Origin of the sequence: Haladaptatus sp. R4 (assembly GCF_001625445.1) — an archaeon.
Lineage (GTDB): Archaea > Halobacteriota > Halobacteria > Halobacteriales > Haladaptataceae > Haladaptatus.
On sequence record NZ_LWHG01000011.1, the window covers coordinates 450,833 to 506,146 of the forward strand.

A 55,314-nucleotide genomic window follows, 5' to 3' on the forward strand; every position below is an offset into this window, starting at 1 on the left:
TGATAGACTCTCAGCGACCGTACTGGTGGATGAGACCGGTCTCATCCACGATGTCTCGGGAACGATTCACACCGACGGAAAGCGTCCCGCGACCGTCGATTTCGACTACGGGTTTTCTCTGGTTTCGAATCCACCGACGAAGCCGGAATGGGTAGACGGTGTGCCCCGACTGACCGTCCGTACAAACGCGAGCGAGTTCACGCTCGCACACGAGGGCGGTGAGCGTATTCCGGCGGGAACGAACGTTTCGCTCACGTTGATAAACGACAGCGCCACCGCAATTGGAACGGTTCGACTGCCGAAATCGCTCGGCCGTGGGGATATCGCCCATCTCACGATTTCCGATATCGAGGACACCGACCATCTCCACTACAAAGCCGTCGGGAACATCACGGTCAACCACCCAGCGACGACCGAACCGGGAATAAATCACACTCACTGGACTCTGTCTCTCGGATACGAGACGAAACACTGGAAAGCTGACCTCTGGGTAAATCCCGAGGGGAGAAATCACGACAGCACGAACGACACCAAAGCGACGACGACCACGACTGCCGCCTGACCGACTTTCGACGATCTCTCTTTCTCCCGTCAAACGCCACCCTCATACCACTAAAGCGTCTCGAACCAACCAGTGTACAGTCTCAACGTCCCGGTTCCCGGCGAAATCGCTCAACTCGCTGGGCAACTCCGTCCGTCGCTCTACGGGTTCGACAGCGTCCGCGACGAACATACGCTCGTCGTCAAGCGATTCGGAGATCAAGAAAACTACGACCGATTGGCAATGCGGGTCCGAACCGCGCTCGTCGGCACGCCCGCGTTCGAAGCGCACGTCTCGGGCATCGACTACTTCGAGACGCCAGCACGGGGCGACGGTCCGGTCGTCTATCTCGCCGTCGAAAGCCCCGGTTTGGAACGGCTTCACCGCGAACTGCTCGCCGAATTCGAGACCATCGAGGGATTGGAGGGCGAGGACTACGTTCCACACGTCACGCTCGCGCGCGGTGGCGACATCCAGGTGGCCCAAGAACTCGCGGAACGGGATATCGATCCGATTTCGTGGACCGTAACGGAACTCCATCTCTGGGACGCGAAGTACGAGGAAACCGCCGCGAGAATCTCACTTCCGGCCTGAACGCTCTATCTTCGTTCGCTCTTTTACTGCGGCGTCGGCGGTTCGCCGTCCCACGCGTCCTTGTCGGTGAAGAAGTTCAGCATGGCGAACTTGAGTTTCCCGGGGCCGATGTCGATGGTTTCTTTCCGCTCCTCCGGCGGGAACGTCTCTCGAACGCTGTACTTGCCCATCTCGCGGACGCTCCCCTCGGTGTAGCGTTTGTCGAGCAGGATTCGGACGCCGAAGTCGTCCGGCGAGCGAATCACCCGGCCGAGCGCCTGTCGCGTCTTCCGAATCGTCGGGATTTCGACGGCGTACTCCCACCCCGAATTTCTTCCGGAACGGTCGGCGAACACGGTGTCGTAGGCGTCCTGCACCGCGTCCATCCGGTCGTCCAGATGCGGGTACGGCACGCCGACGACGATGACAGTTCTGGCTTCGTCGCCGTCGAAACTGACGCCTTCGGCCAGCGTCCCCCACAGAGAGGTGAACAGCGCGCCGTTCCCGTCCGACGTGAACTGCTGGCGAAGTTCCTCGACGGGGGTTCCGGCCTCGTCGAAGTACAGGTTCGCCTCGGTTCGGTTTCGCACGAGGTCGCGGTAGCGCTCGGCTTCGGCGTAACTCGGGAAGAAGACGAGCGTGTTCCCGGCGGTGAACCGAATCGCGTCGTTCAACACCTCGGCGATGGTGTCCTGGGTTTCGGGATTGCTCCGCTCGCTGGCGAACAGGGCGGGCGTCTCGGCGGCGAACGTCCGGCGATTCTCCTCCGGGAACTGAAGCCCGTACGCCAGCGAGATGGGGTCGCTCAGGCCGAGCACGTCCGACAGCACGTCGAACGGGCGAAGCGTCGCGCTCATCAACACCGTCGCGTACACCTCCTCGAACAGGGCTTGGGTGACCTCGCGCGGGATGCAGGTGTACAGTTCCGCCCGTCCGTACACTTCGTCGGTCCCCTCGTCGCGGCGCACCGCGACGACGGGATACTGGCCGAGTTCGGCCCCTTCGTCCATGAAGGACTTGACGAACGCGGCGGCTTGGAGGGTTTGACACTCCTTTCGAGTCGTCGCGTCGCCCTCCTTGTACGCCTCCTCGTATTTCTGGTCGAGTTCCTTGGCGAGCGAGAGCGCGTCGTCCAACTCCGCGTCGATTCCCTTCCCGGCGTACTCCTGTAGGAAGGCAAGCGTCAGGTCGTCTCGTTTGTCGTCGTTGGCGATCGACACGTCCTGCCAGTTCTCGCCGACCGATTCGCGCTCGCCGAAACCGAACGAGTCGTCGTAGGTCGTTTTGAGCGCCCGCTGGAACGCGGCGAGGACGTTGAATCCCGCTTCGCTCCGGAAGTCGTCGCTGTCCTGAAGTTCGTCTAGCGCGCTGTCGATGGTGTTCTCGGTCAGCGTTCGGGAGGCGTGGTCGCGGGCCGTCCCCTCGATGTTGTGCGCCTCGTCGAAGATGGTGATGACGTCCTCCGGTTCGCGGCCCAACCACCGGAAAAACTGTTCGCGGATCATCGGGTCCAACAGGTGGTGGTAGTTGCAGACGACCAAGTCCACACCCTCCATCCCGTCTTTCAGCAGTTCGTAGCCGCACAGTTGCTGTTGTTCCGCGTATTCGTAGATATCGTCGGGCGTCCGAACCCCGTCGTAGAGCCACTGGTAGAACTCCTCGTTGTCCTCGGTGAGGTTGTTGTAATAGTGCTCGCAGATGTTCTTCTCTTTGAGATTCTCGACTTCGTCCTGAATCTGTTCGAGTTCGTCCATCACCGCGCTACGGGCCTCGGCCGCGGTCGAATCGCCTTCCTGCATGTCGTCGAGCAGTTCGCGCTGTCGCTGTTCGAGTTCGCTCTTGTCGCGTTCCTTGTCGACGACCTCGTAGGTATTGTCCCGGAGTACCTGACACTCCTGATAATCGACGTCGATGTGGCACATCGACCCCTTCCCCCGAAAGACGACGGTGCGAAGCGGTTCCTTGCGCGTTATCTCGCGCGCTTCGGTGACGAACTGGCGCATCTGTTGGTGGACGTTGGTCGTGATGACGACCGTCTTGTCCTCCTCGCGGGCGAATTCGAGCGCGGGAACGAGTGACGAGAGCGTTTTGCCCGTCCCACACGCACCTTCGAAGAGCACGTCCTGCCCGCGTGACAGTCCGTTGTAGATGCGGTCCATCGCCTCCTGCTGGTTGTCGTAGGGGGCGTCGTACGGGAAGAACCGCATGTACTCGTTCGTCGTGGACACGATACCGAATATTCGCGTCTTAGTTCAAAAACCCTTGCCCATCGGAGAGATGCTCGGTCTCAGATAACCGACTCCGCCGCCGTCTCCTGCACTTCCGGTTCGATGTACACTTTCTTGACGCTATCGTTGATTTCGTACAGCCCATCTTCGATATCGGTTATCAAGTCGTCCATCTCCCCGGTGTCGAGCGTCGGGTCGAACGCTACGTCGGCGGTGACGATGATGCGGTCGGGACCGAAGTAGACGGTTCTGAAGTCGATGATTTCGGTGACGCCCTCCCACCCGTCCAACTCCGAGCGCAGTCTGTCTTCCTCCTCTTTGGGCAGGCTCTCGCCGAGGAGGAGCCGTTTGTTTTCCCACGCCAGCGCGATGGCGAATCCCATCAACAACAACCCGATGAGGAGCGCGGCACCGGCGTCGTAGATCGGGTTTCCGGTGACTTGTGACAGCCAGATACCAACCAGTGCGAACCCGGCACCGGCGACCGAAACGGTGTCCTCGGTGAGCGCCGTCAGCGTGGAGACGTTGCTCGTCTTGTGGAATGCCTCCCGAAATCCGCTCCAGTTTCGTCGTTCGATTTCGTGTTTCGTGGAACGATACGCCTTGCTGAAGGCGTATCCCTCGAACAGCATGGCTCCGATGAGGACGGCGTAGTTCACGTACACCGGTGGAAACGACTGTCCGAGGACGTGAACCAATCCCCCGCTGACCGTTTCGTGGTGCTGGACAAGCGAGTCGTATCCGTGTTTTGCGCTCTCCCAACCGGCGATACCGAAGAGCAGGACGCTCACCAGAAAGCTGTAGAAGAACTGTGCCTTGCCGTAGCCGAATGGGTGGTCCCGCGTCGGCTTTCGTCCACCAAACCAGATTCCGATGAGGAGAAAGACCTGATTTCCCGTGTCGGAGATGGAGTGAAACGTCTCCGAGAGCATCGCCGGACTCTGTGTGAGCACGAAGCCAACGAATTTCAGCACGGCAATCGCCGCGTTCGAGAGGAGGGCGGCTATCACGACGGACTTGCTGTTCGCCATTACTCGACTAGCGGCGAGGAGGTGTCAAAGTCCTTACGACGGAGCGCCGCGCGTCGATTCGACGGAAGACGAAAGGCGGCGGGATACCAACGACGAATCATGATCGCTATCGTCTCCGATACGCACAGCAGGACGGGTCACGAACTGACCGGACGGACGCTCGAAGCCGTCCGAAGGGCGGACCTCGTGGTTCACGCAGGGGATTTCACGACGACTGCCGTTCTCGACGCGTTCGAAGCCGAAAGCACCCGGTTGGTCGCGGTTCGTGGCAACAACGCGACGGCCGCTGTCGCCGACCGCCTCCCTGCCGTGCGAACGTTCGAGGAAAACGGAGTTCGGTTCGCGCTCACGCATCGTCGGCGCGGCGGAAGTACGGGACTCTCGCTCTTCGGGCAGGAGCGCGATGCGGACGTGGTCGTCTCAGGACACACGCATCGACATCTCGTGGAACAAGCTGGTGAGGTGTTGTTGCTCAATCCGGGCAGTTACGCACAGCCACGGGGGAATCGGCCGACACACATCGAACTCGAACTGGAGGGGAAGGGCTTCGCTGGGAGGGTTTACGAGATGAGTGGAGAACTCGTAACCGAGTTCCCCGTGTAGGAGGGCTGGTAAGTTGATGGCGTACCAGTGGAGGGCCGAAGCAGGGCGGCTCCACTTCCGAGTATGCGGTTGGTCATCATGTACTCTTGGTAAGCTCAAAAACGCGTTTTAGTTATCGGTTCCGCACGAAATACCACCCGACTGCACCGAGGACGAGAACGAGCGCTCCCCCCGCGAAGAACAGCACGCCCGGCGGTATCGTCGCCAAAACGCCGTTTGCCGCATGTCCCGCGCTGTTGGTCGATTCCGTCGAGAACGTTCCCACTTGTCCGCCACCGCCGGTCGTCTTCTCGGCCGCCTTTCCGCCGATACCGAGCAGTCCCTCCGTAACGGCGTACTGAATCCCGGCGCTCACGAGGCCGAGTAGGACGGCGACGCCGAGAACGCGGGAGAGCGCGTCCTTCAATCCCGTCGTCTGTTCTTCCCGCCCGGCGAAGAGGATGAGCGGACCGTCGCTCGGTGCGTACACCTTCATCTCCCGGCCTTTCTCGGAGTAGATGGTATCGACCGCCGTGATGAGGTCCGCGTCTTCCAGCTTTTTCAGGTGATATTGGGCGTTCTGTAGCGATGTATCCACCTGCTCGCTCAGTTCGGATGCCGTCGCCGGTTGGTCGTGGAGCGCGGAGAGAAGACCACGCGCAGTATCGGACGAGAGCGCCCCGAGCAGGTCGTCCGCATCGTCGCTGTCCACGCCGAGCACTCGGGGGGACCCACCCGACGGTGGTTCCACGTCCGAACTGGAGGGCAAGAGGTCGGCCATATTTATCCGTATGCAACTGCTCGGCAATCAACTTTGCCACTGACACGGCGAAACGAATTTGGTTCGGCAACTGATACAGGGGGGTATGGAACCACTCGGAATCTTCGGGAAGGTACTCCACGACCCGCTCTTCGTCGGCCTTCTCATCATCATGCTCGCCTTCGTCTTCTTCATCTACCTGTTCATCCGCCGGATCATGACCGGATTTCAGGAAGGTATTCAGAAAGGGCAGCGATAGTCGATTCCCCTCAGAGCGCGTTTCGAATCCGCTCCGCGGCAGTTTTGATGTCCTCACGGTCAACGTTCCAGTGCGTACAGAACCGGACGACGTGTGTCCCGAACGCCGACCCGATGACGTCTTCGTCCGCGCACAGTTCGAGAAACTCCTCGGCGGTGAGTCCCGCGTGTTCGGTGTTCACGAGGACGATGTTCGTCTCGGGTGGTTGCACCGAGAGGCCGTCCACGTCCGCGAGTCGCTCCGCAAGGAGACGGGCGTTCTCGTGGTCGTCGGCCAACCGTGAGACGTTCTCCAACGCGAGCAGTCCCGGCCCGCCCACGATACCGACCTGTCGCATCCCTCCGCCGAGCAATTTTCGAACGCGTCGTGCGTGCGCAATGAACTCCTCGTCTCCGGCGAGCATCGACCCGACGGGCGCACCGAGTCCCTTCGAGAGACAGAACATCACGGAATCCACGTTCTCCACGATACGTGCCGGTGATACGTCGAGGGCGACGGCCGCATTGCCCACCCGTGCGCCATCGAGATGGACCGGAATTCCGAGGTCGTGGGCCGCCTCCGCCGCCGCGTCGATCTTTTCGGGAGCGATTGCGACCCCACCTTTGCTGTTGTGCGTGTTTTCGAGCGATAACAATCCCGTTCCGGGTCGATGTGCGTCCGCCTCGACGTAGCCGTCTCGAACCTGTTCGGGCGTCGGAATTCCACGGTCGCCGCCATCGAGCGTTCGGACTTGCAGCGCCGAGTGCTGGGCGAGTCCGCCGAGTTCCCACTTGTAGATGTGGCTCTCGCGTTCGACCAGTATCTCCTCTCCCCGGTCGGTGTGGACGCGCGCCGCGATCTGATTGCCCATCGTCCCGGTCGGGACGTAGAGGGCCGCTTCCATCCCCACGATTTCGGCGGCAGCGGATTCGAGTTCGTTGACCGTCGGGTCCTCTCCGTAGACGTCGTCGCCTACCTCGGCCTCGGCCGCCGCCGCACGCATCTCCTCGCTCGGTTTCGTGACCGTGTCGCTCCGCAGGTCTATCATACGCGACCGTTCCGCCGCGGCGACCAAATAATCGAGGGTAGAAGCAGTTCATCGACGGAGATGCCCACACCGAAAGCGGTTTCCGGTATCCACGAAATTTTGCCACATGGACGAACGAATTCGGAACCACGCCGAAACCATCGTCGACCACTCTCTCGATATCGAAGCGGGCGATACGGTCGTCGTTCGCTCGCCGACCGTCTCGGACGACCTCGCGGTTGCCCTCTCCGAAGCACTCGGCGAGCGCGGTGCGTTCCCACTCGTCACCGCCGGGCGTCGGGACAAGAAACAAGCGGCGTTCCTTCGTTCTGTCGATGCGGATGCCCTCGAAACCCCCGAGCACGAACAGGCGTTGTTCGAAGCGGCGGACGCCATCGTTCACATCCGGGGCCACGAGAACGCCTCCGACATGAGCGATATTAGCGCCGAGACCCACGCGGCATACAGACAGGCGTACCAGCCGATTCAGCAGGAAATCCTCTCGTCGCGCTGGTGTCTCACCCAGTATCCGTCCCCCGCAAGCGCGCAACTCGCCGAGATGAGCACGGACGCTTACGAGGAGTTCGTGTACAGCGCGATGAACAAGGACTGGGACGAGCAGCGCGAGTTCCAAGAGCAGATGGTCGAAATCCTCGACCCCGCCGACGAAGTTCGTATCGTCTCCGGCGAGACGACGGACCTCACGATGTCGGTGAAGGGTATGAAAACCATCAACGACGAGGGCAAGAACAACCTCCCCGGTGGCGAGGTGTTCACCGCGCCGGTCCCCGATTCGGTCGAGGGGGAAGTGCTGTTCGACAAGCCGCTCGTCCACCAGGGCAACATCGTCGAAAACGTCTGGCTGAAGTTCGAGAACGGCGAGGTCGTCGATTTCAGCGCCGACAAGAACGAGGACGTCCTCGCGGGCGTTCTCGATACCGACGACGGCGCACGCAGACTCGGCGAACTCGGCATCGGCATGAACCGCGACATCGACGAGTTCACCTACAACATGCTCTTCGACGAGAAGATGGGCGATACGGTCCATCTCGCCGTCGGCATGGCCTACGATACCTGTGTTCCCGACGACCGGGAACCGAACGAGAGCGCGGTTCACGTGGACATCATCGTGGACATGAGCGAGGACTCGTTCATCGAAGTGGACGGCGAAATCGTCCAGCGCAACGGTACCTTCCGTTTCGAGGACGGGTTCGAGGAATAACCGGGAGGGAGACGAGGCGCTTTGCGCCTCGCAAGACGAACGGCGAACGAAGTGAGCCGTGAGTTGACCGAGCGGGTTGTTTTCGTCGCGTACTACGGATATTCGAGACCAAGCGACCGCGACGAACGTTTATATACTGAAACGAACCCAGAGTCCGTATCTCCTGAAAACGACCGCGTGGATGGCCGAGGCGGGTGTGTGGCACACCTCCACGTCAAACTGTCGTGCCGCCTGTTCGCAATCTTTCGGTTCAAAATCCGTCCGAGACGGACTGATACTGAACTCCCTGTCGGCGTGAACTCTTTCTTCGCCGGTTGACCGTTCTCGAAACAGCGCACCACGAATATCTGATATATATGTGTTGTGTCACCTTGGAGTTAAGTAGCTACGGTTGAATAGAAATAATCGTGCCAAAAGTTGTCTGTCCGGACTGTCGGCGGAACATCGCGTTTCACGAACTGGAAACCAGAACCGTCGCCCAATCCAGCGGATTTTCGACGAACTATCGCTGTCCGTTCTGCCGAAACGCCATCGAGAACGTCACCGAATTGTTGTAATTTCGGACTGATCGGCGTCCGAATCACGGGTAAACTTCGTAACGGTCGGGGACTGTCGAATCCGGACGACGAGAGAACGAAGTGACTGGCGGTATCCGACAGGTCGTCCGTCCCGAAACCCCTCTCTTCGGACGCGCTCCAGTCGTCGTCGGTCGTTCCGCCGAGCTCCGGTTCGTGCACGTTGTAGTCCGTCATCGACTTCAGGTCCGACGGGCGGCCAGTGTGAATACTGGAACTGTTACTGCAGGGCTTTGTTTCCTCTCCAACAGCGGTGATGAGGTATTTACCGGACGACGAACAACCTTCGAGCGATGGCAGAGGTGAGCGCGGACGAGAACCCGTACGTCGAAGAGCCAGGGACGGATTTCGAACCCGTCGTCGAGATGAGCGAAGCCGAGGCCAGCGAACAGGCCGCACTGCTTCGCGAGGCGATCCGCCACCACGACTATCGCTACTACGTCGAAAACGACCCGCTCATCGGCGACCGGACCTACGACGCTCTCTTCACGCGACTGCGAGAATTAGAGGAGGCGTTCGACGTCCAGACTGCTGACAGTCCAACCCGACGTGTTGGCGGCGAACCGCTCGACGAACTCGACAGCGTCGAGCACGTCGCCCCGATGCTCTCCATCGACTCCAGCGGAGAGGCAGCGGACGTGCGTGGATTCGACGAGCGAATCCATCGGGCGTACGACGAGGTGGAGTACGTCTGTGACCCGAAGTTCGACGGCTTGTCGCTGGAAGTCGTCTACGAGGACGGCGAGTACGCTCGCGCCGCGACTCGCGGCGACGGGGAGACGGGCGAGGACGTGACCGAGAACGTCCGCACCATCGCCAGCATCCCGCACCACCTCCGAGGTGACTATCCGGACTATCTCGCCGTTCGGGGGGAAGTCTATCTCCCGCTGGATGCGTTCACCGCGTTCAACCGCGAGCGGGTCGAACGCGGCGAGAACCCGTTCGCCAATCCGCGAAACGCGGCCGCCGGGTCGCTCCGGCAACTCGATCCGTCCGTGACGGCGGAGCGCCCCCTCGATTGTTTCTTCTACGACGTGCTCGACGCGAGCGAGGACTTCCCGACCCACTGGTCGGAGTACGAGGCGCTGCCGAAGTTCGGGTTGAAGGTGAACGACCGCACCGAACTCGTGGACGATATCGAGGCCTGTCTCGACTACCGTGACCAGTTGATGGCCGAGCGCGAGGAGTTGAACTACGAAATCGACGGGGTCGTCATCAAGGTGAACGATCGGAAGAAGTGCGACGAACTCGGGACGACGGCACGCTCGTATCGATGGGCGTACGCGTACAAATTCCCGGCTCGTTCGGAGCAAACCACGATCATGGACGTGACCGTGCAAGTCGGACGAACGGGGCGACTCACCCCCGTTGCGCTACTCGAACCCGTCGATGTCGGTGGGGTAACCGTCTCACGCGCTAGCCTCCACAATCCGGACGAAATCGCTGAAAAGGATATCAACATCGATGACGAGGTTCGCGTCAAGCGTGCGGGTGACGTCATCCCTTACGTCTCCGAAGTGGTCGAAAAACACAGCGAAGGCCACTACGAACTCCCCGACCAGTGTCCCGTCTGCGGCAGTCCGGTCGAACGTGACGGACCGATTGCCTACTGCACTGGTGGACTCGCGTGCGATGCGCAACTTCGGCAGGCAGTAGCGTACTACGGGAGCGACGACGGACTCGATATCGAGGGACTGGGCGAGGAACGGGTGAGCCAGCTTATCGACGCAGGCTTGGTCGAATCGTTGCCCGACCTATACGAACTCGACCGGGAGGCGTTGCTCGAATTGGACGGCTGGGGTGAGAAGAGTGCGGACAACCTGCTCGCCGAACTCGAAGCGTCGAAACGCCCTTCGCTTGCGCATTTCCTCTCGGCGATCGGTATTCCACGCGTCGGGAGCGAAACGGCCCGCGAGTTGGCGCGGGAGTTCGACTCGATGGACGCCGTGATGGATGCCAGTACCGACGAACTGGAGGCCGTCTCGGATATCGGGCCGAAAGTCGCAACCGGCATCCGGCAGTTCTTCGACTCGGAGCGCAATCGAAGCGTCGTCGAGGAACTGTTGGAACACGTCGAACCGGAGCGAGAGGAAGTCGTGGATGGCGACGAACTCGCGGATTTGACGTTCGTGTTCACCGGGTCGCTGTCGGAACCACGGTCGGATATCGCGGACCTCGTCGAGAGCCACGGCGCGAACGCGACGGGAAGCGTCTCGGGTAACACGGACTACCTCGTCGTGGGAGAAAACCCCGGACAGTCGAAACCCAACGATGCGGAGGAAAACGACGTGCCGATCCTGTCGGAAGCCCAATTTTGGGAGCTGCTGGAAGACGAAGGCGTGGCGCGTTAGAGCTCCGCGCGCCGGAAGATCGAGTACCCGATTGCGACGGGGATGAACAGCCAGAACAAGAGATAGATCAGGACGAACGCATCGCTGAAGTATATCGGGAGAGAGTTACCGAGGACGCTCGCGACGGTCGTTCGGATCAGTCCGTCGAACAGCACTATCCGTGCGTCGATGTGGCTCGAATATATCAACGAATTAACCAACGTCTTGTACGCCGTTACGGGGTTCAGAAGTCGGATGAACAGCATCGTGGATACCCGTCCGGGTATTCCTATTCCAGCATATCTTCCGAGGAGACTCGCAACGAGGTTTGCCAATCCACTCCAGAAGACGAGAAAGGCGATGTACAACGTCACCGCGCCGATCATCGCTCGGCGGCCGGTCTTGGCGGTCGCCGAAATGCCGACGGACAACCCCACGAACACGAGACCGAGGAGGAGCGTGAGCAGTGCGAACAGGATGTAATCGACGACCTTGAACTGGAGGCTCGTCAGCAGGAGGATCACCGCGGCGACGACGAACCCGATGACGATGGAAATACCGACGACACCGCTCCGTCCGAGCACCTTGCCGAGTACGACGTCGTCACGCGAATGGGGAAGCGAGAGCATGAGTTTCAGCGTTCCCGACTCGCGCTCACGGGTGATGGCCGCGTAGCCGATAACGATTGAGATGAGTGGGATCAGGATCGCGGTGCCTTGCTCCATCAGCGAGATGTACTGATTGGTGTTCTGCCCCGCGTTCCCGCCGTTATCCAGGACGAACGCGATGATCGGGGGTACTGCGAACACGACGACGAATAGCCCCGTCAACACCCACAGCCATCGTGACCGAACCGCGTCCCGGAAATCCTTTCGGGCGACGGATTGCCACGTCATGGCGTCGCCTCCTGCCGGGTGTATGCGATAAAGAGGTCTTCGAGCGACGCTTCCTCGGTTTCAAAGTCCTCGACCTGCGTGCCCGTGTCTTCGAGCGTGGTGAGGACTGTGGTCTTGACGTTCGCCGCACAGTCGACGAGCAGTGTCTCCCCGTCGCGCCGGACGCTCTCGACGCCGTCGATCGCGCACACCCGATCGATCGCACCGGCGGAGAGCGAGGCGGTCTCGACTCGGAAAACGGTGTCGCCGCCGACGTTCTCTCGAAGCCCTTCGATGGAGTCCTCGGCGACGAGTTCGCCCTCGCGAAGGATTCCGACTCGGTCACAGACGGCTTCGACCTGCCCGAGGATGTGACTGGAGAAGAACACCGTCGCGCCCCGCTCCCGTTCTTCATCGATGATCTCGCGCATCTCGTGGGCACCCGTCGGGTCGAGACCGGACGACGGTTCGTCGAGAATGAGGAGATCGGGTTCGCCGACGAGCGCCATCGCGAGTCCGAGTCGCTGAGCCATCCCCTTCGAGTAGCCCCCCGCTTTCCGGTCGGCGGCCTCGGGGATTCCGACCCGGTTCAGCAGTTCGTCCGGGTCGTCGTCGGCGTTCTTCGCTTCGATGGCGAACTCCATGTGCTGTCTTCCGGTGAGGCGGTCGTAGACGGACAACCCTTCCGGGAGAACGCCGGTTCGTTTGCGAATCGCCATGCTCTCGGTCTGTGCATCGTGTCCGAGAACGGTGACCGAACCTTTCGTCGGGCGGATAAAATCGAGAACGAGGTCGATGGTCGTCGATTTCCCCGCTCCGTTCGGCCCGAGAAAGCCGAACACCTCCCCCTCTTTCACGTCGAGTGAAAGATTCTCGACGGCCGTGACGTCCCCGTATCGCTTCGTCACGTCGTCCAATCGGATAGCGGTCATCGGTTCAGATTCCGCCAACGCACACATAACGGTGTTGCTCCGTGCTATACCGTGTCATCTGGGTCACGCTTTTCCGCGATTCGTGTCGCCTCCGTGGCGTATCGTTCCTTCTCGGCTTCGTCGGTGACCCGGGCCAGTCGTTCCCGTTCGACTTCGATTGCGGCGGTCGTTTCGCCACCGAGTCTCCCCGCCCGTTCCTTGCGAAGATACCATTCTCCGTCGGGCGTCGAGTACACCAGCGTCAACAGGTCGCGGTCGCTGTACGTCCGTTCGACCAACCACACTCGAACCTCGTTCATGGCTGGCCGTTCGTGGGTATCGAATTTGTATCTGGCGAGGTGTCGGTAGCCGCAACCTTATTTATCTCCCTGATTGACCGGTAAACGATGGGACAGTCCCCGCTGTCACAGGCGTCCGACGACCGCCTGCTCGACATGCTCTTTGCGGGCGAGGAAATCGAAGAGGAAATCGAACTGGAGGGTGCGCGAATCGCGGTGACGAGTCATCGCCTTCTCGCGTTCATGCCCGAAGGGGAGGACCGACGGTTCGACCACGAAGACCGACCGAACGTCCTCGATGCCCGTGTGCAAGCCGCTGGCCACCCCGATTACCTCTCGTGGTGTGTTCGGAGCTTCATCTATGGCTTGCTCCTCGTGGGCGGTGGGTACCTACTCGACAGCAGCGGGTTGCTCACCGGCTTCGGCGATACGAACACGGCGAGTGCACAGGCCGTCGCTGGCGTCCAAGGGATGGTCGGCACGATGGTCCACGCCTTTTCCCTGCTGACGAGTATCCTGCTGCTGGTTGGGGGGGTGCTCCTGCTCGTCGGCCTCATCCTCGGGATTCTCTACCTCTTTACCCGTTCGGAAGAACTGATAATCGAACGCGCCGGACGCGACCCGATTCGAATTCCCGTCGATGGCAACGAGGCCGAGGACGCCGCTCGCCGCATTCGGGCGGCGGTAGGGACAGGTTCAAAGCCGAGCGCCGATTAATCGAAATCGATGGACGTGGCGACCGTCCGGGAGCACGCGAGCGAATTACCGCGAGAACCCGGCGTGTATCAATTCTTGGAAGGCGACACGGTTCGCTATGTGGGGAAGGCCGTCGATCTTCGGGCGCGGGTTCGGTCGTACGCCGACCCACGGAGCAACCGCATCGGGAACATGGTCGCACGGGCGGATTCTCTCGACTTCGCCGTCACCGATACGGAGACGCAGGCGCTCCTGTTGGAAGCGAACCTGATCAAACGGTATCAGCCACGCTACAACGTCCGCCTGAAGGACGACAAATCCTATCCGCTGGTGCAGGTGACGGGGCATACGTTCCCGCGGATCGAGATCACCCGCGACCCCGACCGCGCCGGAGCGACGGTGTTCGGTCCGTTCACGAACAAATCGACGGTCGAGACGGTCGTCAAGGCGCTTCGGGAGACGTACGGTATCCGTGGCTGTTCGGACCACAAGTTCGCAAACCGCGACCGGCCGTGTCTCGACCACGACCTCGGTCTCTGTACCGCGCCGTGTACGGGCGAAATCGGCCGTGAAGCGTACCTCGGCGACGTGGAGAGCGTGGAGCGATTCTTGGGTGGCGAGGTGGACGTGCTCGCACGCCCGCTTCGCCGCGAGATGGAGGCGGCCGCCCAGAGCCACGAGTTCGAGCGGGCGGCGAACCTCCGCGACCGACTCGACGCCGTCGAGTCGTTCCACGGCGGCGACGCCGACGCGATTACCTCGCAAACCGACGAGCGAACCGTGGACGTGCTCGGGGCCGCAGTCGAGGGCGAACGGGCGACGGTCGCGCGACTGCACAGCGAGCGCGGCCAACTCGTGGACCGTGACCACCACTCCTTATCGGTACCGGACGGGGACGACGTGGCCGCCGTCTTCGGCGGGTTCATCCCGCAGTTTTACGCCGAGCGCGACCTTCCCGACGCGCTGTTGCTTTCGGAGCGTCCGGACGACGTCGACGTGATGGAGTGGTTGGAAACCGAAGGCGTCGCCGTTCGCGTGCCGGGGGCGGGACGGGAGGCGACGCTCGTGGATCTGGCGTTGAAAAACGCCCGCAGGGGGTCGGGCAACCCGGATGAACTCCGGGCGCTCGCGGACGCGCTCTCGCTCCCCTCGGCCGAACGAATCGAGGGGTTCGACGTGAGTCACGCACAGGGGTCGTCGGTGGTCGGGAGCAACGTCGTTCTCGTCGGTGGGTCGCCCGAGAAGGGCGACTACCGCCGGAAGAAACTGACGGAGAAAAACGACGATTACGCGAACATGCACGACCTGATCCACTGGCGGGCGAAACGGGCGGTCGAGGGTCGGGACGACCGCCCCGACCCCGACCTGCTCCTCATCGACGGTGGGCAGGGGCAACTCGACGCCGCACGCGAAGCGCTCGACGACGTCGAATGGGACGTGCCCGCGGTCGGCCTCGCAAAGGCGGAGGAAATCGTCGTCACGCCGACCGCGACCTACAACTGGCCGAACGACGCGCCACAACTCCACGTCCTCCAGCGAGTGCGGGACGAGGCACACCGATTCGCGGTCCAGTATCACCAGACGCTTCGGGACGACGTTTCGACCGAACTGGACGACGTCTCGGGAGTCGGGCCGCAAACCCGCAGAAAGCTATTCCGTCGGTTCGGTAGCTTGGACGGGATTCGGGGAGCGTCCGACGACGAACTCCGCGAGGTCGATGGCGTCGGCGAAAAGACGGTGACCGCGTTGCGGCGTCGGTTGTGAGTTCGATATATTCTGCCGCGAGAGACCGGATCACTCCGCCGTTCGCTCGAACGCCACGTCGTGGATTTCGAGTTCGTGGGGTTCGGTGAACATGTCCTTCGGTGGGTGGTCGTCGTGGGCCTCCGCGAACGCGTCGGTGTCGGTCCACGCCTCGAAATCCTCCATCGATTCCCAGTAGGTCTGAGAGATGTACGAATCCGTCTCGGAGTTGGCGGGCGTCAGCAACTCGAATTTGACGAAACCGGGTTGACTCTCGACCTTGCCCATGCTGTCTCGAAACCGTTCCACGAACTGGTCTGCGTACTCATCTGCCACGAACAGCCTGTTTTCGACGACTATCATTCCACTACGAACTGCGTCGTTTCCACGCTTAACTCTATCTCTCGAAACGGGGTTTTCATAATCAGAAATGGATTATACGCCCCCAACAGTTCCGATACGGCCGGTTTCTCCACCTCGTTTCTTTCTCCACCTCATTTCTTTCTCCACCTCATTTCTTTCTCCACCGTCTCCGCTTCAGTACCGTGACGTCGAATGACACAAAAATGTTAAACGACTGGTGTCTCTCTGTTCGAGTATGGAACACCCGTTCTACAAACTGGGACAGATTTCGGGAGGCTCCGGGCTCTCGAAACTCCTCTTTGCAGTCGTCGCCCTCCTCGTCTTCCTCTTTTTGCTCCCGACGCTCAACGGCGTCGAAATCGTGGGATTCCTCCTGCTCGCACTTGTGGTCGTCGCCATCAACAGCGCCGTCGAGATAGTCGGTGCGTACGAAAAACGCGCCCTCGTCGTCTTCGGGGATTTCCGGGGACTGCTCGGCCCGGGACTCCACTTCATCCCGCCGTTCGTGAGCGCGACCCACAGTTTCGACATGCGGACACACATGCTCGACGTGCCGAAGCAGGAAGCGATCACGGAGGACAACTCGCCGCTGATGGCCGACGCCGTCATCTACGTCCGGGTAACGGACGCGAAGCAGGCGTATCTCGAAGTCGATGACTACCGCCGTGCGGTTTCGAACCTCGGGCAGACGACGCTCAGGGCCGTCCTCGGCGACATGAGTCTCGACGAGACGCTATCGCGCCGCGACGAAATCAACGCGCGGATTCGCAAGGAGATCGACCCGCCGACGGACGAATGGGGCGTTCACGTCGAAAGCGTCGAAGTGCAGGAAGTCATGCCAAGCCCCACCGTCGTCGATGCGATGGAACAACAGACGAGCGCGGAACGCAGACGCCGCGCCATGATCCTCGAAGCGCAAGGGGAACGACACAGCGCCATCGAGCGTGCGGAGGGTGAGAAGACGTCGAACATCATCCGGGCGCAAGGGAAAAAACAGAGCGACATCATCACCGCACAGGGTGATGCGGTCGCCACCACGCTCCGCGCGAAATCCGCCGAGGCGATGGGAGAACGCGCCGTCATCGAGAAGGGAATGGAAACGCTCCAAGCAATCGGCGAGGGCAAATCGACGAAATTCGTCCTCCCGCAGGAACTCACTTCCACGCTCGGCCGCTACGGCAAACACCTCACGGGAAGCGACGTGCGCGAGGACGGCGCTCAACTGGAGAGCAAGGAGTTCGACGCCGAAACCAAAACGCTGCTCGGGTTGGACGATATCGACGAGACGCTGGCGGAACTCGAATCGCCGGACGAACCGGACCCCAAGCCGATGGAACCCGTCGAGGCCGAATAGGCAGTCGAAGCGGAGTGGGACTTCTATTTCCCCCGCGACGTCGTTGGATTCACGCCTCCGATGTGGTTTGTTAGCACGTAACTGTTAAGCGATTCGTGGCGTAACCTTTCACATGGACAACCCATTCTACACCCTCGGCAAACTCTCGTCGGGGGCCAGTGCAGGGAAGTCCCTGTTCGCCGTCGGATTCGTCGCGTTCTTCTTTCTCGCGCTTCCGTTTCTCGACACGACGGCGATAGCGGGACTTCTCATTCTCGTCCTCGCGGCGGCCACGGTCAACAGCGCCATCGAAATCGTCGGCCCGTACGAGAAACGCGTCCTGACCGTGTTCGGCGAGTACCGACGCCTCCTCGACCCCGGCATTCACTTCGTCCCGCCGTTCGTGAGCGCGACCCACCGTTTCGACATGCGAACCCGCGTGTTCGACGTGCCGAAACAGGAGGCAATCACGAAGGACAACTCGCCCGTCATCGCAGACGCCGTCCTCTACGTTCGCGTGATGGACGCGAAGCGGGCGTTTCTCGGCGTCAACGACTACGAGCGGGCCGTCTCGAATCTCGGGCAGACGACGCTCAGGGCCGTCCTCGGCGACATGAAACTGGACGAGACGCTGTCGCGCCGGGACGTCATCAACACTCGAATCCGGGAGGAAATCGACCCGCCGACGGACGAGTGGGGGATTCGCGTGGAGAGCGTCGAAGTGCGCGAAGTGATGCCGAGCCGTTCCGTCGTCGGCGCGATGGAACAACAGACGAGCGCGGAGCGGCAACGTCGCGCGATGATCCTCGAAGCGCAAGGCCGCCGTCGGGGTGCCATCGAACGTGCGGAGGGTGAGAAGACGGCCAACATCACGCGGGCACAGGGGGAAAAACAGAGCCAAATCCTCGAAGCGCAGGGGGACGCCGTTTCGACCGTGCTCCGTGCGAAGTCCGCCGAATCGATGGGCGAGCGGGCCGTCATCGACCGCGGACTCGAAACGCTTCGGAGCGTCGGCGAGAGCAAGTCGTCCACGTTCGTTTTCCCACAGGAACTCTCCTCGCTGTTGGGTCGCTACGGCAAACACCTCTCCGGAAGCGACGTGCGCGAGGACACCATCCTCCTCGAATCGAATACATTCGACACGGAGACGCGCGAATTGCTGGGACTGGACGACGTGGACGAGATGCTCTCCGAACTCGACACGCAGGTGGACGAAACCTCGCAACTGGGTGGGACGACGGCCACCGAATCGGACTGAATCTAAAAACCGCTCGTTCGGTCACCCCAGGGCGAACACGCGGACGAGCGTGAAGATTCCGACGAGCGAATAGACGACCATCATCGTCTGGACGGTCCGATGCTCCGGAACGCGACTGTTGAGGAACGCCCCCATCTGGCCGCCCACTGCACACGTCACCCCGGCGACGAGACCGTACTCGAACGGGACGGTGAAGTTGTGACCGCTCAGCGATTCGGGCGCGTAGCGCAGGAGGACGAGGTTTGCGACGAGCGCGGAGACGACGGTCCCGTGCAGGATGAGCGCGCTCGTGCCCGTGGAGATGCGGATGGACACGTTCTTCCGAACCGTCAACAGCGTCTGTGCGAGTTCGCCGATGGCGATGCCGACGAGGCCCGCCATCGCCCCGCCGACGCCCGCGATGGTGCGGTCGAAGCGGTCGAACCGGGGCGTTCGTGTCCCCCCGTCCGTTCGAATCCGGGTCGATTCCCGGGAAAGCACTCCCGACAGTCGGCTCTCATCGACCAAGTCACCGAGCGATTTCCCGTCGCGGTGTGAGAGATAGAGGACGGTCGATAGCACGATCAACATCCCGCCGAACAGCAGTTTGAGCGCGGTGGACGGGACGAAGTAGGACACCGCTCTCGCGAGGATTGCGATCGGGATGCTGACCACGAGAATGGATTTGGCGACGGTCCAATCCACCTGCCCGCGGAACCAGTAGGCCGAGACGCTACTCGTGTATCCGAACAGTTCGACGAACAGCGCGAGTCCGATGGCACCCTGCAACGCCAGGTCGGGAAACGCTGGCACCATTTCCGGATAGACGAACAGGAACGCGGGCGTGAACAACACCGCCGCCTCCATGGCGAACGTGTTGACCGTCGTCGCGATGAGGAAGGTCAGCAAGACGAAAACGCCGAGTCCGGTCGGCGAGAATCCCAGCGGAAGCGACATCTCAGCTAACACCTTCGTTCGGGGAGGTCCAGCATCGGATTCCGCTTTCTTCCTTGGAATCGACTGACGAACGACGTAGTGCGGTCGCTCGGTGTAATCGTGACATCGTGACTGCTACACACCAGTTGACACTGAAAAAGGTTGGTGTTCGTGAGAATCCCGGTGAACGATGAGGCAGGAGTTTCCGGTCAGAACTCCCCGCGTTCGGGTTCGACGCCGCCCATCTCCTCGTCCATGTGGAACTCCTCGCGGATGGCGCGGATCCGGTCACGGATGTCGGCGGCGAGTTCGAACTCGAGATTGTTTGCGGCCTCCTCCATGCGGTCTTCGAGTTGTTGAATCTGTTCGGCCGCTTCCTCGTCCGTTTCCGGTTCGCTCCGTGAGATGCCGCCCGTGTCCGTCTTGCTCCCCGGCAGATTCGCCTCCGAGACTTCCTTCTGGATGGTTTCGGGCGTGTAGCCGTGTTCCTCGTTGAATTCCCGTTGAATCCGCCGCCTGCGTTGGGTTTCGTCCATCGCGCTCTCCATCGCGTCCGTCACCTCGTCGGCATAAAGGATGACTTCGCCGTTGACGTTCCGGGCCGCCCGGCCCATCGTCTGGACGAGTGCCGTCTCCGAACGCAGGAAGCCCTGCTGGTCGGCGTCGAGGATGGCTACCATCGACACTTCCGGGATGTCCAACCCTTCGCGGAGTAGGTTGATGCCGACGAGCACATCGAACTCGCCCAACCTGAGTCCACGAACGAGTTCGTGCCGTTCGAGTGTGTCCGTCTCGTCGTGCATGTACTCGACTGCCACGCCTGCTTCCTCCAGATATTCCGTGAGGTCCTCGGCCATCCGCTTGGTCAGCGTCGTCACGAGGACGCGCTCGTCGTTCTCGATGCGCTCGTCGATACGATCCATCAGGTCGTCGATTTGGCCCGACGCGGACGCGACCTTCACTTTCGGATCCACGAGGTGCGTCGGGCGAACGATCTGCTCCGCGATCTGCTCGCTCTGCTCGCGTTCGTAGTCGGCGGGCGTCGCGGAGATGTACAGCGTCTTGTCGCTCTTCTCCTCGAACTCCTCGAACGTGAGGGGGCGGTTGTCGTAGGCCGTCGGGAGGCGGAAGCCGTTCTCGACGAGCGAATCCTTTCGGGATTTGTCGCCCGCGAACTGCCCCCTGATCTGGGGCACCGTCTGGTGGGATTCGTCGATCACACAGAGGAAGTCGTCCGGGAAGTAGTCCAGCAAGGTGTACGGAGCGTCGCCGACCTCCCGCTCGGTGAAGTACACCGAGTAGTTCTCGATACCCGAGCAGTAGCCCGCCTCCTTCATCATTTCGAGGTCGAACGTGGTCCGCTCCTCGATCCGCTGGGCGGCCACCAAGTCCCCGTTGCGCTCGAAGTAGCGGATTCGTCGCTCCAAATCCCCCTCGATTTCCGCAATCGCTTCCGCCATCGTCTCCTCCGGAATCGAGTAGTGCTCCGCCGGGTGGACGAGCACGGCGGGTTCCTGCGATTTGACCTCCCCTTCGAGCGGGTCGATCTTCACCATCTGGTCGATCTCGTCACCCCACAGTTCGACGCGGATGGCGTACCGACCGTACATCGGGAAGATTTCGACGGTGTCGCCGCGAACCCGGAACGTCCCCTGCGTGAAGTCCATGTCGTTCCGGTCGTAGTTCAGGTCCACGAGGCGGGCGAGCAGTTCCTCGCGTTCGATGGTCTCGCCGACCTCCAGTCGTAGTCGCATGTCCTCGTAGTTTCGCGGGTCACCGAGGCCGTAAATCGCGGAGACCGAGGCGACGACGATGACGTCGTCACGGGTCAACAGCGAGCGGGTCGCGGAGTGTCGAAGGCGGTCGATCTCTTCGTTGATGGACGCGTCCTTGTCGATGTACGTGTCCGTCTGTTCGACGTAGGCCTCCGGTTGGTAGTAGTCGTAGTAGGAGACGAAGTACTCCACCGCGTTGTCCGGGAAGAGGTTTCGGAACTCCTCGTATAGCTGTGCCGCCAGCGTCTTGTTGTGTGCGATGACGAGCGTTGGTTTCTGGATTTCCTCTATCGTCCACGAAACCGTGTTCGTCTTCCCCGACCCCGTGACGCCCAACAAGGTCTGTTTTTCCATCCCCTCGTTGAACCCCGCCGCCAACTGCTCGATGGCCTCGGGTTGGTCGCCCGCCGGGTCGAATGGCGCGTCAACTCGAAAGTCGGTTTCGGCGTCGGGGTTGTCCGGCCGAAGCGGGCCGGACTGGGTGTCGCTCATGGTATCTTTCGTAGGAATTCGAGCTACTTGAGCGGGTCGCTTGTCTGAGCAAGTGGCGGTTCTCACGGCTGTCGTCGCTGGAAATTCGCTACGAAAGGATGTGTGAGCTTACCGCGACTCCATTCCCAGATCCTTTCAGCACGACGCTATCCCGTGAACTGGTGGTGGTAGACGTACTGTTCCCTCGTCCCACCGGTGAACAGGTCGGTGATGCGCTCCTCGATGCGTTCGAAGTCGTTGGATTCGAGGAACTCGGTTCCGGACACGCTGTCGGCGAGGACGGGGGCTTTCAGTCGGGTGAGGCCGCGTTCGTGGAGTCGGTCCTCGATTCCGGAGAGGAGGGCGGTGCCGATTCCGGTCCGCCAGTGGTCGGGGTCGACGTAGATGTCGGTCAGTTCTCCTTCGCCGACGCTGTCGGCGTGGGTTTGTGCAGTGGCGTGACCGTACCCGACGAGTTCGTCGTCCGTGGTGGCGACGAGGGTCTCCGCCTCGTCGTCGGCCATTCGGGCTTCGATCTGTTCGACGGTGTACCATTGGTTGAACGCGGCATCGTGCTCCTTGGAAGGGAGAAAGCTGTAGGCCTCCTGCCACGCCGCGCGTGCGACTCGGCGGATGTCGGCCGCGTCGCTTGCCGTCGCGGGTCTGATTTCCATACGGATATGATTCCACGCTGAATCATAGCGTTGGCGGTGGTTTGGAACGGTTCTGCCATACTCGGGGAATGGGTATGGAACGGCACCGAATGGATAAGAAACGGCATTGAATGGATAAGAAACGGCATTGAATGGGTAACTGTTAGGGGATGGAACGACAACCGGCGAATCATGACCGATGCAGACGACCTCGCGGAGCAGGTACTGGCGGGAGACCTGCGCCTGCACGAACTCGAAGACCACACGGATGCCGATACGGCGACGGAGGCGCGCCGGAAACTCCTCGAATCGGAGACGGACGCGACACTCGACACGGTCGGTGAGTACGCCTTCCCGGCCGAGGACGCCGAAACCGCCATCGAGAACATGGTCGGAACGATTCAGGTGCCGCTGGGCGTGACCGGACCGGTCGCCGTCAACGGCGGGTCGGCCGACGGCGAGTACTACCTCCCGCTCGCGACGACGGAGGGGGCGCTCCTCGCCAGCGTCAACCGTGGCTGTTCCGTCATCGACTCCGCGGGCGGTGCGGACGCGCGCGTGACGAAGCAGGGGATGACCCGCGCTCCCGTCTTCCGCGTGCAGGGTATCGCGGAGGCCGAGACGGTCGTGAACTGGGTTCGGGACAACCGCGACGAACTCGCCGCGGTCGCCGAATCCACGACCAACCACGGGGAACTGCTGGACGTGACGACGTACGTCGTCGGCGACTCCGTCTTCCTGCGGTTCGTCTACGATACCAAGGACGCGATGGGGATGAACATGGCGACCATCGCGACGCGCGAGGCCGCCTCGCTCGTCGAGGAGGAGACCCCGGCGAGCCTCGTCGCGCTGTCGGGCAACCTCTGTTCGGACAAGAAACCGGCCGCAATCAACTCGGTCGAGGGCCGCGGCCGGAGCGTCACGGCCGACGTGAAGATTCCGCGCGAGGTCGTCGAGGAGCGACTCCACACCACGCCGGAGGCAATCGAGGAGGCGAACACGCGCAAGAACCTCGTCGGGAGCGCGAAGGCCGGGGCGCTCGGCTTCAACGCCCACGCCGCGAACGTCGTGGCGGCGGCGTTTCTCGCGACCGGGCAGGACGCCGCGCAGGTGGTCGAGGGAAGCAACGCCATCACGACCGTTCAGGCCCGCGAGGATGAACTGTACGCCAGCGTCAGTATCGCCAGTCTGGAGGTCGGAACGGTCGGCGGCGGGACGAAACTCCCCACCCAGTCGGAAGCCTTGGACGTGTTGGGTCTTCGCGGCGGCGGCGACCCCGCCGGAAGCAACGCCGACGCCCTCGCCGAGATCATCGCCGTCGGCGCGCTGGCGGGCGAACTCTCCCTCCTCGCCGCGCTGGCCGCGCGCCACCTCTCCAGCGCACACGAGGAACTGGGTCGGTAGGATCGAACTTTATTATCAGTTTTTGAGAGCGGATAGCAAGGACTCCTTGCCGACGGACCGGCACGAAAAACCACATAAAATCACGAAAAAAGTACTAGAAATTTATTGTACGCGGCCGCGAAGGTGCTGTCGGTGCGTGTGGGGGAACGGTTCCCGCCGTACCACCAAATGGTGACTCCCGATGGCAACATCCTCCCACGACGGGGACGCGCCGATAACCGACTCCCGGGCATATCATGTCCTCCAGTTCCTGAAGCTGTTGCTCACAGTCGTCACACTGCTCGTCGCGGTGTGGAAAGCGCTGAGTGGCCCGTTCCCGTAAGTCGGGCCCGTCCCGACTTTCATCGATGAAGAATAGGGGGTGTCGATTTTAGATACGACGATACTGGCCCCGACTCTCGCTGATCTCTCCCCGCCGAGCGAGTTTCACGAGCGCCTTCTCGACGTACTCCCCCGAAACCCGTCGCTCGCTCGCGTAGTCGAGAATCTCCTCCTCGGTCGGTTCGTCCAACGCGTCGAGGGCGTCCAACACGACTTGCTTCTTGCTCTTCTTGTTCCCCCGGCGCTTCGTTCGCTTCCCGGCGGCGGCGACCTCCTCCGTGTTCAGTCCCGAGCGGTCGAGGAATTCCTCGTCGTCCATCCCCGCCTCGTCGGCCTGTTCGTTCATGTCGGCGAACGAGTCGAGTTCCGCGAACGCCTCGCCCTGTCCCTGTCGATTGGCGAGCATCGACGCCCGCAACTCCCGAGCGTGGTCCTCGTCGTCGGTCTCCACGAACTTCTTCAACTTCCGGAACTGCCGTTGTTTTCCACACCGCGGGCAACTCGTCGTCTTCGGCCGCCCCTCGACGATCCACAGGTTGCTACAGCCGTTGCAACCCACGACACTGTACATACCGAGAGTTGGTGTCCCATCCGTGTTCAACCTTCTGCGAACACGACGACGACAACGAGATAACTTTGCAGTTACCGAGAATACTACCTCGAAAGCCCCCGCCCGGTCGCGGTTGCTGTGCAGGATATCCGCTCTCCGCACAACTCGCGGATAGGGCCTGCACAGCAACCACGTAAACGCGACCGGGCGCCCCTTCCAGTCCCACCCGACAGCTACCGCCCCGCCGCCACACCCTCCCCAGCCGATTCCTCCGGTCGCTACGCTCCCTCCGTCATCCCTCGCACGGTGTCAACGAGACGGATTGGCCGACAACTGGCCAACCCGTCTCGTCAGCGCGCGCCACCCGGCTGGACGGGGTGGCAGAGACTGACCAACTGCACGGCGCGCGACGTCCTCGTGAGCACAGCGAACGAGTGGCTCGTCAGAGCTTCGCTCTGACGGTGGTGCACGCCAGTGCGCCCGTGCGAGGGATGAGACTTGCGAGACGCTCCGCGTCTCGATGACCTGCGGCCGTAGCCCGCAGGCACTGGAGCGAGTGAAACGAGCGAAGCGCGCAATCGGCTGGGGAGGTGTGTGGGTGGTTGCGGCGGTGGTGTGGGTGGATTGAAAGGGGCCGCGAGCGGGCGGGGGCTTTCGAGGCGGTCTGCTCCCCAGTAGTTGCAATTACAAAGCTATCAAATACGTCTCGTCGAAGCGAGCGGGCGAGGGATTTCGAAGTAGTGTTCTCGGCAACTGCAATCGCAAAACCGGAGTAACCAGTTCGCACTAAAGAAGAATAGCTAACTCTAGCATCTCCTAGCCTGCTTCACGGTGTTTCACGCCACGAACGACCGGACGCGTATCGCCGCTGGGCGTGAACGGAGATATCCCGGACGAGCATGTCCCGCTGCTTGAAATGCTCGTGGATCAGTTCCAACAACTGCTCGTCCACGTCCTCGCGGTCGATGCCTTTGAGACAGAGGACGGTTTGGGTGGTGGCGATACGTTTTTCATCAGAAAGTTCGTTGTCCGACATGCTTTAGGGAACCTCCTGAAGCACACGAGGTCAGTGCCTTGAACACTGGCCTTTCGGCGGATACCCCGTCTGCTTCGGATGGGAGTATTGACTATGGGGAGTTAATTCTATTGGCTCTGACGGGTACGGAATCCGACGAATGACGTCTCCAACGCCGTCCATCCCGCACTCGAAGTCGTCTTTCCGAGACCCGTTGACGACGACTTTAAACCCGTTTCCCGAGAATCCCCGCCCATGCAGACACACATCGTCCCGGTCGGGTTCGATTACGACCGGCTTATCGCGCCGCTGGTGCGCGACCAACTGGACGTTGACCGGGTCATCCTGTTGGAGGGCGCGGTGGGGAGCGAGGCGAACGTGGAGTACTCCCGTAACCTCTCCCGGAAACTCGGCAAGGACTTCGAAAACCTGCTCGGGGCGGAAACGGAACGCGTCGTCATCGAGGACGTCTACGACTACGACACGGCGTTCGAGCAGGCCTACGAGCGCATCAACGCCGAACTCGACGCTGGCGGCGAGGTGTGGGTGAACGTCAGCGCCATGCCCCGGACGGTGAGTTTCGCGTTCGCCACCGCGGCCCACTCCATCATGGTCGAACGGCAGGAGGACCGCGAGAAGATTCACACCTACTACACCGCACCCGAGAAGTATCTGGAAACGGAACTCGCCGAGGAACTGCGCGAGGAGACCGAACTGCTCGAATCCGTGCTGAACGGCGAGGTTGACGAGGAGCGCATCGAGACGCACCTCGAACACGCCCGCGACCTGCTCTCGGAGTTCGACGAGCGCGGGACGACCATCGGCGCGAAACGCGTCGGAACGGGGCACATCGTGGAACTCCCCGTGGCGTCGTTTTCGAACGTCAAACCGTTCGAGGAACTCATCCTGTTCACGCTCGGCGAGCACGGCCAGTTCGAGAGCGTGAGCGAACTCGCACAGACGCTGGCCCGCGACCTGAACGAGGAGTACACCGACAGCTTCCGGTCGAAGGTCATCTACAACGTCGATAGGCTCGGCCCGGGCGGAAAGGGCTACATCGAACAGGAAGAGGAGGGGAAATCCTACCGCACGCGGCTCTCACGAATCGGCGAGTTGTGGGTGCGCTCGCACACGAACGACGAATAACTCCGATCCTTCAGTCTTTTACCCTCGACTCCAACTTCTCGATTCGCGTCGTGAGCGCCAGGAACGTCGCCAACAGTGTTATCACCACCGCGCCCGCCGCGGCGATTCGGTGCGTGTGGACCGGATGGTTGAACCAGCCGTTCGCCATCAGTTTCTGTGCTGGCAGTGCGGTGTGGTGGGGCGTTCCGACGATGGGAACGAAGTAGTCCACGACGTCGTTGAAGCCGTACCAGAGGACGGCGAACGAGATGGCTCCGACCGGAAAGCTACTGTAGCGATAGATGAGGAACGCCTCCACGACCATCGAGAGGTGACTACAGAACAGGAACGCGTACATCGGCCCGCTCGTGTCCTGGAGGAACCCGTTGTGGAACACGGCCAACACGAACGGCGTCCAGAGGCCGAGCTGGAGACAGCCGAAGAAAGCGAGCATGTTCATCCACTCGTTGTTTCGCCCGAGTTTCCACAGGGCGAGTGATATCGCGATGAACAGCGTGGCCATCGGGCTGTCCGGAACGAAGAGCCACATGGAAGCCGGTTCGACGCCGAACTGCCACGTCATGAGCGGGTCGGAAAAGGGGTACGGATGAAAGCCGTAGTACCAGAAACCGAACGCGGTGCCGATGAGATTGATGATAACGATTGGCCACGCCATTCGCAGGCCGAAATCCTCCAGCCACTCTGGAAGCGGCGCGACGTACCGCGGGAGGGTTTCGCGGGCCGGAAGGCTCGTCATACCCTCGGCGAGGAATTGTCGTCCCAAAGAGGCTTCGATTGGCGTTTTGACTGGTTTCCCCGTGCCGTAATCGGTACGTCTTAACCCCCGGCTTCGTTAGGGTCCACCATGGCAGAGCCAACCGACATCGAGGAACTCAAGCGCGGCACGGAACTGGTCAAGCGCGGCTTCGCCCGCATGCAGAAAGGCGGCGTCATCATGGACGTCGTGAACCCCGAACAGGCCCGCATCGCGGAGGACGCGGGTGCGGTCGCCGTCATGGCGCTCGAAGCCGTCCCGGCGGACATCCGAAAGCGCGGCGGCGTGGCGCGGATGGCCGACCCCGCCGACGTGGAGGAGATCATCGACGAGGTTTCGATTCCCGTGATGGGCAAGGCGCGAATCGGCCACACGACGGAAGCTCAGATCCTCGAATCCATCGGCGTGGACATGATCGACGAGTCCGAGGTCCTCACCCCCGCGGACGAGAAGTACCACATCGACAAGCGCGAGTTCACCTCGCCGTTCGTCTGCGGCGCGCGTAACCTCGGCGAGGCGCTTCGCCGCATCAACGAAGGCGCGGCGATGATCCGCACGAAGGGCGAGGCCGGAACCGGCGACGTGAACCAAGCCGTCCACCACCAGCGCACGATCAAGGGCGCGATTCGGGAGCTTCAGGGCAAGACCCACGAGGAGCGCGAGATGATCGCCCGCGAACTCGAAGCCCCCGCCGAACTCGTCCACGAGACGGCCGAAGCCGGACGACTCCCCGTCGTCAACTTCGCGGCCGGTGGCATTGCGACGCCCGCCGACGCGGCGCTGATGATGCACCACGGCTGTGACGGCATCTTCGTCGGCTCGGGCATCTTCGGTGCAGAGGACCCCGTACTGATGGGCAACGCCATCGTGGAAGCGACGAACAACTGGGACGACCCGGAGCGCCTCGCCGACATCAGCAAGGACATCGGTTCAGGCATGAAGGGCGAGGCCAACGTGGACCTGCCCGAAGAAGAGAAGATGCAGGGTCGCGGCAACTGAGATAACAGAGGATTCCGTTTTCGATATTTTCTCCCATCGAGAGCGGTTCGCTCGCCCGGCCATCGGTTCAGTCGGTTTGCTCGTACGTCATCCGAACCAGCCTCTCGACGCCACCCTCCGGGATTTCCATCTCCGGGTCGAACAAATCGAAGCCGACCGACTCGTAGTACGGCACCAGTCCACGACGACAGAGCAGGGACAGGCCGACGATGCTCTGGAGGTCGGGATGGTCGACGACCGCCTCCATCAGGATTTTACCGAAACCCTCCCCGCGGCGGTCCGCGGCAACTATCACGTCGAATACGTTCGCGTAGTAGGTGTAGTCGGTCAGGATTCGCGCCGCAGCCACGAGGTTTTCTTCGTCTTCGACGCCGATGGCGACTTCCGTTTCGGCGAGGGCGGTTCGAACGTCGTCCACCTCGCGGTCCTCCCACCACTCGTACTCCTCGTAGAGGTCGGTGAGTTCCTCTGCGTCGTCGGGCGCGAGGTTTCGAACGTGACTCATTCGTCACACCGGTTTTTCGCGCCCAATTAATGCTCTTTTGATACGTTGGCAACCGTTAGCACAGTGGCTCGACGGCTCCTCGTCGGCATCACTGGCGGCGAGAAGACGTACCGAAAAATCGGCTCTGTCGAAATCTTCAACAGGAGACGGAAATGCCGTACTGAAGGGGGAGGATCTCTGCAGCAATGATTCCCTGTTTCTACCGCGAAATACGATTGCAGCTACCCGCTCAGTTGAGCGTGCGTCCCTGTAACCTCTTTCGACCTGCGAGAAAATGCGAGACTTGTCCAAATGCGGTAAAGATAATTTTTACCACATAGGAAAATAAATCGCAGGTATGTACCGTCCGTCACGCCGTGTCCTCCTTGGCGGTCTCGTCGCCACGTTAGTCGGGGGTAGTGGCTGTACTCTGAACGAATCGGAATCTGCACCGTTTACTCCCGGCCAAATAGTGTTGCGGAATGCCAGTCAACAACCGCGAACGGTCGATATTCGAATCACTCGTTCCGGGCGGGAGTTGTTTTCGGAAACCTACAATGTCGCTCCACCAGCCTCCGATGATAACACGTTGGGAAACAGCCGTACGATCTCCGCACCGATCGGTGAACGGCGAGCCGATACCGTCTCGGTGACGATAGACAGCGGCGAAATACACCACATCAGGTACACCGAGTCTGATCCACCGGAGTCACAGTGCCTGCGACTGTCTATCCGAATCGAGGACGGTGGTCAATACCGCAGGTTCGAGAACCCGTGTGAGACGTGAGTATCGTCTCAAGCAATCATCACACTTCCCCGACTGCCGTCGAAGCACACTGCATACTCGCCCTGTATCTATCTCCGAGCATCAGCCGGACGCGTAAGGGTTTCCACGAGGGCGAAAAATCGAACTCGCGGTACTCGAACTCACGATTTCCGAACGCCTGTTACTCGAAGTCTCGCCGCATGGCGATTTCGAACCACGGGCACAGGCGAAGTTGACGGTACCAGCGCGGGTTCTCGTACAGACGCTCGTAGGGAACCCACATCAGGCCGCCGACCTCCTCCTCGACGGGGTCGAGTGAGGTATCGGTGAGGGTGAGTTTGAGCACCGAACAGACCTCGTGTTCGACGCCCTCCTGCGGGTAATAGCGTTTATATTCGAACTTGTCGGTCACGCGCAGGTCGTCGTACTGGTCGGGCGAGATGCCGAGTTCCTCTTCGAGGCGCTGGCGAGTGGCCTCCTCTTGGGATTGGCCGGGGTTGGGGTGGGAGGCGACGGTGCCGTCCCAGTAGGTGTCCCAGAGGCGCTTCGTCGGCGACCGCTGGGCGAGCAGGATGTCCCCGTCCTCGTTGAAGATGAGGGCGGTGAAGGCGCGGTGGCGGATGCCGTCGCCCATGTGGGCGTCCAATCGGTTGACGATGTCCAGTTCGTTGTCGTCCCCGTCCACGGCGACGACGTTCTGTCGGGCGTTCTCGTGGCGCTCGTCGGTCGCGGCGCTCTCGGCGCTCCCATCCGGCGAGTCGGCGGCGTTCTCAGTGCTCATACCGCTATAGAGAACCATCCGTTTCAAACGTTCTTCGGAAACCATCGACAAATCGTCGAAGAGCGTTCCGCGATGTACCGCTGGACGGGAGCGCAACCCGGAAAAGGCACCGCGTCATACCTCCCGCCATGACCGAGAAGACGAGCACGTTCCTCGTCACCCACGCGGAAGAGGAGTCGGCGGTGCTGAAGGACGTTCACGACGGACAGGTACACACCCTCTCGACCAACCCCGGCGTCGAAACGGACGATGCGGTCGAGGCGACCGTCGCCCCCGAACCGCCGATGGAAGTGACGTGGGAAGTCGTCGAACTCGACGAGCGACGGCCCCTCACCGTCCACGAGAGCGACGAACCGCCGACCAGCCACGAACGGGAGGTCGCCGCCGAACAGGACGTCGGCGACCTCGAACGGACCGAACGCGCCGGAATCGGCGAAATTCACGTTCTATCCGTTCCGCCGGAGGAGACCGGGGACGCCGTCGCTGACGTGCTGAACGACGAGGGGACGCTCGCACGCGCGGCCCGATTGGGCGTCAACCGCGTCGAAATCCGCTCGGAGGACGGAACGGTGAGCGTTCGGTACTTGCCGTAGAATGGTTCTTCACCCGTTGTCGCTCACGCCGAGGATCACCCCGCAGTGGGGACACTCCCACACCGTCGCCGCGCTGAACGTGTGCCGGGCGGTCGAGTTTCCTTTGGCCAAGTCCTCTATCTCATCGCCGCAATCAGGGCAGTGTGACATCGCATTCCGGTTTTTATTCAAAATACATAACAGTATTTGTTAGGGGTACTCGGAACTTCGAGAACGCGACATCCTCACTCGCTACAGCTAACCTTTTCTATCTCACCTGAAAACCCTCGGCCATGGCAATGCAACCGCACCTGCTCGTTGACGAGGGCGACCTGAACGACATCGCGCTGATCCCCGGCGACCCCGGGCGCGTGGATCGAATCGCGGCCCAGTGTGATTCCTCGGAAGTCGTCGCCGAGAACCGCGAATACAAGGTCGTCAACGCGGAGTACGACGGTGTTCCGCTCACGATCTGTTCGACCGGTATCGGCTGTCCCTCGGCGACCATCGCGCTCGAAGAGATGCACGCCGTCGGCGTCGAGACCGTCATCCGCGTCGGGACCATCGGTGCGCTCCAGCAGGACATCGAAATCGGCGACATGATCGTCGCCACGGGTGCGGCGAAGGACGAGGGGACGACCCGTCGCTACGAGAAGGACACCTACCCGGCGGTGCCGGACTACGGCGTCCTCTCGGCGCTCGTGGATTCGGCCGAAAGCAACGAGGAGGACGTTCACGTCGGTCCCATCGCGTCCGACGACGCGTTCTACGCCGAGACGACGAGTACGTCGAAGCGTGGGAGGAAGCGAACATCCTCGCCGTCGAGATGGAGGCGGCCGCCGTCTTCTCCGTCGCGCGCCGCAAGGGCATGCGCTCGGGTGCCATCTGTACCGTCGATGGCAACCTCGTGAAAGGAACCCAGAAGGGAACCGACACCGAGGACGACGAACTGCCGGAGAAGGCGAAGAACAACGTCGAGCGCGCGATTCGAATCACGCTCGACGCGGTCGTCTCGCTGTCGTAAGTACGGCCGTTTTTCGTCTGGCGGACCACAAGAGTGTAGCAACTCCCCGTCGTGTTGGTGTCCATGGCTGGAGGGCGAGGGGGCGACGACCCGGCAGTGGACGGTGTTCCGTCCCTGTCTCCATCGTCCCTACGGTCGTTCCCGTTGGACGGCGACCTTCGGATGCTCGTCCTGTCCCTCGCGACCGGAATCGTCGCCGGACTCGGCGCAGTGGTCTTTCGATTCGGCATCTGGATCGTCCAGGAACTGTTCTACGGACCGGCACTCAACCCCGGTAGCGTCGAGTTCCCGCTCGTTGCCGTTCCTAACGCCTTTTCGGTTCTCGTAGCTCTCGGTCCCGTTCGATTCCTCCTGCTTCCCGCCGTCGGCGGTCTCATCGTCGGCGTCATCATCAAACTGACGTCGCCGGAGGTCAGGGGTACCGGAGTCGCGATAGTGCTCGAATCCATCCTCGTTCGCGGCGGCAAAATCGACCCGAAAGTCGCGGTGTACAAAACGGTCGCCTCGTCCATCGCCATCGGGAGCGGCGGGTCGCTCGGCCGCGAGGGACCCGTCGTCCAAATCGGCAGCGCGGCCGGATCGTTCTTCGAACGGTACGTGGAGCGTCACGCCTACACCCGAACGTTGGTCGCGGCGGGAGCAGCGGGGGGAATCGCGGGGACGTTCAACGCGCCGCTCGGTGGCGTCATGTTCGCGTTGGAAATCCTGCTCGCCGAGTACTACCTCCAGAACGTCATCGCGGTCGTGTTGAGTGCGGTGACGGCGACGGCCGTCGCTCGGGCGTTCCTCGATTTCACCCCGAAACCGGGTGTCCGTTCGTTTCTCGTGCCCATTCAGTACCACCTCGTCTCCCCGCTGGTCGAATACCCGCTGTACATCGTACTCGGTCTGCTCGTCGCCGTCGTCGGTGCTGGCGTCGTGAAACTGCTCTACGGTACCGCACACGTGTTCGACAGATTCGACGTTCCCGCCGCGACGAAACCCGCATTCGGCGGAGCGTTGCTCGGCCTTTCGGCACTCGTCACGGCGGCCGTGTTCGGCGTCTCCGACCTTCGGAGTGCGACGTGGCTGTTCGGCGTCGGATACGATACGATACGTCACAGTATCCTCGGGAACTTCGGCATCGGGTTGCTGTTGGTTCTCGCGCTAATGAAAGCCATCGGCTTCTCCCTCTCGGTCGGCAGCGGCAGTTCCGGCGGCGTGTTCTCTCCCTCCCTCTACATCGGCGCGATGCTCGGCGGGACGTACGGCACCATCGTCCACGCGTTCGTGCCCGGAACTGCCGGGCCGGGTGCCTACGCCCTCGTCGGGATGGGCGGTATCTTCGCGACGTCCGCACGCGCACCGCTGACGGCGACGCTCATCATCTTCGAGTTGACCGGGCAGTACGACATCATCCTCCCGCTCTTGCTCGTCTGCGTTCTCGGTAACGAACTCTCGAACCGCCTTCTCCACGGCAGTACCATCTACGTCGAAAAACTCCGTGAGCGCGGAATCACGGTCCAAGAGCGGCGTATCGGGAGTCTGGAAGACCTGTGTGCGAGCGACGTGATGACGACGAAGGTCGAGACGCTTTCGGAGGACCTGTCCATCGAGGAGGCGATACCGACGATTCGAACCAGCGACCACGGCGGTTTTCCGGTCACCGACGAAAACGATCACATCGTCGGTATCATCACGTTGACCGACCTCGAACCGTTCATGACCGGTCGTGCGGAGGGAGAAACCGACAGACCCGAGGCGGAACGGACGGTCGGTGACGTCTGCACCACGGACGTCTGTACCGTTCACCCGGACACGAACCTGCTCTCGGTCGTGGACCGGATGGAATCGCTAGATATCGGACGATTGCCAGTGGTGGACGACGGCACCGTGGTCGGTATCGTCACCCGAAGCGACGTGCTGGATGCGTACGACCGGATGCCGTCTTTCGTTTAGGATCGTCCACTTCCCGCGTCGTCCCGATACCGAAAGGGAATTCCCCCCTGGCTCAGTATAGGCACATAAATGGGGTTATCGAGCGCATTACCTATCCTCTCCAGCTCAAATTCGAAGTCAGGTGATAGTTCATCCGGGCTCTCACTCAAAGACGAAGAAATCCGGATGAACCTCATCGCAATCGTCATCGGCGTCATCGCCGGACTCGGCGCTGTTATTTTTCGACTGAGTATCTGGGCGGCACAGGAAGTCTTCTTCGGACAGGAGCTCAACCCCGGCAGCGTTCAGTTCAACCTCATCGATATCCCCAACGTCTACGCCGCGCTCTCGTTTCTCGGCCCGCTCGAACTGCTCTTGATCCCGACCATCGGCGGGTTGCTCGTCGGTATCGTCATCAAATTCACGACGACGGAGGTCAAGGGCAGCGGCGTGCCGAAGGTCATGGAATCGATGCTCGTCCGTGGGGGGAAGATCGACCCGAAAATATCCGTGTACAAGACCGTTGCATCGTCCATCGCCATCGGCAGTGGTGGATCGCTCGGTCGTGAAGGTCCCATCATTCAGATCGGCAGCGCGGCGGGTTCGTTCTTCGGTCGATTCATGGACCAGAAATACACCCGAACCCTGGTGGCCGCCGGGGCGGCGGCCGGAATCGCGGGGACGTTCAACGCGCCGCTGGCGGGCGTCATGTTCGCGCTGGAGATTCTGCTCGCCGAATACTACCTCCAGAACGTCATCGTCGTCGTGCTGGCCTCCGTGATGTCCACCGCAGTCGCGCGGACGATTCTCCAGTTCACCCCGAGTCCCGGTGTTCAGGAGTTCCTCGTCCACGGCGTCAACAACGGAAACGGCATTCACTATCACATGCTGACGCCCGCGCTGGAGTTCCCGCTGTACATCGTGCTCGGTTTCGTCATCGGGGTCATCGGTGCTGTTATCGTGAAAACCCTCTACGGCACCGAACACGTCTTCGACCGCCTCGACGTCCCCGAGTACGTGAAACCGGCCGTCGGCGGCCTGCTCCTCGGGGGAACCGTCCTCTTGAGTGCCGTCTTCCTCCACGAGACGCCGATCACGACCGCCGATTGGTTGTTCGGTGTGGGATATACGACGATTCACACGGCCATCGCGGGCCACCTCTCGCTGCAGGTCATCCTCGCACTGGCACTGCTGAAACTGCTGGCGTTCTCCTTTTCGGTCGGCAGTGGCAGTTCCGGTGGCGTGTTCTCGCCGGGACTCTACATCGGCGCGATGGTCGGCGGCGGGTTCGGTATCCTCTCCGGCATACTGTTCACCGATATCTCCCACACGTTCGCGTTCATCCCCGCCCTCGCAATCGCTGGGGCTGGAGCCTACGCCCTCGTCGGGATGGGCGGCGTGTTCGCGGCGACGGCACGCGCGCCGCTGACGGCGACGCTCGTCATCTTCGAGTTGACCGGGCAGTACACGATCATCCTTCCACTCCTCGTCGTCACGGTCATCGGCAGTATCGTCACCCAACGACTGCTCAACCGCGGAACGATCTTCACCGAGAAGCTCCGCGAACTCGGTATCACGGTTCAGGAACGACGTATCGGGAGCCTGGAGGACTTGTGTGCAAAGGATGTGATGACGACGAAGGTCGATACGCTATCGGTCGGGGCCAGTTGCGAGGACGCCCTCATGATGTTCCAACAGACGAAACACCACGGGCTTCCCATCGTGGACGAGGACGGAAGCCTCGTCGGAATCATCACGCTCACCGACCTCGAATCCGAACTCACGAACTCCATCATCCACACCATCGAAGGCCGTGAAGAGATCGACCTGCCGGACGAGGACCGGTCCCCGGTCGAGAAGATCGGGTCCACGGACGTGCTGACAGTGCCGCCGTCCGCGAACCTGCTTTCCGTCGTCGATATCATGGAGAAACTGGACGTCGGTCGCATTCCGATCGTGGACGAGGCCAACCACCCCGTCGGCATCGTCACTCGAAGCGACATCCTCGACGCCTACGATAACGTGCCCGAACTGTCGCGCAACGAGGTGGAAATCCCGGTCGTCACCGACCCGAAACTCCCCAACACCAGCGCGGACAAGTAAATCGACTCGGGTGGACGAACGAAGTGGATTCTCGACTCGGGTGGACAGCCAGAACGGATTCAGTCAGGGGCGAATCGGCAGAAACGAATATGCACCGGGGTGGACAACTCTTCTTTGATGCGAGAATCGCTGCGGACGATGTACGAGCGCGTACTGTCCCGCCTTCGCCGGACCAGACGCCGTGAGACGGAGGAATTTCGTCGCTGGTTGGAGACGAGTGCGAACCTTCGTCACCTGACCGCGCTCTTCGCGCTACCGCTCCTGATCGCCGGGATAACGGCGCTTTCGGACCGCGTGTCGACGCTGTCGTTTCTGCTCTATCCGCCGCTCGCCTCGGGGACGTACACCCTGTTCAGCGACCCGAACGGGCGATACGCCTCGCCTCGAAACTTCGTCGGCAGCCTCGGAACGGGTGCGGTGTGTGGCTGGTTTTCGGTCTACTTCTCCGAGACGTACCTCCACATTCCCGACCTACAGCCGTTACACGCACATCCGATAACCGCCGCACTGGCCGTGTTTCTGACGCTCGTGACGACGTGGTCGCTCTCGCTCGAACTCCCGGCGGCGTTCTCGACCGCGCTGCTCGCCGTCGTCGTCGGCGTCCACCAACCGACGTACGTCCTCAGCGTCATCATTTCGAGCCTCATCGTCATCTCGATTTTCAGCGTGTGGCACACCGAGGTGTACCAGAAACGCTCGCGCTACCTCTATCAGTCCACGAGCGGCGACGACCACGTTCTGGTTCCGATGCGCGGCGAGTACGCCGAAGGGGCGGCGATGTTCGCCGCGAAACTGGCGGCGGCACACGACGCCGGTAAGGTCGTCCTCATGGACATCGTGGACGAGGACGCCATCGAGGAGGCGAGGGGAAGCGGGGAATCGAGCGAAACGGAGACGCTCGTCATGGAACCCGACGACGAGGCCGAGACACAGGCGGCGGACGAGGCGGCGACCGCCCTCGAACGCCAGGCCCAACGCATTCGAACCCGGATGGGTGTCGCCTGTGAAGTCATCGTCGCCAGCGACGACCAAACGCGGCCACGGACGATACTGCGGACCGTCCGGGAGGAGAACTGTGACCTCGTCGTCGTTCCGTACGAGGACGAACACGGTGGACTCTCGTCGTTCGTCCGGACGCTGTTCCGCGGGCGAACCGACGCCATCGTGTACCGTCCCAGCGTGGCACCCGAGCCGACTGATTCCACCCGACTCGATTGGAAACGGGTTCTCGTTCCCGTCCGGAGAGCGAGCGATACGTCCCACGTGATGCTCGATTTCGCACAGCGACTCGCCGGGAAGACCGGAACGGTGAGCGTCTGCACCTGCATCGACCGCGAATCCCAGCGGCGAAGCGCGGAATCGACCCTCGCCGACCTCGTCGAGGCGTTTTCGGGGTCGTTCGAGACGCGGATTTCCCGCCACGAAATTCTACAATTCCTCTCCGCGAACGATTCCCACTACGACCTCATCATCATCGGGGCGAGCACCGACAGGAGCGCCGCATCGCGGTTCATCTCGCCACCGACGTTCGAGCGACTGCAGGAGATCGAGTGCGACGTGGCGGTCGTACACCGGGGCTAACGCTCGAAATCCGTCAGCGTTCGATTCGATGCGTCGCCGGACAACTGTTCGGCCATCTCCTCGACGTGCTCGCCACCGAGCGCCGCCTGCACCAACATGCGACCGATGAGTGTCGGACTGACGACGATGTCCGCTCCCGCCCGACGCAGTTTGTTCACGTTTTCGCGTTCGGTGGCCGCCGCCACGATTCGAATATCGGAATTCAACTGCCGGGCGGTCAGCACCCCGAGCGAGTCGGCGGCGTCGTCCTCCGTGGCGACGAGCACCGACTTCGCTCGGTCGATGCCGACGCGCCGGAGCACGTCCTCGTCGCTCGGGTCGCCGTGGACGACGACCTTCTTCCGCTCGCGGAGTTCGTCCGCGAGGTCGGAGTCCTCCACGACGACCACGTACTCGGTCGTGCCGCCGAGTTCGTCGAGTATCGATTCCGTGAGCAGGTGTCCGTAGCCGAGGACGAGCAAGTGGTCTTCCATGAGGTCGATGTTCGAGTTCGGTGATTTGCCGAGCGCGCTGGCGAAACTGTTCTGCACGATGGGCGCGAAGAGCACCCCCAACGCCGCCGCGAAACTGCCGGTTCCGAAGACGACGACGGTCATCGCGAACGCTCGGGTAGCCGGAGTCGTCGGTTGAATGCTCCCGTACCCCACCGTGCTGGCGGTGAGCAGGGTGAAGTAGAACGCGTCGAACCACGTTCTGAGGTTGTTGAAATCCCCGCGGAGCGCGTACGCGCCGATGGTGCCGTACAGTTGCGCCCCGACGACGGCGACCGCGGTGGCTATTTGGGCGGTGGAGAGCTCTATCGGCCGCTGGAATCGCCCGCGGACGAGGAACAACACGGGCACCGTCACGAGCGCGAACGCGACGAGCGGAAGCGAGTACGGCGTCGATTGTAAGAATCCGTGAAGGACGGTGATCGGCACCAACAGGGCACACGAGTACCACGCGGCGCGGAACCCCCGCCGCAGTCCCATCGCGGCGATGAGCAACAGAAACCCGACGATGGTTCCGGTGTACGACGTCGTTTGCCGGACGGCCTCCGGAATCAGTCCGCCGAACAATCTACCGCCGGTCGACCCCGTCGCCGTCGTGACGAGACCCGTCGCTATCGAGAGGAGCGCGACCCCGATTACCAACCACACTACGACACGTGCCGACGTGAACCGCCGTCGGAACCCCCCCGCCATACGACCATGGGTGCAACGCCCGGTGGGATAAATGGGGTGGTCGATGTGTCATCCATCGACGGAACGGTATTCACGGGACGACGCCACAACGAAACGGGAACGGACGTTTTGGTGATGATACCCGTCAGCGTGCTTGACCGACCGCTCCCGAACCAACGACATCACGGCCCCATCGGTCGAACGCCGTGACCATCCATTCTCGCCGAGAATCAGGGCGTCCCTGCGATGCCGTAGGCGATGGCTACTATCTCATCGGTCGTCATCGCCTTCCCCGAGTTTTTATGTAGGATACCGGAACCAAATCGGTTCGATGGTCGTCACTGCCCTCGTGGTCCTATTCGTTCACCGGCTTCTCCACGGTCTTTCGTGGGAAAGAAACTCACTTCCCGTCTCCGACCGTCGTACCGACCATGCAGTGGAAACTCTTCGCGGATCTGGCCGAGATCGCCGGCGACAAGGAGGTGCCCGTGGACGCCGAACCGGGCGATTCCGTGGGCGACGCGTTGGACGCCCTTCTCGCGCCGCGGCCGGAACTCGAACATCGCGTTCTGGACGACGATGGCCGCCTCCACGACCACATCAACGTCCTTCGAAACGGGACCGACGTCTCCTCCGAAGACGGCTTGAAAACCCCGCTCGAACCGGGCGACGAGCTGGCGCTCTTTCCTCCAGTGAGTGGTGGGTAGCGCGTGGACGTTCTCCTGACGAACGACGACGGCATCGATGCGCCCGGCATCGACGCCCTGTACGACGAACTTTCGACCGTCGCCGACGTGACCGTCGTCGCCCCCGCGGAGGACCAGAGCGGGGTCGGCCGGTCGAACTCCCACACCGTCGAAGTGGACGACCACGAGCGCGGTCTCGTCGTTCACGGGACTCCCTGTGATTGTGTCGCTGTCGGTGTCCGAACGCTCGATACGAATCCCGCCGTCGTCGTTGCGGGCTGTAACGACGGGCCGAACTTCGGCGCACACAAACTCGACCGCTCGGGGACCGTCGGGGCCGCGAAGGAAGCCGCCTTCCTCGGCATCCCGGGAATCGCGGTTTCGGCCTACGACCCCGTCGATGGTGCACTCCCCCGACTCGACCGTGAAAACTTCGCACAGGCGGCCCGAATCACCCGCTCGCTCGTCGAACACGCCGAGGCCATCGATTCGGGGACGTATCTGAACGTCAATGCCCCCGTCTCGGACGGTTCTCCGAACGTTCGAATCACGCACCCTGCACGCGATTTCGACGTACGAATCGAGGACCTCGACGGGGACGACCGCGATGCTATCGCCCTCGTCGACGAATTCTACGACCCGCTTCGGCCGGACCGACCCGAACCGCTGGATGACCCGGTCGGAACCGACCGCCGGGCGCTCGCGGACGGGGAAATCAGCATCTCCCCGCTCGGCGTCGCACACGAGCTACGGGATACGGAAATCGCTTCGAAAATAGCCGGTGCCGTCGATCAGCGATAATCCTTCGTCAAATCCATCCCCATCACGAAGTCCGGTTCGCCATCGACTTTCACCCGGGAGTAGGCCGTATCGCTGACGAAACGCGGCGTCTCGGGGATGAGCGTTCGGATTCTGTCCGCGCCACGCGCTGCGGCGTCGCGGGCCATCGCGGCGAACAGCGACCGGGCGGCGTCGGCATCCTCCCACGCGCTGATGGTATACTCGGCCCACAGTTCGGGTTCGCCGTCCTCGTTTTTCCGCTCTTCCTCCCGGAAGAAGCTAGCGAATCCGCGCGTTCCGTTCTCCCGCACGACGAGCAGTCCGTCGTTTTCGGCACTGCGTTCGAGGTCGTCGCGGGTTAGTTCCGAGAGCGCCCACGATTCCTCGAAGTCGAGGGCGAGGCCCTGAAGGTGTGACCGCGCGTCGCTTTTGGTCCAGTATCCCCACGCGGCGTCCGGGTCGTCGGTCACCGTCATGGCCGGGTCGGCGTTCGCGTCGGGTTCGGGGTAGGCCCACCGGAATTCGGTAATCGGCTCGTATCCGGTCGCTCGTGACTGTCCGAGTCCCGCGATGTTCCACGAGAAGACCATGTTGCGGAGCGTGGTCGCACCCTGATCGCGTGCCCAGTCGAACAGTTCGCTCGTCATGCGGTTTGCGATGCCTTGGCCACGGAAATCGGGATTGACACGCATTCCCTGTCCCCACGCTTCCCACTCGGAGAGCATGACACACTGGACGATTCCGGCGATGGCGTCCCCGGCGTCGGCGACCACGGTGTAACGGTCGTCGCCGTCTATCCAGTCGTGGTAGACGTGTGGAATGTAGTCGCTGCTGTCCCGGTCGGACCACGTATCCTCCGTGAACGCCACGACGTCATCGTAATCGTCGTGCGTGGCCTCACGGAGTTCGATACAGCTTACTCCCATGGCACCGACCGCTCGGTGATCTCGCCCGCGATTGGTGTCCGCATGGTCTTCTCGGGCGTATCGCTGTTCGCGAGCGCCCACATCAGTTTCACCTTCGCCGTTCCGGGGAGCATGTCCTCGCCTTCCACGATACCCGCATCGAGCAAGTCGCGGCCCGTGTCGTACACGCGGTCACAGACGCGCCCGCCGATGCATTGGCTGGTCATGACGACGGTCGTTCCGTCGTCCACGAGTTCGCCGATTCGGTCGACCCACTCGGAGTGGACGTGGCCCAATCCGGTCCCTTCGAGGACGAGTCCGGCCTTGCCTTCGGCGTAATCGAGCGAATCGACGGTCATGCCCGGCGTGAACTTGATGAGTTCGACTTCGCTTTCGATGTCGTCGTCGAGCGCCAGTTGCTGTGCGCCGCGTTCGTTGTAGTCCCGTCGGAAGCGGACCGTGACGTCATCGGTGCTGTAGTCCACTTCGCCGAGTGGTTTCGCGCCGATGGTTTCGAAGGCGTCCCGGCGAGAGGTGTGATTCTTCCGGACGCGCGTGCCGCGGTGAAGCGCACACACGTCGTCGCTTTCGCTCCCGTGCATGCAGACGAGTACTTCCGCGCAGTCGGATTTCGCGGCTTCGACCGAACAGACCGCGTTCATCACGTTGTCCGAGGACGGCCGGTCGGCCGAGCGCTGACTGCCGGTGAACACGATGGGAACCGGCGTGTCGAGCATGAACGAGAGGGCGGATGCGCTGAACTGCATCGTGTCCGTCCCGTGCATGACGACGACGCCGTCCGCCCCACTCTCGATCTCCTCGTACACCGCGTGGGCCAACTCCTGCCACACGTCCGGCGTCATGTTTTCGGAGAGGATGTTGGCCACGACGCGGCCGCGGTAGTTCGCCCGCCCGGCGAGGTCGGGGACTGCACGAAGCACGTCCTTGGCGTCGAACTGGGCCGTCACCGCGCCGGTTCGGTAGTCGACCGTCGAGGCGATGGTTCCGCCGGTACTGATGAGCGAAATCGTCGGCAGGTCGGGGTCGAACTCCACGACCGACGAGTCGCCAGATTCCGTGTCTTCGATGTCGTACACTTCCGATTCGAGCACATCGACGGTCGCGTCGTCGCGGTCGATACCGACGTTGTAGCCACCATCGAGTTTGACGACGAGGTTCGCCGCCGTCGTGGAAGGAAGCAAAACTCCCTCGTAGGTTTCGTCCGCTCGCTCGACGCGAACGCGGTCTCCCGGATTCATATCTCGGGGTAGCGCGGCGTTCGACTTCAATCCACTCGTTTCGGGGAAAGGCACATTACCTAACGGCGTCAATTCGGAAACATGACTCAGCGCACTCGGACGCGCGAAACCGATACCGATGTCTCAGACCTCCTCAACGACATCGACGGCAGGGAGGGGGCCGAGGAGACGAGCAGCGAAAGCTACACGAGTCGCGCGAAAAAGCGCGCTGGGAACCTGTTCTCGGTTCGCTACTTCGGCGTTGCGACGCTCCTCCTCGGCGTGGCGATGTTCTTCGGCGGCGTCATTCCGATCCTCGGTAGCGTGGCTGGCCTCGTGGCCATGTTCGCCGTCTCGTTCGTCCTCGGGGCGGTGACGAGCGACTCGAAAATCGCGGAGACGGCGGTCGCCGGTGGGGTCGCTGGCGGGGTCGTCTTCGCGCTCAAGAACATCGTCGCGCTCTCGGTCGCCGGGTTCCCCATCTTCGCCATCGGTCTCGTCGCCGGTCTCGTCGCTGGCGGTCTCGGTGCGTACTTCGGTGGCGACCTGCGCGACGGTCTGACCAAGGACCTGTAGTCGGTCGATTCCGTTACTCGTTTTCGTCGCGTCACGTCCCCCGGTTCGTAGTTCAATACGACGGCGTGTACACTCGTCAGGTGTGGTTGCTTAGATGTCCGTGCGTAGAATCCGATCCGTTATCCGGACAACGTCCAGCTTTCGCCGTCCGACTCCACGACTCCGCGCTCCGCCATGCTCCCGAGGTGGTTTTCCACGATGTGTTCCGGCGCGTTCGCCTCCCGACTGATCTCACGGGTGGTCTCCGCACCGGCGGCGAGCGCGGCCAAAATCTCCGCGCGGATCCGATTTTCGCCGTTGCCGTCCACCGCGTCGCTCAGCGAGTCGAGGACGCTCGTCATCCGCCCGTGCACCCACCGTTGTGCGAGCGATAACTCGCTCTTTAACTCCTCCAAACTGTTGAGCTCGGACGCGAGGTCGGCGATTTTGCTCGCCTCGGTGTCGCTCATCTGCTCGACGTCTTCGTCGTCTTCGTCGTCCTCGACCTGCTCGTTGAGGTATTTGACGTTCAAGGAGAGATACTGGCACGAACTCACGTCGAGGTTGGCGCTCGCGGGATACGCGCTCTTCATTCCGAACTCGTAGGGAGAGACGTCCACTTCGAGTCGGAGGTTCCGTGAGATGTTGAAATATTTGCGACGCTGGTCGTCAGTCCGACTTTCGACTAGTCCTGCCTCCTCCAGTTTCCGAAGGTGGTCGATGACCGCCTTCGGACTGACGCCGAGATAATCGCTAATCTCGGTCACGTAGCAGGGCTTGTGTGAGAGGAGCCGCAGGATACGCCGTCGGTTTTCATTTCCGAGTATATCGAGCAACGCGGCGGAATCCATTCGCGTCTTCATCTTGGCAACCCGAACGGAAAAGGGTGTCTCTCGGTGGTAAACGCCGATTTCAGGTGAAATATAGGGTATCGCGCCCGATTTCCTCGATCCGGCGGTCGTTTTAGTTTCCGTTTCAGTTCCCCTTCAGTGCCCCTGCCCGCCCTCGTTTCCGTTCCCGTTACTTCTTCCGTTTCCTTTGCCAACGCCGACGGACCCATTTCCGGTGCCGACCGTTCCGTTAGTGTTGACCGTGTGGTTCCCGCTGAGACTTCCATTTCCTGCGCCGATCTCCGTTCCCGTACCGGGACCCTGCGTGGTGTTGTTCGAATCCCCTCCGGGGATCGAATCCTCTCATCGAAAGTGACGCCGTGCATCGATTTGGCGATCTCCCTCGCTTCGGGACCTCCAACGGTCTTCGACTGCTTGTTTAGCTTGTTCAACTCGTTCACCTGTGCTCCGACGGTGACGGCCCGCGGGTGTGTCGCCGCGATGGAGTGTTGGAGCGAACTGATTTCGCCGACTAGCTTGCTCATCTCGGATTGATATCTGAGTTGGCTGATACGGTCGTTTTTGTACTTCGTGACGAGCGTTTGCTTCCTATCCCGAAGGTCCGATAGCTGTTTTTGCATGTCGTCGACGCGGTGTCGAACGAGCGCCTGCTGGGCGGATTTGTTCTTCGTCTGGTTGAATCTGGCCACCCAGAGACCGGTATCGACCGAGCCTTCGGCCTGGGACGTACTGACCTGCATGAACGACGAAATTTCGGCACCGAGCGTGCTGTTGTTCATTCGGACCGTACTGTTGTTCGCTTGTTGCTGCCGTTGGATGGAGGTGACATCTGCCGGAGTGTTCGGCGTCGGGGCCGCCGCCGCTGGGATGGTTACGGCACATCCACAAACGACGAGGACGGCTAACAGGATGGCACGAAGGGCGTTCATCTACCGCTCTAGTACTCAGCCATCACTTAAAAAGGGGGTAATTCGTTCGTTCTGTTCACATCTCGTAACGAGGAATCGAGAGGAGGGAAGAACGTTTAAAAAGACATCTCCATCACTCTAACCGGTCCATGGCGTGTGAAGCGGCGAAGACGGACAGGAACGTGATTCCGACGGAGAGAATCGGTAGTACGATTCCGACTTTGTAGCGAAGCGGAGGGTGGTAACCGAACACGTAATCGAAAACGTTGTTCGCCATCATCAACACGAATGCCGCCACCAGCGCACCTCTCGTCGTCTTTCCGTAGTTTGGAATGAGATACGCCTCCGGGATGAACGCGAGGTGAGCGATGATGATGCCCCAGTAGTCGAGGATACCCGAGTCGGTCCACGGCGGGGCGTAGTAGTGCGAGAAGCCGAGGTTGAGCGCGGTGAAGGTCCAGAGGCCGAATTGGACGAGCCAGACGAACGCGATGGTGTTGAGATACGCGAGCGGCAGGTTCTGCGGCGAGTCCGAAAGACGCCTGCCGAGGTTCGGGAGGAGGGTGAAAAGCGACGCGGCGAACAGTGCAACTGCGGTCGGCGAATCGGCATACAACGGCCAGAGAAAGAGCGGAACGCCCGGCATCGTCTCCACGTAGAAGTTGACGCCGACGAGGACGAGCGCGAGGTTGAGAATGATAAGCACCACCAAACTCGGAGCGTTTTCGAGATAGTAGCGGGCATAGCGTTCGGGAACTGCCATATTCTACCCGCGTAGCGAGTTATTAAAAGAACTGCTATCACCGTTGCGTCCCCGAAACCTTCGGAACGAAAACCCGAGTGATTGCCGTTCGACATAACGCTTCCGCATAAGCCCTATATAACTATTGGCCCTTGTGTGTTATTGTCACTCATGTTCGAATCGTTTTCCAGCGGATACTACCTCGGTCGGCTCTACGTCGAGCCATACGAGGGTGATCACGCCGTCATGTGTCGTGACGATCACGAATCCGTCAACAAAGCCCTGTACTCCTCCGGCGAAGGCGTCGAGCGGTTGGACTGGCCGCTCGTGATGAAAATCGATCAGCAACACTTCTCCGTTCATGCGGAGGACGATATCCCGGACAATACACTCGTGATTCCCGACGAGTTGCTCGACAACACTCGTATTCGTAACCCTCCCGAACTGAAGGAAGTCCTGCTGGCGAAAGCGGATCGTGTCGAACAGCTTATCGGATTCCAGCGTCGCCATCCCGGTTTCGGAAGCGGCGGCGCGGTCTGACGGGTCCTACTCGTCGGCTCTGTCGAGCACGCGTTCGATCGTCGAGACGACGTTGTCGATAACCGTCTCGGGCGAATTGGTCGCATCGACGCGAACGAACCGCCCCGGTTCGGCTTCCATCAGTCGCTCGTAGTTCGACTGTACCTGCGCGAGGAATCCGGCCTGTTCGAACTTGTTCGTCGCGCCGCTTCGCGCCGCGCCCGTCTCCGGATCCACGTCGAGATAGATGGTACAGTCCGGTGGCCGCGTCCACGGTCGGTGCACGCCGATGATGTACTCCATCGGGCGAGTGACGGCCCCGTCCAGTGCGACCGCCTGATAGGCGTACCGCGAATCGGAGTAGCGGTCGGAGATGACGAGTTTTCCCTCCTCCAGCGCGGGTCGAACGGTGTTCGCGAGGTGGGCCGCGTGGTCCGCCGTGTAGAGAAACAGTTCGGCGATCGAGTCGGCGTCGTCGTCCCCTATCGAGCGGTTGACCGCATCGCCGTACCACGTGTTCGTCGGCTCACGGGTGAACACCGCTTCGGGAAACTCCTCGTGAAGCACCTCCCAGACGGTCGTCTTTCCGCTCCCGTCCAGTCCCTCCAGCGTTAGCAACATATCCCCCACTTCGGGTCGCCGGGTAAAACGTTCGTGGATTTCGGAAGCGGGACGGTGCGGTTCGAGTCTACTGGCGTGACTATTTCGATTGCAGTCTCACGTCGTCGCTGGAGGAACAATCACTAACTCCGTGGCCCGCGCACGGGAACGTATGATGCGAACGGCAATTCAGTTGTACACGCTCCGTGAGATCGACGAACCCCTCCCGGAAATACTCGCGAGAGTCGGCGAGGTGGGATTCGACGGCGTTGAATTCGCGGGACTCGGCGACGCAGACCCGGCGGACGTGGCCGACGCGCTGGACGATACCGGGTTGGATGTTGCCGCCGCCCACGTCCCCATCGACGAGTTGGAGGACGACCCGGGACGGGCGGCGCGCATCTATCACGAAATCGGCTGTGAGTGGGCGGTCGTTCCGTATCTCGACGCGTCGCATTTCGAGAGCGTGGAGGAGGCGACGCGGACGGCGCGGCGACTGGACGAACTCGCCGGCGCGGATGGAGGGCCACAGCACGTCGCTCTGTTATCACAACCACGACCACGAGTTCGTGGACGTCGGTGGGAAGACCGGGTTCGAGGTCTTTCTCGACGAGTCCGAACTCGAAATCGAACTCGACCTCGGGTGGACCGTGGCGGCGGGACGGGACCCGGTCGCGCTCATCGACTCGCTCGGGGATCGTACCCCGTTGGTTCACGTCAAGGACACACTCGACGGGGAACCCGTCGAACTCGGCGAGGGTGACGTCGATTTGTCCGCCTGCGTGAACGCGGCGCGGAACGCGGGGACCGATTGGCTCGTCTACGAACACGACGCGCCGAGCGACCCGCTGGCGTCGCTCGCTCACGGTGCGGAACATCTCCGGAAGTTGAACGAGTAGCGGGCCGATCATCAATCCGACCATCAATGGTGATGATTTTACACGCGAATTTGTGGTAGGATCGCAGGAGGGAACCCCCGTGACGACAGGTATTTGGGCGTTGGAGCGCCACACTGAGACGTATCCATGGCCACGCTCATGGACGGTACAATCACGCCCTCCCGGAGGGCAGTTCATCACTCATGGACGATACAGCGAAATACCTCATTCACGCAGACATTACCGCCGACGGGGTGGTAGAACGCAGTGATGTCGTCGGGGCGATTTTCGGGCAGACAGAGGGTTTGCTCGGAGACGACCTCGATCTACGCGACCTCCAACAGTCCTCGAAAGTCGGTCGAATCGACGTGCACGTCGAGAGCCAACACGGCCAGTCGTTCGGGACCATCACTATCGCCAGCAGCCTCGACAAGGTCGAGACGGCGATTTTAGCGGCGTCGCTCGAAACCATCGAGCGCGTCGGGCCGTGTCGCGCCAGCGTCAGCATTGCGAGCATCGAAGACGTGCGGGCGGCGAAACGACGCGAAGTCGTGGACCGTGCGAAAGACCTGCTGTCGTCGTCGTTCGACGACAGCGTCATGACGAGCCAGGAGATTCTGGACGAAGTCAGACAGAGCATCCGCGTCGAAGATATCACCGAATACGAAGGGTTCCCGGCCGGACCGAACGTCGTCGACAGCGACGCCATCATCGTCGTCGAAGGTCGATCCGACGTACTGACCTTGCTCCGTTACGGCGTGAAAAACGCCATCGCGGTGGAGGGGACGAACGTCCCGGACACCGTCGCCGACCTCACGCAGGCGCGGACGACCACGGCGTTTCTCGACGCCGACCGCGGCGGCGACCTGATCTTGAAGGAACTCGACCAGGTCGGCGACATCGACTACGTCGCCGTCGCGCCGACGGGAAAATCCGTCGAGGATCTCTCGCGCGACGAAGTGATGGCGTCCCTGCGAGGGAAGCGTCGGTTCGACCGCTTCGACGCGGACGAGACGGTGATGGCCGCAACCGACGGAAGCACGCTTCCCGCACCCGAAATAGACGAATCCTCGACCGTTCGACCGCTGAAATCGTCCACCGAAACGAACGCCTCGGAAGCGGACGCGACGTCCACGAGCGAATCGTCTACCGAAGAAACTGACACGACCGTCGAACCGACGGAAAGCGCTGAAACCGACGAAGACGCTGAAACGGACGGGACGGCCGAAACGACTGACGGGTCGGAAACGGGCGAGACGGCGGATTCCGAGACGGCGGATTCCGAGGTGGCCGACTCCGACCCGACCGATTCGGCCACGACGGACGAACCGACGACGCTTCGCGGTCATGTCGAAGCGGTCATCGACGACGGGGCGGCGACGGTTCGACTACTCGACGACGACTTCGGTATTCTGTCCGAAGCACCGTCCGACGAGACGTTCGCGGCCATCGAAGGGTCGGAGACGGTGCCACACGCCGTCGTGTTCGATGGCACGCTCAGCCAGCGGGTCCTCGACGTCGCCGCCCAGCGCGGCGTCGAACAGATAGTCTCCCGCGACGAAGGCGAGTTCGTCAAAAAACCGACGACGGTCCGTATCATCACGGCCGATCGGTTCCACGAGGAGTAGCGTTCCCTTTTCACTGGAGTTGGTTCTCGAACAGCAACCCGTCTCCACCGTCGGCGTAGTATTCCGATTCGCGCCCGACGAGTTCGAACCCCATCGACTCGTAGAGCGACCGAGCGCCCTCGTTTTCCTCGTGAACCGTGAGCGAGACGCGAGTACAACCGCGGTCACGGGCCGAATCGAGCACGGTTTGGAGAAGCCGTCTCGCCCGACCCTCCCTGCGGTGTATCGGTTCCACGACGAGTTCGGCGATGTACGCATCGGTGCCGACGAGGCAGAGGACGTAGCCGACTGGTTCGTCGTCAGCAGTCGAGACGAAGACGGAACCCGGTTCGGAAATCGTCGTTTCGAGGAGTTTCGGCGTCGGTTCGGAAAGCCACGACCGAACCTCCCGGAGTCGGGGAAGGTCGTCGGGCGTCGCCGGTCGGATCACGTCGCTAGGCCCACCGCCAACGCCAACCCGGCACCGATGAGTCCCCCGGCAAGCGTTGCGAGGAAGTTGACGCTCTGATTGCCGAGTCCCTCTCCCTCCACGGTCGCACCGAGGAGGCTATCCACCGTCATGCCGCCGATTCCGGCCAGCGCGATGACGCCGCCGCCGAGCGGACCGATGGAGCCGAAGAGGGAGACGGCGATGAGGGCGACGATACACGACCCGGTCGCTCCGGCCAGTTCGCCCTGCCACGTCACGCCGCCGTCGGTGCCGGGGTCGACCCGCCGCCACGTCGTGATGAGTCGGGGGTTGTCGAACACGCCGCCGATTTCGCTCGACAGGGTGTCGCTCATGGCGGCCGCGATACTTCCCGCGAACGCGTAGAGGAAGACGCTTTTCGTGACCGGCAGCCAGTCGCTGGCGGCGAACGCGAGTACCGCGACCAGCGCCACCGCGGCGTTGCCGAGGACGTTACCGCCGCCGCGAGCGCCTTCGTTGGCCTCCGCGACGCCGTTTTTACGTTTCTGTTCGTATTTGAACTTCGTGGACAGTCCCCCCAGCGCGAAGAAGGAGATGAGGACGGCGAACCACGGGTAGCCCCCGAGGACGATGGTGAGCAACGCGAGGAGGATGCCGGTGAGCATGCCGGTGACGGACGCCGTGTCGAGCGCCCACGAGACGTAGCCGAAGCCGACCGTGATGGCGATGGCGAGGATGATGTCCCACTTCGTCACCGTCATCGTGAGGTCGGTGAACAGCCACAGCAGGACCGCGACCGAAAACATCACTACCGGATCGTCCCGCTCGAAGAGCACCGAGCGGAGCAACCCCGCCAATAGCGCACCGCTCGCTGCGAGAAAAACCAGTTCCGGAACCTTCGGGCCGATTGGGTTCCCCTGAATACCCCGGACGATCATTTGCGCGAAAACAGCGGCGACGAAGCCGCCGGTGGTGAACCCGGCGGTCGCGGCGATGGTCGCGCTGCTCCGCGTTCGAACGACCTGTTCCGTGAGGTTCCCGTACGCGAGCAGACAGACCGCCGCGACGAAGACGCTCGTCGGCAACCCGACGAGCATGACGAGCATGGCGAGCGCGGCAGTTGCAAAGGAGAACGCGGCCAATCCGCGCAGGCGTCCCTCGTTCCGGTCGCTCGGCCGCGCGAAGAGGTCGAACAACGTCCCTTCGTCGAGGACGAGCGCGACTGCACCGATTGCGGCGAACAACGCCGCTACGGCCGCCACCAGCACCGACGCGGCGAGCGAGAGCGTCGCAACCCCTGCGAACGCCGCCGCCCGCCGAATGCTCGAAGTCACGAGTTTCGTTTTCGCGGAGGGCCACTTAATATTCTCGAAGGAAGCGAACGGCGCGGGGCGTGACGTTTATGCGTCGATGGTGGTTACTCCGTTCCAGTGGGACTCTACGACCAGTACCTCACGGCCCGCGTTCGCCGTCAGAACGCCGACCCGCCGAGCGATATCGCCGTCGTCATCACGGAACGCGACTTGCTGGAACAAGGCGCGTACGAAACGCTCGAATCGTTCCTCCAGTGGGCGTTCGACTACGGCGCGGAACGCATCACGGTCTACGTGAGCGTGCTGGATTCCGGCGCAGTACCGACCCTTCAACGCGAACTCGAAAACGTCCGCGCACCGCGAGAAATCGCCGTCCGCGGCCCCGAAGACCTCACCCCCGCCGACGCGCCGATCCAAGTGAGCATCGGCCTCGGCGGCAAACACGAATTCGCGGAAGCAGTGCGTGCGGTCGCGGAGGACGTGGAGGCCGGGACGGTCTCGGCCGACGAGGTCGGCGAGGAGGAGATCGAATCCCGATTGGTGTTCCCGGCCGACCCCGACCTCGTCATCAAAACCGGCGCGGAACGCCTTTCGGACTTCATGATCTGGCAGTCGGTGTACTCCGAACTGTACTTCACCGACGTGAACTGGCGCGACTTCCGCAAGCGTGACTACCTGCGGGCGATTCTGGATTACAAGAACCGACAGCGGCGGTTCGGCCGGTAGGAATCCCGGTTTTGCGAAGCGTTCCGACTCACATCCCGAGAACGGTTTTTCGAACGACGATATCCGAAATCTTTTGTTCTCTATTTAACATAATCGCCTATGGACGACACACGAGCAAGACGACTCGCGCGGTATCTGTCGGTATTGTTGGTTCTGCTCGGCGCGGTCTTCGTCGGGTTCAGCGTCCTCACCGACGATAGTGTGGACATCGTTCTCGGCGTCGTCGTCGTCCTCTCCGGCGTCATTTCCCTTCGGTTCTTCCGGGTTGCCGACTCCGATATCGAGTTCGATCTCACCGAGTTCCCCTCGTTCGTCGTGAACGTCTTCCAGTTGGTACTGGTGCTCGTGGTCTTCGTACTTCTCGCCTACTTGATAGACGATCTGGAGAACGTCGTCCGACTGTTCGACACCGGAGTCCCATCGTTGACGTTCGTCGCCGTCGTTGGAATCCTCATCGGCCTCGTGCTCGGCGGGGCCGTTCCCGTTCTCATGCAACGAATCGACGCTATCGGGAAGGAGATGAGCGATTCCCGTTCCGCTCGAACCGTCGGCTTCTCGTTCACGTTCGGGACGTTCGTTCTCTTACTCGTTCTGCAACCCGCCGCGAGCACGCTGTATGGCATCGCGTACACCGTGAGCCGAATCGGCGTTCTCGTCGGGACGTACGCCCTGCCACGATTGTAACCGCCGATTCGTGTTCGTCCCGGTGTCGTGTTCGGATTCGTGAACGAACCGTTCCCACGGTAGGCACCGTGTGACTCCGCGGCGCATCACGCTTCGACTTCGAAGGGACCGATTACTCCCTGAAACGCGGTTGTAGACTTCCTCTACCCCCGCAACCGTGAAATAGCGCACCGCTGTGACTCCGACTGGGATGGGAACGCCGAGCGACAGGACTACGAGACGGTCGTACCTCCGAGCGGCCGGTGTCGCCCTCGCGGCGACGATTGCGGGATGTGACACGAACTCCGGGCGGAGCAAGGAGTCGGTCGTCGGTCCATATCGCGACCGGTTCGAGGAAGTCGTCGACGTCGGTTCGTTGGACGTGGACGACACGGGTACCGAACCCGTCGATGCGGCGGTCAGTCGGGCGCTACGGGACGGAAGATTGCTTTACTTCCCGCCCGGAACATACCGACTTTCGAACCTCGATTGCTCCCGTCACTCGAACTGTGGACTCGTCGGAAACGACGCCACGTTCCGCGTTCCGTCGGGGAACCAGGGGAACTGGCTGTACGGTGAACCGGTTCGGAACTTCGTGCTCGACGGGTTCACCTTCGACTACACGAAGCCCGATGCCTCCCCGGTCGTCGCGTTCTCGGTCGCCGGTTCCCGGAACGTCCTGCGAAACCTTCGGTTCGAGGGTGACCACGGAACGTCCTCCCGGAGCGGTCTCGAACTGGAGGTGCCCGAGCGGTCGGCGTCCCTGCTCGTCGAACGGGTTCACATGCGAGGTGGATCACGGGGCGGAAACGCGATTTTCACGCACACGGGAGAGGGTTCGCTACGGTTCGTCGATTGTCAGGTCGAACACTGGACCGAAGGCCTCTACGCGTCCCCCCACTCCGGCCCGCTGCTCGTTCGGGGCGGGACGTACGCGAACAACGGCATCGACCAGATACGCATCGGTGGGGGAACGAGCGGTGCGCGCGTCGAAAACGCGACCGTCCGAATCGATAACCCGCGGAATCCGGAGGCGAAACCGAACATGCGCGGGATTTGGATGGAGGAGGGAACGAACGCGGAAATCGACAACTGTACCGTCGAGATTACGGACTTGAGTGGAACGTACAGTTCCGGCGGTGTCGTCGTGGGAAAGCAGTTCGGCACCGCACGAATCACGAACACCACGATTCAGACCAACTACAGCGTCCCGGCCGTCAACGTCCGCTCTCCGGCCACCGAATACGACCCGGCCACGATGCCGAGCATGCAAGCACTGCCATCGAACCACGGCGTCGCCTGTGAGAACCTCTCGATTTACGGCGCGGCCCCGGACGGAACCGCCATTCTGCTCACTGGACGGGACGGCTGTCGGTTTTCGGGGGTTTCCGTCCAACACCACTTCGGCAGTCGGGACGGAATCACGATAGAGAACGGCCGACGGACGACGCTCAACGACGTTCGTTTCCGCGTGAGCGGCACGCCGATAGTGGCCGACTCGACGCCGATAACGAGGAACGTCGAGACGGGCGGAATCGGATCGCTCTCGAAGTTGGGCGATTCATTGCTCGATACCCTGTAACGGTGTCCGAATCGAAAAACGGGTCGTCAGAAATCGTCCGTCTACTCTGTCGTTCGTCGCTCTTCCCCGCTCTCGATCTCCTCCATCGAAACGCTGTCGGGAACGTACTCCTTGAACTTCCGGAGGACCGAGCGCGCTTCGTCCAGTTCGACACCGCCGACGGCGCGCACGAGCGCGAGCGCGCGCTGGACTTTCGCCTGCCGGAACGACTGTTCGCGGGATTCGTACGTTCGGACCGCGCGCAGGAAGTCGATCTTCGAGAATTCGGGCCAGTACGGCGTACAGAAGAAGACGGCCGCCTCGTTACCGTTGGCGTGCCACGGGAGGAAGTTGCTGGTTCGCTCGTCCCCGCCGGTTCGGATGATGAGGTCAACGTCGCGGAGCGGACGGTCGTAGAGTCTGGACTCGATGGTTTCGACGGAGATGTCGTCGGGGTCGAGGGTCCCCGATTCGACTTCGTGGGCCACGTCGCGGGCCGCACGAAGGAGTTCGTTCCGGCCGCCGTACGCCAGCGCGATGTTGAGGACGAAGTTGTCGTACTCTCCGGTTCGTCGCTCGGCGTAGTCGATGGCCTCCCTGACGCGCTCGGGGAGTCGTGGAACGTCTCCGATGGCGCGGATGCAGACGCCGCTGTCGTGAACGCGCTCGGCGTCGGCGAACTCGTACAGTTTGTCCTCAAGCAGGTCGAACAAGGACTCGTTCTCCTGTTCGGGCCGCTCGAAGTTCTCGGTGGAGAACGTGTACAGCGTCAGTTCCTCGACACCGATGTCGTCACACCAGTCGAGGACGCGCTCGGTCGTCTTCGCCCCTTCTCGATGACCGTCCGACGCCTCGTCGCCCTGCTTGCTGGCGTAGCGCCTGTTGCCGTCCTGAATGACCGCCACGTGCGTCGGCGCACCGGAAACGCTGCGTTGTAACTGCCGTTCGTACGCCGTTTCCAACTGTCGCCGAAGCCGCGTCAACATCGTCTTGTTCGTTTCCACTCACCCGACGGGTATCAGCCTTGTCCTCTTGGGGTCGTGCGGGCTGTTCACTCATCTCATTGGCAGTTGCATAGCTTTTTAAGTATGGAATTACTTTGGTAAAACGCAATGGCGAAAGGTACGGTTGACTTCTTCAACGACACCGGTGGCTACGGCTTTATCGACACAGAGGACTCTGACGAAGACGTTTTCTTCCACATGGAAGACGTCGGTGGCCCTGACCTCGAAGAGGGGCAAGAAGTCGAATTCGACATCGAACAGGCTGACAAAGGACCGCGCGCGACGAACGTCCAGCGCCTGTAAACGGCATCAGTAGTAACTGATTCTCGCGGGAGTTGACGCTGCCGCGCGAAAACAACGATTTTTGAG

58 protein-coding genes and 1 pseudogene (1 of these 59 running past the window's edge) are annotated in these 55,314 nt (G+C 61.8%); 31 read left to right on the top strand and 28 right to left on the bottom strand.

What is annotated here, in order from left to right; translation table 11 throughout:
- On the top strand, positions 1-562 hold the final stretch of the coding sequence (locus tag A4G99_RS25085; protein ID WP_066140674.1) for a hypothetical protein. The gene continues 584 nt to the left of window position 1, outside the view; 562 of the gene's 1,146 nt are visible here — the last part of the coding sequence; its start codon lies off the left edge, out of view; the stop codon is at positions 560-562.
- A 72-nt stretch (positions 563-634) separates the two neighbouring features.
- Entirely contained in the window at positions 635-1,135 is a 501-nt protein-coding gene (locus A4G99_RS05940) for a 2'-5' RNA ligase family protein (RefSeq protein ID WP_066140676.1), read from the top strand.
- A gap of 23 nt (positions 1,136-1,158) precedes the next feature.
- Here A4G99_RS05940 and A4G99_RS05945 read toward each other — a convergent pair whose 3' ends face one another.
- Positions 1,159-3,342: an ATP-dependent DNA helicase gene (locus A4G99_RS05945; protein WP_066140679.1), complete on the bottom strand. Its 2,184-nt coding sequence runs from the start codon at positions 3,340-3,342 to the stop codon at positions 1,159-1,161.
- 59 nt (positions 3,343-3,401) lie between these two features.
- On the bottom strand, positions 3,402-4,373 hold the full coding sequence (locus A4G99_RS05950) for a cation diffusion facilitator family transporter (RefSeq protein ID WP_066140681.1): 972 nt from the start codon (positions 4,371-4,373) through the stop codon (positions 3,402-3,404).
- A 99-nt stretch (positions 4,374-4,472) separates the two neighbouring features.
- Between A4G99_RS05950 and A4G99_RS05955 the strand changes: the two genes are divergently transcribed.
- The gene (locus tag A4G99_RS05955; protein ID WP_066140684.1) at positions 4,473-4,976 is read left to right on the top strand and encodes a metallophosphoesterase; all 504 of its coding nucleotides are present in this window, start codon (positions 4,473-4,475) and stop codon (positions 4,974-4,976) included.
- Between the two features lie 112 nt (positions 4,977-5,088).
- Here A4G99_RS05955 and A4G99_RS05960 read toward each other — a convergent pair whose 3' ends face one another.
- A complete protein-coding gene (locus A4G99_RS05960; RefSeq protein WP_066140687.1) occupies positions 5,089-5,736 on the bottom strand; it encodes a winged helix-turn-helix domain-containing protein in 648 nt (215 codons plus the stop codon).
- An 85-nt stretch (positions 5,737-5,821) separates the two neighbouring features.
- On the opposite strand from A4G99_RS05960, the gene A4G99_RS25740 reads away from it, so the two are divergent.
- Positions 5,822-5,974: a hypothetical protein gene (locus A4G99_RS25740; RefSeq protein ID WP_190303698.1), complete on the top strand. Its 153-nt coding sequence runs from the start codon at positions 5,822-5,824 to the stop codon at positions 5,972-5,974.
- Positions 5,975-5,984: 10 nt separating this feature from the next.
- Here A4G99_RS25740 and A4G99_RS05965 read toward each other — a convergent pair whose 3' ends face one another.
- Positions 5,985-7,001: a low specificity L-threonine aldolase gene (locus A4G99_RS05965; protein ID WP_066142368.1), complete on the bottom strand. Its 1,017-nt coding sequence runs from the start codon at positions 6,999-7,001 to the stop codon at positions 5,985-5,987.
- A 106-nt stretch (positions 7,002-7,107) separates the two neighbouring features.
- On the opposite strand from A4G99_RS05965, the gene A4G99_RS05970 reads away from it, so the two are divergent.
- From A4G99_RS05970 to ligA, 3 genes are all read left to right on the top strand, one after another.
- Positions 7,108-8,202, top strand: a complete 1,095-nt coding sequence (locus tag A4G99_RS05970; RefSeq protein WP_066140689.1) for an aminopeptidase — start codon at positions 7,108-7,110, stop codon at positions 8,200-8,202.
- 407 nt (positions 8,203-8,609) lie between these two features.
- Entirely contained in the window at positions 8,610-8,759 is a 150-nt protein-coding gene (locus tag A4G99_RS25745) for a hypothetical protein (RefSeq protein ID WP_190303699.1), read from the top strand.
- 311 nt (positions 8,760-9,070) lie between these two features.
- Positions 9,071-11,128 (top strand): NAD-dependent DNA ligase LigA, encoded by a 2,058-nt coding sequence (gene ligA / locus A4G99_RS05980; protein ID WP_066140696.1) that lies wholly within the window; start codon positions 9,071-9,073, stop codon positions 11,126-11,128.
- On the opposite strand, the gene A4G99_RS05985 is transcribed toward ligA, so the two are convergent.
- The 3 genes from A4G99_RS05985 to A4G99_RS05995 are packed head-to-tail and all read right to left on the bottom strand — an operon-like array spanning position 11,125 to position 13,213.
- Complete coding sequence (locus A4G99_RS05985; protein ID WP_066140698.1) at positions 11,125-12,003, bottom strand: ABC transporter permease; 879 nt, start codon at positions 12,001-12,003, stop codon at positions 11,125-11,127. The genes ligA and A4G99_RS05985 overlap by 4 nt on opposite strands.
- Positions 12,000-12,914, bottom strand: coding sequence for an ABC transporter ATP-binding protein (locus A4G99_RS05990; protein WP_066142371.1), 915 nt, complete (start codon positions 12,912-12,914; stop codon positions 12,000-12,002). Before A4G99_RS05990 ends, A4G99_RS05985 begins: the two co-directional genes overlap by 4 nt.
- Positions 12,915-12,958: 44 nt before the next feature.
- Positions 12,959-13,213, bottom strand: coding sequence for a hypothetical protein (locus A4G99_RS05995; protein WP_066140700.1), 255 nt, complete (start codon positions 13,211-13,213; stop codon positions 12,959-12,961).
- 87 nt (positions 13,214-13,300) lie between these two features.
- On the opposite strand from A4G99_RS05995, the gene A4G99_RS06000 reads away from it, so the two are divergent.
- The gene (locus tag A4G99_RS06000) at positions 13,301-13,909 is read left to right on the top strand and encodes a hypothetical protein (protein ID WP_066140701.1); all 609 of its coding nucleotides are present in this window, start codon (positions 13,301-13,303) and stop codon (positions 13,907-13,909) included.
- Positions 13,910-13,918: 9 nt separating this feature from the next.
- On the top strand, positions 13,919-15,652 hold the full coding sequence (locus tag A4G99_RS06005) for an excinuclease ABC subunit C (RefSeq protein WP_066140703.1): 1,734 nt from the start codon (positions 13,919-13,921) through the stop codon (positions 15,650-15,652).
- Positions 15,653-15,682: 30 nt separating this feature from the next.
- Here the strand turns inward: A4G99_RS06005 and A4G99_RS06010 are convergent, their stop codons facing one another.
- Positions 15,683-15,994 carry an antibiotic biosynthesis monooxygenase gene (locus A4G99_RS06010; RefSeq protein ID WP_066140705.1) on the bottom strand — a complete coding sequence of 104 codons (312 nt, stop codon included), beginning with the start codon at positions 15,992-15,994 and terminating at the stop codon, positions 15,683-15,685.
- A gap of 235 nt (positions 15,995-16,229) precedes the next feature.
- Between A4G99_RS06010 and A4G99_RS06015 the strand changes: the two genes are divergently transcribed.
- Positions 16,230-17,348 carry an SPFH domain-containing protein gene (locus A4G99_RS06015; RefSeq protein WP_066140706.1) on the top strand — a complete coding sequence of 373 codons (1,119 nt, stop codon included), beginning with the start codon at positions 16,230-16,232 and terminating at the stop codon, positions 17,346-17,348.
- Between the two features lie 112 nt (positions 17,349-17,460).
- On the top strand, positions 17,461-18,585 hold the full coding sequence (locus A4G99_RS06020; RefSeq protein WP_066140707.1) for an SPFH domain-containing protein: 1,125 nt from the start codon (positions 17,461-17,463) through the stop codon (positions 18,583-18,585).
- A gap of 21 nt (positions 18,586-18,606) precedes the next feature.
- On the opposite strand, the gene A4G99_RS06025 is transcribed toward A4G99_RS06020, so the two are convergent.
- The 3 genes from A4G99_RS06025 to A4G99_RS06035 form a co-directional block, all read right to left on the bottom strand.
- Positions 18,607-19,521, bottom strand: a complete 915-nt coding sequence (locus tag A4G99_RS06025; RefSeq protein WP_066140710.1) for a sulfite exporter TauE/SafE family protein — start codon at positions 19,519-19,521, stop codon at positions 18,607-18,609.
- Between the two features lie 188 nt (positions 19,522-19,709).
- Positions 19,710-21,767, bottom strand: a complete 2,058-nt coding sequence (uvrB, locus tag A4G99_RS06030) for an excinuclease ABC subunit UvrB (RefSeq protein WP_066140712.1) — start codon at positions 21,765-21,767, stop codon at positions 19,710-19,712.
- Positions 21,768-21,913: 146 nt separating this feature from the next.
- Positions 21,914-22,420, bottom strand: a complete 507-nt coding sequence (locus A4G99_RS06035; protein WP_066140714.1) for a GNAT family N-acetyltransferase — start codon at positions 22,418-22,420, stop codon at positions 21,914-21,916.
- Between the two features lie 171 nt (positions 22,421-22,591).
- Between A4G99_RS06035 and hmgA the strand changes: the two genes are divergently transcribed.
- Together hmgA and A4G99_RS25750 are read left to right on the top strand one after the other, a co-directional pair.
- Positions 22,592-23,803, top strand: a complete 1,212-nt coding sequence (gene hmgA / locus A4G99_RS06040; RefSeq protein WP_066140718.1) for a hydroxymethylglutaryl-CoA reductase (NADPH) — start codon at positions 22,592-22,594, stop codon at positions 23,801-23,803.
- 181 nt (positions 23,804-23,984) lie between these two features.
- Positions 23,985-24,125 (top strand): hypothetical protein, encoded by a 141-nt coding sequence (locus A4G99_RS25750; RefSeq protein WP_190303700.1) that lies wholly within the window; start codon positions 23,985-23,987, stop codon positions 24,123-24,125.
- Positions 24,126-24,173: 48 nt separating this feature from the next.
- Here the strand turns inward: A4G99_RS25750 and A4G99_RS06045 are convergent, their stop codons facing one another.
- Positions 24,174-24,695, bottom strand: a complete 522-nt coding sequence (locus A4G99_RS06045; RefSeq protein ID WP_066140720.1) for a DUF5817 domain-containing protein — start codon at positions 24,693-24,695, stop codon at positions 24,174-24,176.
- Positions 24,696-25,500: 805 nt separating this feature from the next.
- Positions 25,501-25,710: a hypothetical protein gene (locus A4G99_RS06050; RefSeq protein ID WP_066140722.1), complete on the bottom strand. Its 210-nt coding sequence runs from the start codon at positions 25,708-25,710 to the stop codon at positions 25,501-25,503.
- A gap of 234 nt (positions 25,711-25,944) precedes the next feature.
- On the opposite strand from A4G99_RS06050, the gene A4G99_RS06055 reads away from it, so the two are divergent.
- The gene (locus tag A4G99_RS06055; protein WP_066140725.1) at positions 25,945-26,835 is read left to right on the top strand and encodes a DUF6293 family protein; all 891 of its coding nucleotides are present in this window, start codon (positions 25,945-25,947) and stop codon (positions 26,833-26,835) included.
- Between the two features lie 10 nt (positions 26,836-26,845).
- Here the strand turns inward: A4G99_RS06055 and A4G99_RS06060 are convergent, their stop codons facing one another.
- Positions 26,846-27,571, bottom strand: coding sequence for a DUF1405 domain-containing protein (locus tag A4G99_RS06060; protein WP_066140728.1), 726 nt, complete (start codon positions 27,569-27,571; stop codon positions 26,846-26,848).
- A 108-nt stretch (positions 27,572-27,679) separates the two neighbouring features.
- Between A4G99_RS06060 and pdxS the strand changes: the two genes are divergently transcribed.
- Positions 27,680-28,588: a pyridoxal 5'-phosphate synthase lyase subunit PdxS gene (gene pdxS / locus A4G99_RS06065; protein WP_066140731.1), complete on the top strand. Its 909-nt coding sequence runs from the start codon at positions 27,680-27,682 to the stop codon at positions 28,586-28,588.
- A 67-nt stretch (positions 28,589-28,655) separates the two neighbouring features.
- On the opposite strand, the gene A4G99_RS06070 is transcribed toward pdxS, so the two are convergent.
- Positions 28,656-29,093 carry a GNAT family N-acetyltransferase gene (locus tag A4G99_RS06070; protein ID WP_066140733.1) on the bottom strand — a complete coding sequence of 146 codons (438 nt, stop codon included), beginning with the start codon at positions 29,091-29,093 and terminating at the stop codon, positions 28,656-28,658.
- A 926-nt stretch (positions 29,094-30,019) separates the two neighbouring features.
- On the bottom strand, positions 30,020-30,619 hold the full coding sequence (locus tag A4G99_RS06080; protein WP_066142374.1) for an NUDIX domain-containing protein: 600 nt from the start codon (positions 30,617-30,619) through the stop codon (positions 30,020-30,022).
- Positions 30,620-30,747: 128 nt separating this feature from the next.
- Between A4G99_RS06080 and A4G99_RS06085 the strand changes: the two genes are divergently transcribed.
- Positions 30,748-31,212, top strand: a complete 465-nt coding sequence (locus A4G99_RS06085) for a DUF5812 family protein (RefSeq protein WP_066140739.1) — start codon at positions 30,748-30,750, stop codon at positions 31,210-31,212.
- A 9-nt stretch (positions 31,213-31,221) separates the two neighbouring features.
- On the opposite strand, the gene A4G99_RS25755 is transcribed toward A4G99_RS06085, so the two are convergent.
- Complete coding sequence (locus A4G99_RS25755) at positions 31,222-31,362, bottom strand: hypothetical protein (protein ID WP_190303701.1); 141 nt, start codon at positions 31,360-31,362, stop codon at positions 31,222-31,224.
- 122 nt (positions 31,363-31,484) lie between these two features.
- Here A4G99_RS25755 and A4G99_RS06090 point away from each other — a divergent pair.
- The 4 genes and pseudogenes from A4G99_RS06090 to A4G99_RS06105 all read left to right on the top strand — a co-directional run bounded on the left by A4G99_RS06090 (position 31,485) and on the right by A4G99_RS06105 (position 37,816).
- Positions 31,485-32,215, top strand: a pseudogene (locus A4G99_RS06090) (nucleoside phosphorylase).
- A gap of 63 nt (positions 32,216-32,278) precedes the next feature.
- Positions 32,279-34,153, top strand: coding sequence for a chloride channel protein (locus tag A4G99_RS06095; RefSeq protein ID WP_066140742.1), 1,875 nt, complete (start codon positions 32,279-32,281; stop codon positions 34,151-34,153).
- A 165-nt stretch (positions 34,154-34,318) separates the two neighbouring features.
- The gene (locus tag A4G99_RS06100; protein WP_066140745.1) at positions 34,319-36,235 is read left to right on the top strand and encodes a chloride channel protein; all 1,917 of its coding nucleotides are present in this window, start codon (positions 34,319-34,321) and stop codon (positions 36,233-36,235) included.
- A gap of 117 nt (positions 36,236-36,352) precedes the next feature.
- A complete protein-coding gene (locus tag A4G99_RS06105; protein ID WP_066140748.1) occupies positions 36,353-37,816 on the top strand; it encodes an HPP family protein in 1,464 nt (487 codons plus the stop codon).
- On the opposite strand, the gene A4G99_RS06110 is transcribed toward A4G99_RS06105, so the two are convergent.
- On the bottom strand, positions 37,813-39,000 hold the full coding sequence (locus tag A4G99_RS06110; RefSeq protein ID WP_066140751.1) for an NAD-binding protein: 1,188 nt from the start codon (positions 38,998-39,000) through the stop codon (positions 37,813-37,815). The genes A4G99_RS06105 and A4G99_RS06110 overlap by 4 nt on opposite strands.
- 45 nt (positions 39,001-39,045) lie before the next feature.
- Here A4G99_RS06110 and A4G99_RS25760 point away from each other — a divergent pair, with 45 nt between their 5' ends.
- From A4G99_RS25760 to surE, 3 genes are all read left to right on the top strand, one after another.
- Positions 39,046-39,189 (top strand): hypothetical protein, encoded by a 144-nt coding sequence (locus A4G99_RS25760; protein ID WP_190303702.1) that lies wholly within the window; start codon positions 39,046-39,048, stop codon positions 39,187-39,189.
- A gap of 221 nt (positions 39,190-39,410) precedes the next feature.
- Positions 39,411-39,686, top strand: coding sequence for a ubiquitin-like small modifier protein 1 (locus A4G99_RS06115; RefSeq protein WP_066140754.1), 276 nt, complete (start codon positions 39,411-39,413; stop codon positions 39,684-39,686).
- A gap of 3 nt (positions 39,687-39,689) precedes the next feature.
- Positions 39,690-40,466, top strand: coding sequence for a 5'/3'-nucleotidase SurE (gene surE, locus A4G99_RS06120; RefSeq protein ID WP_066140757.1), 777 nt, complete (start codon positions 39,690-39,692; stop codon positions 40,464-40,466).
- Here surE and A4G99_RS06125 read toward each other — a convergent pair.
- Both A4G99_RS06125 and gatD read right to left on the bottom strand, forming a co-directional pair.
- Complete coding sequence (locus A4G99_RS06125) at positions 40,457-41,371, bottom strand: GNAT family N-acetyltransferase (protein WP_066140760.1); 915 nt, start codon at positions 41,369-41,371, stop codon at positions 40,457-40,459. The two genes, surE and A4G99_RS06125, sit on opposite strands and share 10 nt — an antisense overlap.
- Positions 41,362-42,609 (bottom strand): Glu-tRNA(Gln) amidotransferase subunit GatD, encoded by a 1,248-nt coding sequence (gene gatD / locus A4G99_RS06130; protein WP_066140763.1) that lies wholly within the window; start codon positions 42,607-42,609, stop codon positions 41,362-41,364. The genes A4G99_RS06125 and gatD overlap by 10 nt, the downstream gene beginning before the upstream one ends.
- Positions 42,610-42,690: 81 nt before the next feature.
- On the opposite strand from gatD, the gene A4G99_RS06135 reads away from it, so the two are divergent.
- The gene (locus A4G99_RS06135) at positions 42,691-43,164 is read left to right on the top strand and encodes a hypothetical protein (protein WP_066140766.1); all 474 of its coding nucleotides are present in this window, start codon (positions 42,691-42,693) and stop codon (positions 43,162-43,164) included.
- Positions 43,165-43,283: 119 nt separating this feature from the next.
- Here A4G99_RS06135 and A4G99_RS06140 read toward each other — a convergent pair whose 3' ends face one another.
- From A4G99_RS06140 to A4G99_RS06150, 3 genes are all read right to left on the bottom strand, one after another.
- Positions 43,284-43,994, bottom strand: a complete 711-nt coding sequence (locus tag A4G99_RS06140; protein WP_066142377.1) for a metalloregulator ArsR/SmtB family transcription factor — start codon at positions 43,992-43,994, stop codon at positions 43,284-43,286.
- A gap of 8 nt (positions 43,995-44,002) precedes the next feature.
- Positions 44,003-44,923, bottom strand: coding sequence for a hypothetical protein (locus tag A4G99_RS06145; protein ID WP_223301737.1), 921 nt, complete (start codon positions 44,921-44,923; stop codon positions 44,003-44,005).
- A 112-nt stretch (positions 44,924-45,035) separates the two neighbouring features.
- Positions 45,036-45,665, bottom strand: a complete 630-nt coding sequence (locus tag A4G99_RS06150) for a DUF1405 domain-containing protein (protein ID WP_066140768.1) — start codon at positions 45,663-45,665, stop codon at positions 45,036-45,038.
- Positions 45,666-45,815: 150 nt separating this feature from the next.
- Here A4G99_RS06150 and A4G99_RS06155 point away from each other — a divergent pair, with 150 nt between their 5' ends.
- Positions 45,816-46,184, top strand: coding sequence for a DUF5802 family protein (locus A4G99_RS06155; protein ID WP_066140771.1), 369 nt, complete (start codon positions 45,816-45,818; stop codon positions 46,182-46,184).
- Positions 46,185-46,190: 6 nt separating this feature from the next.
- On the opposite strand, the gene tmk is transcribed toward A4G99_RS06155, so the two are convergent.
- A complete protein-coding gene (gene tmk, locus A4G99_RS06160; RefSeq protein ID WP_066140774.1) occupies positions 46,191-46,784 on the bottom strand; it encodes a dTMP kinase in 594 nt (197 codons plus the stop codon).
- A 79-nt stretch (positions 46,785-46,863) separates the two neighbouring features.
- Entirely contained in the window at positions 46,864-47,172 is a 309-nt protein-coding gene (locus A4G99_RS27005) for a hypothetical protein (protein WP_223301738.1), read from the bottom strand.
- A 109-nt stretch (positions 47,173-47,281) separates the two neighbouring features.
- Between A4G99_RS27005 and A4G99_RS27010 the strand changes: the two genes are divergently transcribed.
- Positions 47,282-47,662: a sugar phosphate isomerase/epimerase gene (locus tag A4G99_RS27010; RefSeq protein WP_223301739.1), complete on the top strand. Its 381-nt coding sequence runs from the start codon at positions 47,282-47,284 to the stop codon at positions 47,660-47,662.
- 182 nt (positions 47,663-47,844) lie between these two features.
- Positions 47,845-49,269 carry a DNA primase DnaG gene (gene dnaG, locus A4G99_RS06170; RefSeq protein ID WP_066140778.1) on the top strand — a complete coding sequence of 475 codons (1,425 nt, stop codon included), beginning with the start codon at positions 47,845-47,847 and terminating at the stop codon, positions 49,267-49,269.
- A 10-nt stretch (positions 49,270-49,279) separates the two neighbouring features.
- Here dnaG and A4G99_RS06175 read toward each other — a convergent pair whose 3' ends face one another.
- Positions 49,280-49,699: an N-acetyltransferase gene (locus tag A4G99_RS06175; protein ID WP_066140782.1), complete on the bottom strand. Its 420-nt coding sequence runs from the start codon at positions 49,697-49,699 to the stop codon at positions 49,280-49,282.
- The gene (locus A4G99_RS06180; protein WP_066140785.1) at positions 49,696-51,012 is read right to left on the bottom strand and encodes a DUF92 domain-containing protein; all 1,317 of its coding nucleotides are present in this window, start codon (positions 51,010-51,012) and stop codon (positions 49,696-49,698) included. The genes A4G99_RS06175 and A4G99_RS06180 overlap by 4 nt, the downstream gene beginning before the upstream one ends.
- 96 nt (positions 51,013-51,108) lie before the next feature.
- Between A4G99_RS06180 and A4G99_RS06185 the strand changes: the two genes are divergently transcribed.
- From A4G99_RS06185 to A4G99_RS06195, 3 genes are all read left to right on the top strand, one after another.
- Positions 51,109-51,717 (top strand): undecaprenyl diphosphate synthase family protein, encoded by a 609-nt coding sequence (locus A4G99_RS06185; protein WP_066140788.1) that lies wholly within the window; start codon positions 51,109-51,111, stop codon positions 51,715-51,717.
- A gap of 99 nt (positions 51,718-51,816) precedes the next feature.
- Positions 51,817-52,401, top strand: coding sequence for a hypothetical protein (locus A4G99_RS06190; RefSeq protein ID WP_066140791.1), 585 nt, complete (start codon positions 51,817-51,819; stop codon positions 52,399-52,401).
- A gap of 175 nt (positions 52,402-52,576) precedes the next feature.
- Positions 52,577-53,962 carry a hypothetical protein gene (locus A4G99_RS06195; protein WP_223301740.1) on the top strand — a complete coding sequence of 462 codons (1,386 nt, stop codon included), beginning with the start codon at positions 52,577-52,579 and terminating at the stop codon, positions 53,960-53,962.
- Between the two features lie 41 nt (positions 53,963-54,003).
- Here A4G99_RS06195 and uppS read toward each other — a convergent pair whose 3' ends face one another.
- Positions 54,004-54,927, bottom strand: a complete 924-nt coding sequence (gene uppS / locus A4G99_RS06200) for a polyprenyl diphosphate synthase (RefSeq protein ID WP_066142381.1) — start codon at positions 54,925-54,927, stop codon at positions 54,004-54,006.
- A gap of 126 nt (positions 54,928-55,053) precedes the next feature.
- Between uppS and A4G99_RS06205 the strand changes: the two genes are divergently transcribed.
- A complete protein-coding gene (locus tag A4G99_RS06205) occupies positions 55,054-55,248 on the top strand; it encodes a cold-shock protein (protein ID WP_007976778.1) in 195 nt (64 codons plus the stop codon).
- Positions 55,249-55,314 lie beyond the last annotated feature (66 nt).

What these genes read in the sequence shown, in the direction of transcription:
- A4G99_RS05950 (WP_066140681.1), bottom strand. Translation starts at nt 4,373, where the DNA reads ATGGCGAACAGCAAGTCCGTCGTGATAGCCGCCCTCCTCTCGAACGCG.
- A4G99_RS05955 (WP_066140684.1), top strand. Translation starts at nt 4,473, where the DNA reads ATGATCGCTATCGTCTCCGATACGCACAGCAGGACGGGTCACGAACTG.
- A4G99_RS05960 (WP_066140687.1), bottom strand. Translation starts at nt 5,736, where the DNA reads ATGGCCGACCTCTTGCCCTCCAGTTCGGACGTGGAACCACCGTCGGGT.
- A4G99_RS25740 (WP_190303698.1), top strand. Translation starts at nt 5,822, where the DNA reads ATGGAACCACTCGGAATCTTCGGGAAGGTACTCCACGACCCGCTCTTC.
- A4G99_RS05965 (WP_066142368.1), bottom strand. Translation starts at nt 7,001, where the DNA reads ATGATAGACCTGCGGAGCGACACGGTCACGAAACCGAGCGAGGAGATG.
- A4G99_RS05970 (WP_066140689.1), top strand. Translation starts at nt 7,108, where the DNA reads ATGGACGAACGAATTCGGAACCACGCCGAAACCATCGTCGACCACTCT.
- ligA (WP_066140696.1), top strand. Translation starts at nt 9,071, where the DNA reads ATGGCAGAGGTGAGCGCGGACGAGAACCCGTACGTCGAAGAGCCAGGG.
- A4G99_RS05985 (WP_066140698.1), bottom strand. Translation starts at nt 12,003, where the DNA reads ATGACGTGGCAATCCGTCGCCCGAAAGGATTTCCGGGACGCGGTTCGG.
- A4G99_RS05990 (WP_066142371.1), bottom strand. Translation starts at nt 12,914, where the DNA reads ATGACCGCTATCCGATTGGACGACGTGACGAAGCGATACGGGGACGTC.
- A4G99_RS05995 (WP_066140700.1), bottom strand. Translation starts at nt 13,213, where the DNA reads ATGAACGAGGTTCGAGTGTGGTTGGTCGAACGGACGTACAGCGACCGC.
- A4G99_RS06000 (WP_066140701.1), top strand. Translation starts at nt 13,301, where the DNA reads ATGGGACAGTCCCCGCTGTCACAGGCGTCCGACGACCGCCTGCTCGAC.
- A4G99_RS06005 (WP_066140703.1), top strand. Translation starts at nt 13,919, where the DNA reads ATGGACGTGGCGACCGTCCGGGAGCACGCGAGCGAATTACCGCGAGAA.
- A4G99_RS06010 (WP_066140705.1), bottom strand. Translation starts at nt 15,994, where the DNA reads ATGATAGTCGTCGAAAACAGGCTGTTCGTGGCAGATGAGTACGCAGAC.
- A4G99_RS06015 (WP_066140706.1), top strand. Translation starts at nt 16,230, where the DNA reads ATGGAACACCCGTTCTACAAACTGGGACAGATTTCGGGAGGCTCCGGG.
- A4G99_RS06020 (WP_066140707.1), top strand. Translation starts at nt 17,461, where the DNA reads ATGGACAACCCATTCTACACCCTCGGCAAACTCTCGTCGGGGGCCAGT.
- A4G99_RS06025 (WP_066140710.1), bottom strand. Translation starts at nt 19,521, where the DNA reads ATGTCGCTTCCGCTGGGATTCTCGCCGACCGGACTCGGCGTTTTCGTC.
- uvrB (WP_066140712.1), bottom strand. Translation starts at nt 21,767, where the DNA reads ATGAGCGACACCCAGTCCGGCCCGCTTCGGCCGGACAACCCCGACGCC.
- A4G99_RS06035 (WP_066140714.1), bottom strand. Translation starts at nt 22,420, where the DNA reads ATGGAAATCAGACCCGCGACGGCAAGCGACGCGGCCGACATCCGCCGA.
- hmgA (WP_066140718.1), top strand. Translation starts at nt 22,592, where the DNA reads ATGACCGATGCAGACGACCTCGCGGAGCAGGTACTGGCGGGAGACCTG.
- A4G99_RS25750 (WP_190303700.1), top strand. Translation starts at nt 23,985, where the DNA reads ATGGCAACATCCTCCCACGACGGGGACGCGCCGATAACCGACTCCCGG.
- A4G99_RS06045 (WP_066140720.1), bottom strand. Translation starts at nt 24,695, where the DNA reads ATGTACAGTGTCGTGGGTTGCAACGGCTGTAGCAACCTGTGGATCGTC.
- A4G99_RS06050 (WP_066140722.1), bottom strand. Translation starts at nt 25,710, where the DNA reads ATGTCGGACAACGAACTTTCTGATGAAAAACGTATCGCCACCACCCAA.
- A4G99_RS06055 (WP_066140725.1), top strand. Translation starts at nt 25,945, where the DNA reads ATGCAGACACACATCGTCCCGGTCGGGTTCGATTACGACCGGCTTATC.
- A4G99_RS06060 (WP_066140728.1), bottom strand. Translation starts at nt 27,571, where the DNA reads ATGACGAGCCTTCCGGCCCGCGAAACCCTCCCGCGGTACGTCGCGCCG.
- pdxS (WP_066140731.1), top strand. Translation starts at nt 27,680, where the DNA reads ATGGCAGAGCCAACCGACATCGAGGAACTCAAGCGCGGCACGGAACTG.
- A4G99_RS06070 (WP_066140733.1), bottom strand. Translation starts at nt 29,093, where the DNA reads ATGAGTCACGTTCGAAACCTCGCGCCCGACGACGCAGAGGAACTCACC.
- A4G99_RS06080 (WP_066142374.1), bottom strand. Translation starts at nt 30,619, where the DNA reads ATGAGCACTGAGAACGCCGCCGACTCGCCGGATGGGAGCGCCGAGAGC.
- A4G99_RS06085 (WP_066140739.1), top strand. Translation starts at nt 30,748, where the DNA reads ATGACCGAGAAGACGAGCACGTTCCTCGTCACCCACGCGGAAGAGGAG.
- A4G99_RS25755 (WP_190303701.1), bottom strand. Translation starts at nt 31,362, where the DNA reads ATGTCACACTGCCCTGATTGCGGCGATGAGATAGAGGACTTGGCCAAA.
- A4G99_RS06095 (WP_066140742.1), top strand. Translation starts at nt 32,279, where the DNA reads ATGGCTGGAGGGCGAGGGGGCGACGACCCGGCAGTGGACGGTGTTCCG.
- A4G99_RS06100 (WP_066140745.1), top strand. Translation starts at nt 34,319, where the DNA reads ATGAACCTCATCGCAATCGTCATCGGCGTCATCGCCGGACTCGGCGCT.
- A4G99_RS06105 (WP_066140748.1), top strand. Translation starts at nt 36,353, where the DNA reads ATGCGAGAATCGCTGCGGACGATGTACGAGCGCGTACTGTCCCGCCTT.
- A4G99_RS06110 (WP_066140751.1), bottom strand. Translation starts at nt 39,000, where the DNA reads ATGGCGGGGGGGTTCCGACGGCGGTTCACGTCGGCACGTGTCGTAGTG.
- A4G99_RS06115 (WP_066140754.1), top strand. Translation starts at nt 39,411, where the DNA reads ATGCAGTGGAAACTCTTCGCGGATCTGGCCGAGATCGCCGGCGACAAG.
- A4G99_RS06125 (WP_066140760.1), bottom strand. Translation starts at nt 41,371, where the DNA reads ATGGGAGTAAGCTGTATCGAACTCCGTGAGGCCACGCACGACGATTAC.
- gatD (WP_066140763.1), bottom strand. Translation starts at nt 42,609, where the DNA reads ATGAATCCGGGAGACCGCGTTCGCGTCGAGCGAGCGGACGAAACCTAC.
- A4G99_RS06135 (WP_066140766.1), top strand. Translation starts at nt 42,691, where the DNA reads ATGACTCAGCGCACTCGGACGCGCGAAACCGATACCGATGTCTCAGAC.
- A4G99_RS06140 (WP_066142377.1), bottom strand. Translation starts at nt 43,994, where the DNA reads ATGGATTCCGCCGCGTTGCTCGATATACTCGGAAATGAAAACCGACGG.
- A4G99_RS06145 (WP_223301737.1), bottom strand. Translation starts at nt 44,923, where the DNA reads ATGAACGCCCTTCGTGCCATCCTGTTAGCCGTCCTCGTCGTTTGTGGA.
- A4G99_RS06150 (WP_066140768.1), bottom strand. Translation starts at nt 45,665, where the DNA reads ATGGCAGTTCCCGAACGCTATGCCCGCTACTATCTCGAAAACGCTCCG.
- A4G99_RS06155 (WP_066140771.1), top strand. Translation starts at nt 45,816, where the DNA reads ATGTTCGAATCGTTTTCCAGCGGATACTACCTCGGTCGGCTCTACGTC.
- tmk (WP_066140774.1), bottom strand. Translation starts at nt 46,784, where the DNA reads ATGTTGCTAACGCTGGAGGGACTGGACGGGAGCGGAAAGACGACCGTC.
- A4G99_RS27010 (WP_223301739.1), top strand. Translation starts at nt 47,282, where the DNA reads ATGGAGGGCCACAGCACGTCGCTCTGTTATCACAACCACGACCACGAG.
- dnaG (WP_066140778.1), top strand. Translation starts at nt 47,845, where the DNA reads ATGGACGATACAGCGAAATACCTCATTCACGCAGACATTACCGCCGAC.
- A4G99_RS06190 (WP_066140791.1), top strand. Translation starts at nt 51,817, where the DNA reads ATGGACGACACACGAGCAAGACGACTCGCGCGGTATCTGTCGGTATTG.
- uppS (WP_066142381.1), bottom strand. Translation starts at nt 54,927, where the DNA reads ATGTTGACGCGGCTTCGGCGACAGTTGGAAACGGCGTACGAACGGCAG.
- A4G99_RS06205 (WP_007976778.1), top strand. Translation starts at nt 55,054, where the DNA reads ATGGCGAAAGGTACGGTTGACTTCTTCAACGACACCGGTGGCTACGGC.